53 protein-coding genes (1 of these 53 cut by a window edge) are annotated in these 55441 nt (G+C 63.1%); 31 read left to right on the top strand and 22 right to left on the bottom strand.

Translation table 11 applies throughout. From position 1 onward, the window contains the following. From ACIROW_RS23555 to ACIROW_RS23540, 4 genes are all read left to right on the top strand, one after another. Positions 1-811, top strand: partial view of a 3-keto-5-aminohexanoate cleavage protein gene (locus ACIROW_RS23555; protein ID WP_402279515.1) — the 3' portion only. 146 nt of this gene lie to the left of the window's left edge; the window shows 811 of its 957 coding nt (coding positions 147-957); its start codon lies off the left edge, out of view; it ends in the stop codon at positions 809-811. A 65-nt stretch (positions 812-876) separates the two neighbouring features. Continuing rightward, the gene (locus ACIROW_RS23550) at positions 877-2187 is read left to right on the top strand and encodes an MFS transporter (protein ID WP_402279512.1); all 1311 of its coding nucleotides are present in this window, start codon (positions 877-879) and stop codon (positions 2185-2187) included. A gap of 27 nt (positions 2188-2214) precedes the next feature. Next, the gene (fabG, locus tag ACIROW_RS23545; RefSeq protein ID WP_402279509.1) at positions 2215-2955 is read left to right on the top strand and encodes a 3-oxoacyl-ACP reductase FabG; all 741 of its coding nucleotides are present in this window, start codon (positions 2215-2217) and stop codon (positions 2953-2955) included. A 72-nt stretch (positions 2956-3027) separates the two neighbouring features. After that, positions 3028-3819, top strand: coding sequence for an SDR family oxidoreductase (locus tag ACIROW_RS23540; RefSeq protein ID WP_402279506.1), 792 nt, complete (start codon positions 3028-3030; stop codon positions 3817-3819). Positions 3820-3834: 15 nt separating this feature from the next. On the opposite strand, the gene ACIROW_RS23535 is transcribed toward ACIROW_RS23540, so the two are convergent. Together ACIROW_RS23535 and ACIROW_RS23530 are read right to left on the bottom strand one after the other, a co-directional pair. Further along, positions 3835-4206 (bottom strand): nuclear transport factor 2 family protein, encoded by a 372-nt coding sequence (locus ACIROW_RS23535; protein WP_402279503.1) that lies wholly within the window; start codon positions 4204-4206, stop codon positions 3835-3837. A 73-nt stretch (positions 4207-4279) separates the two neighbouring features. Next, positions 4280-5029, bottom strand: coding sequence for an SDR family oxidoreductase (locus tag ACIROW_RS23530; protein WP_402279501.1), 750 nt, complete (start codon positions 5027-5029; stop codon positions 4280-4282). A gap of 180 nt (positions 5030-5209) precedes the next feature. Between ACIROW_RS23530 and ACIROW_RS23525 the strand changes: the two genes are divergently transcribed. Then, the gene (locus ACIROW_RS23525; RefSeq protein WP_402279499.1) at positions 5210-6118 is read left to right on the top strand and encodes a LysR family transcriptional regulator; all 909 of its coding nucleotides are present in this window, start codon (positions 5210-5212) and stop codon (positions 6116-6118) included. A 65-nt stretch (positions 6119-6183) separates the two neighbouring features. Here ACIROW_RS23525 and ACIROW_RS23520 read toward each other — a convergent pair whose 3' ends face one another. The 3 genes from ACIROW_RS23520 to ACIROW_RS23510 form a co-directional block, all read right to left on the bottom strand. Continuing rightward, positions 6184-7413 carry an MFS transporter gene (locus ACIROW_RS23520; protein WP_402279497.1) on the bottom strand — a complete coding sequence of 410 codons (1230 nt, stop codon included), beginning with the start codon at positions 7411-7413 and terminating at the stop codon, positions 6184-6186. Positions 7414-7518: 105 nt separating this feature from the next. Next, a complete protein-coding gene (locus ACIROW_RS23515) occupies positions 7519-8097 on the bottom strand; it encodes a TetR/AcrR family transcriptional regulator (RefSeq protein ID WP_402279494.1) in 579 nt (192 codons plus the stop codon). Between the two features lie 120 nt (positions 8098-8217). Beyond that, positions 8218-9342: an NAD(P)/FAD-dependent oxidoreductase gene (locus tag ACIROW_RS23510; RefSeq protein WP_402279492.1), complete on the bottom strand. Its 1125-nt coding sequence runs from the start codon at positions 9340-9342 to the stop codon at positions 8218-8220. A 248-nt stretch (positions 9343-9590) separates the two neighbouring features. Here ACIROW_RS23510 and ACIROW_RS23505 point away from each other — a divergent pair, with 248 nt between their 5' ends. Then, the gene (locus tag ACIROW_RS23505; RefSeq protein ID WP_402279491.1) at positions 9591-11183 is read left to right on the top strand and encodes a methyl-accepting chemotaxis protein; all 1593 of its coding nucleotides are present in this window, start codon (positions 9591-9593) and stop codon (positions 11181-11183) included. Positions 11184-11204: 21 nt separating this feature from the next. Next, the gene (locus ACIROW_RS23500; protein WP_402279489.1) at positions 11205-12719 is read left to right on the top strand and encodes a diguanylate cyclase; all 1515 of its coding nucleotides are present in this window, start codon (positions 11205-11207) and stop codon (positions 12717-12719) included. 57 nt (positions 12720-12776) lie between these two features. On the opposite strand, the gene ACIROW_RS23495 is transcribed toward ACIROW_RS23500, so the two are convergent. The 4 genes from ACIROW_RS23495 to ACIROW_RS23480 all read right to left on the bottom strand — a co-directional run bounded on the left by ACIROW_RS23495 (position 12777) and on the right by ACIROW_RS23480 (position 16954). Beyond that, the gene (locus tag ACIROW_RS23495; RefSeq protein ID WP_402279486.1) at positions 12777-13094 is read right to left on the bottom strand and encodes a hypothetical protein; all 318 of its coding nucleotides are present in this window, start codon (positions 13092-13094) and stop codon (positions 12777-12779) included. A 141-nt stretch (positions 13095-13235) separates the two neighbouring features. Continuing rightward, positions 13236-14192: a chemotaxis protein gene (locus ACIROW_RS23490; RefSeq protein ID WP_402279484.1), complete on the bottom strand. Its 957-nt coding sequence runs from the start codon at positions 14190-14192 to the stop codon at positions 13236-13238. 49 nt (positions 14193-14241) lie between these two features. Further along, on the bottom strand, positions 14242-15978 hold the full coding sequence (locus ACIROW_RS23485) for a methyl-accepting chemotaxis protein (protein WP_402279482.1): 1737 nt from the start codon (positions 15976-15978) through the stop codon (positions 14242-14244). A gap of 304 nt (positions 15979-16282) precedes the next feature. Continuing rightward, on the bottom strand, positions 16283-16954 hold the full coding sequence (locus ACIROW_RS23480) for a DUF1120 domain-containing protein (protein WP_402279480.1): 672 nt from the start codon (positions 16952-16954) through the stop codon (positions 16283-16285). Between the two features lie 272 nt (positions 16955-17226). Between ACIROW_RS23480 and map the strand changes: the two genes are divergently transcribed. Further along, on the top strand, positions 17227-17994 hold the full coding sequence (gene map, locus ACIROW_RS23475) for a type I methionyl aminopeptidase (protein ID WP_402279478.1): 768 nt from the start codon (positions 17227-17229) through the stop codon (positions 17992-17994). 192 nt (positions 17995-18186) lie between these two features. Further along, the gene (locus ACIROW_RS23470; RefSeq protein ID WP_402279476.1) at positions 18187-19269 is read left to right on the top strand and encodes a calcium:proton antiporter; all 1083 of its coding nucleotides are present in this window, start codon (positions 18187-18189) and stop codon (positions 19267-19269) included. A gap of 26 nt (positions 19270-19295) precedes the next feature. Here ACIROW_RS23470 and ACIROW_RS23465 read toward each other — a convergent pair whose 3' ends face one another. Then, positions 19296-19526: a DUF3820 family protein gene (locus ACIROW_RS23465; protein WP_402279474.1), complete on the bottom strand. Its 231-nt coding sequence runs from the start codon at positions 19524-19526 to the stop codon at positions 19296-19298. Positions 19527-19539: 13 nt separating this feature from the next. Continuing rightward, positions 19540-21087, bottom strand: coding sequence for a diguanylate cyclase (locus ACIROW_RS23460; protein ID WP_402279471.1), 1548 nt, complete (start codon positions 21085-21087; stop codon positions 19540-19542). 233 nt (positions 21088-21320) lie between these two features. On the opposite strand from ACIROW_RS23460, the gene ACIROW_RS23455 reads away from it, so the two are divergent. Then, positions 21321-21518 (top strand): oxidoreductase-like domain-containing protein, encoded by a 198-nt coding sequence (locus ACIROW_RS23455; protein WP_402279470.1) that lies wholly within the window; start codon positions 21321-21323, stop codon positions 21516-21518. 122 nt (positions 21519-21640) lie between these two features. Next, a complete protein-coding gene (gene ppk2, locus ACIROW_RS23450) occupies positions 21641-22549 on the top strand; it encodes a polyphosphate kinase 2 (protein ID WP_402279468.1) in 909 nt (302 codons plus the stop codon). 104 nt (positions 22550-22653) lie between these two features. Here ppk2 and ACIROW_RS23445 read toward each other — a convergent pair whose 3' ends face one another. Continuing rightward, entirely contained in the window at positions 22654-23178 is a 525-nt protein-coding gene (locus ACIROW_RS23445; RefSeq protein WP_402279466.1) for a hypothetical protein, read from the bottom strand. Positions 23179-23491: 313 nt separating this feature from the next. On the opposite strand from ACIROW_RS23445, the gene ACIROW_RS23440 reads away from it, so the two are divergent. Genes ACIROW_RS23440 through ACIROW_RS23425 form a run of 4 tightly spaced genes read left to right on the top strand, consistent with a single transcriptional unit; the run spans position 23492 to position 26449 of the window. After that, complete coding sequence (locus ACIROW_RS23440; RefSeq protein ID WP_402279464.1) at positions 23492-23971, top strand: FecR domain-containing protein; 480 nt, start codon at positions 23492-23494, stop codon at positions 23969-23971. Then, the gene (locus ACIROW_RS23435; protein ID WP_402279463.1) at positions 23964-24590 is read left to right on the top strand and encodes an OmpA family protein; all 627 of its coding nucleotides are present in this window, start codon (positions 23964-23966) and stop codon (positions 24588-24590) included. The genes ACIROW_RS23440 and ACIROW_RS23435 overlap by 8 nt, the downstream gene beginning before the upstream one ends. Positions 24591-24607: 17 nt before the next feature. Then, positions 24608-25606 (top strand): NAD(P)-dependent oxidoreductase, encoded by a 999-nt coding sequence (locus ACIROW_RS23430; protein WP_402279461.1) that lies wholly within the window; start codon positions 24608-24610, stop codon positions 25604-25606. 18 nt (positions 25607-25624) lie between these two features. Continuing rightward, on the top strand, positions 25625-26449 hold the full coding sequence (locus ACIROW_RS23425; RefSeq protein ID WP_402279459.1) for an amidohydrolase family protein: 825 nt from the start codon (positions 25625-25627) through the stop codon (positions 26447-26449). On the opposite strand, the gene ACIROW_RS23420 is transcribed toward ACIROW_RS23425, so the two are convergent. Further along, positions 26437-27381: an SDR family oxidoreductase gene (locus ACIROW_RS23420; protein ID WP_402279457.1), complete on the bottom strand. Its 945-nt coding sequence runs from the start codon at positions 27379-27381 to the stop codon at positions 26437-26439. The two genes, ACIROW_RS23425 and ACIROW_RS23420, sit on opposite strands and share 13 nt — an antisense overlap. 248 nt (positions 27382-27629) lie before the next feature. Between ACIROW_RS23420 and ACIROW_RS23415 the strand changes: the two genes are divergently transcribed. After that, positions 27630-28763 (top strand): metallophosphoesterase, encoded by a 1134-nt coding sequence (locus ACIROW_RS23415; protein WP_402279455.1) that lies wholly within the window; start codon positions 27630-27632, stop codon positions 28761-28763. Positions 28764-28767: 4 nt separating this feature from the next. Here the strand turns inward: ACIROW_RS23415 and ACIROW_RS23410 are convergent, their stop codons facing one another. Next, positions 28768-28998 carry a hypothetical protein gene (locus ACIROW_RS23410; RefSeq protein ID WP_402279453.1) on the bottom strand — a complete coding sequence of 77 codons (231 nt, stop codon included), beginning with the start codon at positions 28996-28998 and terminating at the stop codon, positions 28768-28770. Between the two features lie 135 nt (positions 28999-29133). Beyond that, on the bottom strand, positions 29134-30105 hold the full coding sequence (locus ACIROW_RS23405; protein ID WP_402279450.1) for a GlxA family transcriptional regulator: 972 nt from the start codon (positions 30103-30105) through the stop codon (positions 29134-29136). 110 nt (positions 30106-30215) lie between these two features. On the opposite strand from ACIROW_RS23405, the gene ACIROW_RS23400 reads away from it, so the two are divergent. Continuing rightward, the gene (locus ACIROW_RS23400) at positions 30216-31481 is read left to right on the top strand and encodes an MFS transporter (RefSeq protein WP_402279447.1); all 1266 of its coding nucleotides are present in this window, start codon (positions 30216-30218) and stop codon (positions 31479-31481) included. A 57-nt stretch (positions 31482-31538) separates the two neighbouring features. Then, entirely contained in the window at positions 31539-32444 is a 906-nt protein-coding gene (locus ACIROW_RS23395) for a LysR substrate-binding domain-containing protein (protein WP_402279444.1), read from the top strand. On the opposite strand, the gene ACIROW_RS23390 is transcribed toward ACIROW_RS23395, so the two are convergent. Genes ACIROW_RS23390 through ACIROW_RS23380 form a run of 3 tightly spaced genes read right to left on the bottom strand, consistent with a single transcriptional unit; the run spans position 32441 to position 34833 of the window. Beyond that, positions 32441-33553 (bottom strand): alkene reductase, encoded by a 1113-nt coding sequence (locus tag ACIROW_RS23390; RefSeq protein WP_402279442.1) that lies wholly within the window; start codon positions 33551-33553, stop codon positions 32441-32443. The two genes, ACIROW_RS23395 and ACIROW_RS23390, sit on opposite strands and share 4 nt — an antisense overlap. Further along, positions 33550-34254 carry an SDR family oxidoreductase gene (locus tag ACIROW_RS23385; RefSeq protein WP_402279439.1) on the bottom strand — a complete coding sequence of 235 codons (705 nt, stop codon included), beginning with the start codon at positions 34252-34254 and terminating at the stop codon, positions 33550-33552. Before ACIROW_RS23385 ends, ACIROW_RS23390 begins: the two co-directional genes overlap by 4 nt. 27 nt (positions 34255-34281) lie before the next feature. After that, on the bottom strand, positions 34282-34833 hold the full coding sequence (locus ACIROW_RS23380) for an ester cyclase (RefSeq protein WP_402279437.1): 552 nt from the start codon (positions 34831-34833) through the stop codon (positions 34282-34284). A gap of 168 nt (positions 34834-35001) precedes the next feature. Here ACIROW_RS23380 and ACIROW_RS23375 point away from each other — a divergent pair, with 168 nt between their 5' ends. The 3 genes from ACIROW_RS23375 to ACIROW_RS23365 all read left to right on the top strand — a co-directional run bounded on the left by ACIROW_RS23375 (position 35002) and on the right by ACIROW_RS23365 (position 37787). Continuing rightward, positions 35002-35601, top strand: a complete 600-nt coding sequence (locus ACIROW_RS23375) for a TetR/AcrR family transcriptional regulator (RefSeq protein WP_402279434.1) — start codon at positions 35002-35004, stop codon at positions 35599-35601. Between the two features lie 85 nt (positions 35602-35686). After that, a complete protein-coding gene (locus ACIROW_RS23370) occupies positions 35687-36715 on the top strand; it encodes an NADP-dependent oxidoreductase (protein WP_402279432.1) in 1029 nt (342 codons plus the stop codon). A gap of 55 nt (positions 36716-36770) precedes the next feature. Continuing rightward, positions 36771-37787 carry an LLM class flavin-dependent oxidoreductase gene (locus ACIROW_RS23365; RefSeq protein WP_402279430.1) on the top strand — a complete coding sequence of 339 codons (1017 nt, stop codon included), beginning with the start codon at positions 36771-36773 and terminating at the stop codon, positions 37785-37787. Between the two features lie 83 nt (positions 37788-37870). Here the strand turns inward: ACIROW_RS23365 and ACIROW_RS23360 are convergent, their stop codons facing one another. The 3 genes from ACIROW_RS23360 to ACIROW_RS23350 are packed head-to-tail and all read right to left on the bottom strand — an operon-like array spanning position 37871 to position 40884. Next, positions 37871-38707: a GntR family transcriptional regulator gene (locus ACIROW_RS23360; RefSeq protein WP_402279427.1), complete on the bottom strand. Its 837-nt coding sequence runs from the start codon at positions 38705-38707 to the stop codon at positions 37871-37873. Then, a complete protein-coding gene (locus ACIROW_RS23355) occupies positions 38704-39921 on the bottom strand; it encodes an amidase (protein WP_402279425.1) in 1218 nt (405 codons plus the stop codon). The genes ACIROW_RS23360 and ACIROW_RS23355 overlap by 4 nt, the downstream gene beginning before the upstream one ends. A 15-nt stretch (positions 39922-39936) precedes the next feature. Further along, positions 39937-40884, bottom strand: coding sequence for a polysaccharide deacetylase family protein (locus ACIROW_RS23350; RefSeq protein WP_402279608.1), 948 nt, complete (start codon positions 40882-40884; stop codon positions 39937-39939). A gap of 255 nt (positions 40885-41139) precedes the next feature. Between ACIROW_RS23350 and ACIROW_RS23345 the strand changes: the two genes are divergently transcribed. From ACIROW_RS23345 to kdpC, 10 genes are all read left to right on the top strand, one after another. After that, positions 41140-42327 carry an ABC transporter substrate-binding protein gene (locus tag ACIROW_RS23345; protein ID WP_402279423.1) on the top strand — a complete coding sequence of 396 codons (1188 nt, stop codon included), beginning with the start codon at positions 41140-41142 and terminating at the stop codon, positions 42325-42327. Positions 42328-42414: 87 nt separating this feature from the next. Further along, a complete protein-coding gene (locus ACIROW_RS23340) occupies positions 42415-43293 on the top strand; it encodes a branched-chain amino acid ABC transporter permease (protein ID WP_402279421.1) in 879 nt (292 codons plus the stop codon). Next, positions 43290-45890, top strand: coding sequence for an ATP-binding cassette domain-containing protein (locus tag ACIROW_RS23335; RefSeq protein ID WP_402279418.1), 2601 nt, complete (start codon positions 43290-43292; stop codon positions 45888-45890). Before ACIROW_RS23340 ends, ACIROW_RS23335 begins: the two co-directional genes overlap by 4 nt. Before the next feature lie 10 nt (positions 45891-45900). Next, the gene (gene hpxZ, locus ACIROW_RS23330) at positions 45901-46284 is read left to right on the top strand and encodes an oxalurate catabolism protein HpxZ (protein ID WP_402279416.1); all 384 of its coding nucleotides are present in this window, start codon (positions 45901-45903) and stop codon (positions 46282-46284) included. 29 nt (positions 46285-46313) lie between these two features. Beyond that, on the top strand, positions 46314-47903 hold the full coding sequence (locus tag ACIROW_RS23325) for a gamma-glutamyltransferase family protein (RefSeq protein WP_402279414.1): 1590 nt from the start codon (positions 46314-46316) through the stop codon (positions 47901-47903). 282 nt (positions 47904-48185) lie between these two features. After that, positions 48186-50333, top strand: a complete 2148-nt coding sequence (locus ACIROW_RS23320) for a diguanylate cyclase domain-containing protein (RefSeq protein WP_402279412.1) — start codon at positions 48186-48188, stop codon at positions 50331-50333. Between the two features lie 283 nt (positions 50334-50616). Continuing rightward, on the top strand, positions 50617-50706 hold the full coding sequence (gene kdpF / locus ACIROW_RS23315; RefSeq protein ID WP_402279409.1) for a K(+)-transporting ATPase subunit F: 90 nt from the start codon (positions 50617-50619) through the stop codon (positions 50704-50706). Position 50707: 1 nt separating this feature from the next. Then, positions 50708-52492 carry a potassium-transporting ATPase subunit KdpA gene (gene kdpA / locus ACIROW_RS23310; protein ID WP_402279407.1) on the top strand — a complete coding sequence of 595 codons (1785 nt, stop codon included), beginning with the start codon at positions 50708-50710 and terminating at the stop codon, positions 52490-52492. A gap of 119 nt (positions 52493-52611) precedes the next feature. Beyond that, positions 52612-54675, top strand: coding sequence for a potassium-transporting ATPase subunit KdpB (gene kdpB / locus ACIROW_RS23305; protein ID WP_402279605.1), 2064 nt, complete (start codon positions 52612-52614; stop codon positions 54673-54675). Positions 54676-54694: 19 nt separating this feature from the next. Continuing rightward, a complete protein-coding gene (gene kdpC, locus ACIROW_RS23300; RefSeq protein ID WP_402279405.1) occupies positions 54695-55273 on the top strand; it encodes a potassium-transporting ATPase subunit KdpC in 579 nt (192 codons plus the stop codon). On the opposite strand, the gene ACIROW_RS23295 is transcribed toward kdpC, so the two are convergent. Further along, on the bottom strand, positions 55260-55441 hold a 182-nt coding region (locus ACIROW_RS23295), incomplete at its 5' end, for a hypothetical protein (protein WP_402279403.1). The genes kdpC and ACIROW_RS23295 overlap by 14 nt on opposite strands.

Genomic DNA, 55441 nt, shown 5'->3' with positions numbered 1-55441 from the left:
GGCCGGCGCGGCGATCATCCATCTGCACGCTCGCAATCCCGACGACGGTCGTCCGACGCCGGACCCGGAGGTGTTCGGGCAGTTCGTTCCCGCCATCGTCAAGGCCACCGACGCCGTGATCAACATCACCACCGGCGGCAGCACCCGCATGACGCTGGCCGAGCGCCTTGCCTATCCGCGCCTGCTGCAGCCGGAGATGTGCTCGCTCAACATGGGGTCGATGAATTTTTCCATCCATCCGGTTGCCGCGAAGATCACGGACTGGGCCCACGATTGGGAAAAGGACTATGTCGAGGGCATGGAGGACATGGTCTTCAAGAACACCTTCAGCGACATCAAGAAGATCATGCTTGAACTGGGTGCGCAGGGCACGCGCTTCGAGTTCGAGTGCTATGACGTCAGCCACTTATACAACCTGGCGCACTTTGTCGAGCAGGGCCTGGTGAAGGCGCCGTTCTTCATCCAGGCGGCGTTCGGCATCCTCGGCGGCATCGGCGCCGATCCGGAAAACATGACCGTCATGCGCGCCACCGCAGACCGCCTGTTCGGTCGCGAAAACTATCACTTCTCGGTGCTCGGCGCCGGACGGCATCAGCTGTCGCTGGTGACCATGGCCGCAATCATGGGCGGCAACGTACGCGTAGGCCTGGAAGACAGCGTCTACATCGCCAAGGGCGTGAAAGCGGAAAGCAATGCGCAGCAGGTGCGCAAGATTCGTCACATCCTCGAAGAGCTGTCGTTCGAGATCGCCACGCCGGCGGAAGCGCGCGAGATGCTGGGCCTCAAGGGCGGCGACAGGATTTCGGCCTGAGCTTGCGGGAACGCCGAAAGCTTGCTTCATCCACAACAAGAACTGAATATTTTTCAGGAGACATCATGACCAATAACGCCATACCAGGCGACGCCGGTTTGCACCGGCTTGCCACACACAAGGCTTTTCTGAAGCTGATTCCCTTGATGTGCGCGATCTACTTCATGTCCTTCCTTGACCGTACCAACGTGGCGCTGGCGAAGATCCATCTGGCCGCCGACGTCGGCATCAGCGCGGCGGCATACGGGCTCGGTTCAGGCATCTTCTTCATCGGCTATGCATTGCTGGAAGTGCCCAGCAACCTGGCCGCGCATCGCTTCGGCCCGCGCCGCTGGATCTCGCGCATCGCGGTGAGCTGGGGCATCCTGTCGACCGCGATGATGTTCGTCTCGGGCGAGTGGTCGTTCTATATCCTGCGCGTCTTGCTCGGCATTGCCGAGGCGGGCCTGTTCCCGGCATTGATGTACATGGTGACGCTGTGGTTCGCGGGCAAGGACAGGCCGGTCGCGATCGGCTGGATCTACACCGCCCCGGCGCTGGCGCTGATGCTGGGCAATCCCATCGGCGGCGCGTTGATGCAGCTCGACGGCTTCGGCGGACTGCATGGCTGGCAATGGATGTTCATGATCGAAGGACTGCCCAGCGTCTTGCTCGGCATCCTGTTGTACTTCAAGCTGCCCGACCGGCCCAGCGACGCCAAGTGGCTGACGCCGGCCGAAGCGGCATCGCTGGAAAAACATGCAGTCATCGATGCGCCCCAGCACGGGAATACTTCCTCCAAGGACTGGATGGCGGCGCTGAAACGTCCAACCACGATTCTCATCGGCCTGATCTATTTCCTCAACCAGGTCGCCTTTGTCGGGCTGTATTTCTTTACGCCGGCCATGGTCAGCCAGATGCACATCAGCTCACCGCTGATCGTCGGCCTGCTCTCGGCCAGCGTCGGCATGGGCTTCCTGATCGGCGTGCTGGTGTTGCCGCGCATCCACCGGCGCGTCAGCAGCGACTCGGTTTATCTGGGTGTGCTGACCGTCGGACTCGTGCTGTGCGCGATTGCCTTCATCGCCACCGCCAGCTTCGGCGGCAAGATCGCCCTGTTCGTCGTGACGGCGTTCTTTGCCGGCGGCGTGCTGCCGTCGTACTGGTCGATCGCCATGAAGCGCATGCAGGGCGTGCAGGCCGCAGCCGGACTGGCCTTCATCAACACCATTGGCCTGCTGGGCGGCTTCGTCGGCCCTTATCTGTTCGGCATGGCCGAGACGGCCACCGGGCGCAGCGACGCCGGCTTCAACGTCATCCTTGGCGCGGCGATCCTTGGCCTGCTGCTGGTGCCGCTGCTGGCGCGCTCGATCAGGAACGAATCCTTCAATAAATGAAATTGAAATCAAGTCAGAAAGAGTGCAATGAGATTACGTGGAAATGTGGCAATTGTGACCGGCGCCGCGCAAGGCATCGGCAAGGCGACGGCATTGAAGTTCGCACGTGAAGGCGCGACGGTCGTCGTCTGCGACCTCGACGCCGATGCGGTCGCCGCAGCGGTCGAGGAGTGCCGGGCGGCGGGAGGCGAGGCCGAAGGTTTTCAGTTGGACGTGACCTCGCGCGACAGCCTCGACGAGATGGTGGCAGCGGTAAAGCAGAAATACGGCCGCATCGACACCCTGGTCAACAACGCCGGCATCACGCGCGACGCGCGCTTGCAGAAGATGACCGCGCAGCAGTTCGAAGACGTCATCGACGTCAACCTGCGCGCCGTGTTCAACGCCTCGCAAGCGGTGGTCGACACCATGATCGAAGGCGGTGGCGGCGCCATCCTGAACGCCAGTTCGGTGGTCGGCATTTACGGCAACTACGGCCAGACCAACTACGCGGCGACCAAATTCGGCGTGATCGGTTTTACCAAGACCTGGAGCCGCGAGCTCGGGCCGAAGGGCATTCGCGTCAACGCGGTGGCGCCGGGGTTTGTCGAGACCGCGATCCTGTCCACGGTGCCTGACGAGGTCTTGCAGAAAATGCGTGACCAGGTGCCGTTGCGGCGTCTGGGCAAGCCGGAAGAAATCGCCGACATCTACGCTTTCCTGGCCAGCAATGAAGCAAGCTATATTAACGGGGCGGTGATTGAGGTGTCGGGCGGGTTGACGCTGTAACACTTTCACCAGACACTTTTTACATTCGCCGCGTCAGGCAATCGACGACGTGGCTCTCATGCGGGAATCTCCATGAAAACAGTTGATCTATTGAAGCCGGACGCAGGCCTGCGCGTCTTCATCTCCGGCGCCGCCACCGGCATCGGCGCCGCCATTGCGGAAGCCTTCCTCGATACCGGCGCGGCCGTCTACGTCTGCGACATCAATCCGGTCGCCGTCGAGGCAATCAGGAAGAAACACCCAGGCATCCATGCCGACGTCGCCGATGTCGGCAAGCGCGAAGACGTCGACGCCGTGATGGCGGACGCGGCCGAGAAGCTCGGCGGCCTTGATCTCCTGATCAACAACGCCGGCATCGCCGGACCGACCGGTGCAGTGGAAGATATCGATGCGGACGCCTGGGACCAGACCATCAACACCAATCTGAACAGTCAGTTCTATTTCCTCAAGCGCGCCGTTCCGCTGCTGAAGAACACCTCGGACAATCCGAGCATCATCACGCTGTCCTCGGTGGCCGGACGCCTCGGTTACCAGTTCCGTACGCCCTATGCCTCGACCAAATGGGCCATCGTCGGCCTGATGAAATCGCTGGCGGTCGAACTCGGACCCAGCAACATCCGCGTCAACGCGATTCTTCCCGGCGTGGTGGAGGGCGAGCGCATGGACGGCGTCATCGCCGCCCGTGCGAAGACGCTGGGTTTGAGCTTCGACGAGATGCGCGAAGATTACGTCAAGAAGATTTCACTGCGACGACTGGTGACTACTCAGGACGTCGCGGCGATGGCCTTGTTCCTGGCATCTCCCGCAGCGCGGAATATCTCGGGGCAGGCCATCAGCGTGGACGGCAATCTGGAATATCTGTAGTCCAACTGCGGCTGTTCACGGCTTGTTGATGAAGACGTGCATGCCCGCCAGCTTGCCGTCCCTGACGGTGAAGATGTCTTCGCCGCTGATCATGCGCGGGTTGTCCGGCGGGCCGTAGCTCCAGGTCACGCGGCCGATGCCGTGATTCCATTCGACCGGATTCGGCGCGAACGAAAAGCCGGCGTGCGCACCCTGCACACGTTGCAGCAATTGAGCGAGCTCGGTATAGCCGGTGGCGATGCCGGCATAGTCGGCGACGACGAAATCCTCGGTGTACGCCTGCGGGAAGAGCGCGGCCCAGTTATTGGGATCTTGCTCATTCCAGATTGCAAAGTGGCGATCGATCAATGCCTGTGCGGTGGTGATCTCTTGTGGGGAGGTGTCCATGATTGCTGCCCTTTCCATATGGATTTTTCTATTGGTCGTCTGCGGCCCGGATGTCCGCCGGGCCGCAGACACATCACACCTGCGCCATGCCGCCGTCAACAAACAGTTCAACGCCGTTGACGAAGCTGGCCGCATCCGACGCCAGGAAGGCCACGGCCTTGCCGACTTCCTGCGGTTCACCCAAACGTCCCAGCGGGATTTGCGACGACAGGTAGTCGAACAGGCCCTGGCGCGCTTCATCCGGCACCAGGCCGCCCAGGCCGGGAGTGCGGATCGGACCGGGGCTGACTACGTTGACGCGGATGGCGCGGTCCTTCAGGTCCAGCGCCCATGAGCGGGCGAAGTTGCGCACGGCTGCCTTGCTGGCGCTGTACACGCTGAAGTTGGCGGTGCCCTGGATCGACACGGTCGAGGCGGTCAGGATCACCGATGCGCCGTTGCTCAGCAAAGGCAGCGCCTTCTGCACGGTGAACAGCACGCCGCGCACGTTGGTGCCGAAGATGCGATCGAAATGTTCTTCGGTAATTGCGCCCAGCGGCATCATGTCGCCGCCGCCTGCGTTGGCGAACAGGATGTCGAGCTTGCCGGCGCTCTTGGCGATCTGGGCGTAGACCGCGTCCAGGTCGGCCAGCACTGACGCATCCGCGCGGATGCCGGTGGCAGCGGCGCCAATGGCTGTCACCGCGGCGTCGAGTTCGGCCTGACGGCGACCTGTGATGAAGACGCGGGCGCCCTGCGCGGCCAGCTCCTGCGCCGTTGCCAGGCCGATGCCTGTGGTGCCGCCGGTGACCAGGGCGATCTTGCCGTTGAGTTGCTTGTCCATGATTGTTTCCTTTTGATAAGTGAAATTAAGTTGATCGAACATTTTTCCGTGCGCTTCCGTTTGGTGTTTTGCGGAAGGCGTGGGTGTACTTTAGCCACAAGCCTTTATGAGAAAAAGTAGGTAAAATCGAAATGACTATCCATGTGTGTGGATAATGAAATCGACTTAAAGGAATGTGCGATGGATCAGTTGTCGGCGATGCGATGTTTTGCGCGCGTGGTGGAGACGGGGAATTTCACGCGCGCGGCGGATTCGCTGGAGATGCCCAATGCGACCCTGAGCAAGCAGGTGCAGGAACTTGAGGCGCATCTGGGCGTGCGCCTGTTGCAGCGGACCACCCGGCGGGTGACGGTGACGTCCGAAGGACGCGATTACTATGAAAAAGCCACCCGCATCCTGCACGATCTGGAGGACATCGACACCTCGTTCAGCGTCTCCCGCAGCAAGCCGCGCGGGAACCTGCGGATCGATATCGGCAGTTCGACCGCAAGCGACGTGCTGATTCCGGCGCTGCCTGATTTCATGGCACGCTATCCGGACATCCGCATCGACCTCGGCGTGTCGGACCGCTCGGTGGACCTGATCAGCGACAACGTCGATTGCGTCATCCGCGGCGGACCTTTGGACAGTTCCTCGCTGGTCGCGCGCCATATCGGCAGCGCCGGCTTTGTCACCTGCGCGACGCCGGCGTACCTGAAACAGTTCGGTGTCCCGGCTTATCCGGATGAGTTGAAAAACGGCCATCGCCTGGTCAGCTACGTATCTTCGCAGAACGGCCGCGCCGTGCCGTTCCGCTTCGAGTACAAAGGCGAAAAGACCGAGATCAAGGTCGAACACCGGGTTGGCGTCAACGAGAGCAATGCGCATCTGGCGGCGGGACTGGCGGGGTTGGGGATTATCCAGACCTTCAGCTATGCCGCCGGCGCGGCGCTCAAGGACGGTTCATTGGTGGAGATACTGAAGAAATGGCGTCCGGCGCCTTATCCATTCCACGTCGTGTACCCGCAGAACCGGCATGTGACGCACCGCCTGCGGGTGTTCATCGATTGGCTGGTGGAATGCTTTCCGGAGAAAGTCGGCGTCAGCTAACGCGGACATAAAAAAGCCCGCGCCGGCAAATACGGCGCGGGCTTTCAGTCAACGCGATCGCAGGTTCAGGCCACCGATGCCGCCGTCCGGCGCGTCGCGCTGCGCTTGAGCAGCCATGCAGCGAACACGAAGGCGGCCGCGACCAGGCCCAGGTTCTGCGCCGAACCGTCGGCCACCGTCAGCGCACCGGCGCTGGCGCCGATCGAGAAGCCCAGGTACATGAACGAGGCATTGAGCGACATCGCGATCGGCGCCAGCTTGATGCCGGCGATGCTGATCAGATTGGTCTGCTGCGCCGGATAGAACGCCCAGCCGGAAATGCCCCACACGATCACGCTGAGGAACACCGGCAGCACCGCCAGGTTGGCCGGCAGCAGGTAGGCGATCGCGGTCAGCGTCAGGAAAGCCGCGATCAGGAACATCAGCGCCGGACCGGTCACGCGGCGGAAGCCCACGCGGTCGGCGATCTTGCCGCCGGCCATGACGCCGATCGCAGCCGAGATGCCCCAGGCGAACAAGACGTAGCCGACGTGGGTGCCGTGGATGCCGGTGACCTGGTTCAGATACAGCGCGAAATAGGTGTACATGGTGTACGCACCGGTGGCCCACAACAGCGTGGTCAGCAGGGCGCGCAGCACGGCCGGGTCACGCGCGGCCAGCACGCGTTCACGCAGGCTGGCGACCGGAAGATTGTTGCCGATGCCGCGCGGCAGTCCCAGCATCAGGCCCAGCGTCGCGATCGCCGCCAGCAGCGCCACGCCGGCGAAGGTCATGCGCCAGCTCAGGCTGTCCGCGATCACGGTCCCCAGCGGCGCGGCCAACGCCACGGCCACGGTAATTCCTCCGCTCACCAGCGCCAGCGCACCGCCGCGTTTTTCCGGCGCGACCAGCGCACCGGCCAGGGCCAGGGCATTGGGCACGTACAAGCCGGCGGCGAAGGCCAGCAGGATGCGCGCGGTCATCAGCGACCAGTAGCCGGTGGCCTGCCAGGCCAGCAGGTTGGCCAAGGTGAAGGCTGTCATCGCACCGATCAGCAGGCCGCGGCGGCTCAGGGCGCCGGTCAATGCGGTCAGGATCGGCGAGCTGATGGCGTAAGCAGCGGTGAACGCCACCACCAGTTGGCCGGCGACCGCAACACTGACGCCGAGGTCCTTGGCGACCGTCGGCAAGATGCCGGCGATCATGAAGCCTTCGGCGCCGACGGCGAAGGTGCCCAGCGCCATCCAGTACAAGGGCGCATTGCCGGACCCGGAGGCGGGGACCGGAGCCGGAGCAGGAAGAGAAGATGTGTTCATGAAATTCTCGCTATAAGAAATGAATTGAAATGACCGGTCGTCTTAAACTTGGTGAAAAAAATGCCGCTTGCTATGAAGCGGCTTGCTGCAAATATTCGGTATTGCTCAGATCAGGACTTTATTGAAAATCACATCCATGAACTGATTGAAGGCATCCGGGCTGCGCTCCACCCGCACCCGCAAGGTTGCGCCTTCCCACGCATTGAGCACGAAGCCGGCCAGCGTCTTGGGGCTTAGCTGGCTGGCAATGCTGCCATCCTGCTGGCCGGCGGCAATCGCGTATTCGAGCGCCGCGCTCCAGTTGCCGTAAATTTTCAGCAACTGTTCGCGGATCACCGGGCTTTGCTCCGACAATTCCGCAGTCATGTTGCCGATCATGCAGCCATGCTGGAAACCACGGTCGACCAGGCGCTGGTTGAGCGCCGTGAAATAACCGCGCAGACGCTCCAGCGCAGGCAGGCTGTCATCGGACAGGATCTCGCGCAGGGTGCTGCGACGGGAGGCGTAGTCGCTGACGATTTCCGCCGCCAGGGCTTCCTTGCTGGCGAAATGGTTGTAAAACGATCCCTTCGGCACGCCGGCCTCGACCGTGATGTCTTGCACGCTCGAGGCGTTGAAGCCACGTTCCAACAGGAGTTTGAGCGCGGCGTCGAAAATCTGGTCACGGGTATTTGGCTTGGACATGTAGCGATAATATGACCGGTCGTCTTAAAAGTCAACGAGAGCTGCCTGACTGTGGCGAAAACGCCATGCCAGGCCGGTTTGCTGCGTACGGGAGACGCCTTTTTATTGTGTCAGGGGAAACTATTTCACTGCGGCTGCGGCAACTTCCCGCGCAATTGCCAGCGACGAAGTCAGCCCCGGCGACTCGATGCCGAACAGGTTGATCAGTCCCGGGAAACCGTGCTGCACCGGCGTGCTGATAATGAAATCCTGCTCCGGACCGCCGCGCGCCAGCTTCGGTCGCACGCCGGCATAGCTCGGCTGCAGTGCGGCGTCGGCCAAGCCGGGCCAGTAGCGCCGTATCGCGGCGTAGAAACCGTCCGCGCGGCGCGCGTCAACCGCGTAGTCGATGGCGCGCTCGTCTTCAATGTCCAGCCATTCGACGTCGGGACCGAAACGCGCCTGGCCGGCCAGGTCCAGCGTCAGGTGCACGCCCAGGCCGCCTTCTTCCGGCAGTGGATAGATCAGCCGTGAAAACGGCGTCTTGCCGCTCAGCGAAAAATAATTTCCCTTGGCGAAGTACGGCGTTGGCACGTGTGCCGACGGCAAGCCTTCGAAGCGACGCGCCAGCCGCGGCGCCGACAGCCCTGCGGCATTGATGACCAGGGTCGCGGACAACTGTATTTCTTCGCCGTCGGCGGTTACCGCGTCGAGCGCGATGCCGTCGGGGGTTCTGCGCGCGACGACGACTTCCGTCTGCAGCGCCAGCACTGCGCCGGCGGCTTCGGCGTCGGCCAGCAGCTGCTGCATCAGCGCATGACTGTCGACGATGCCGGTGGAGGGCGATAGCAGCGCCGCCGTGCAGTGCAGGGCCGGCTCCAGTTCGCGCGCATGCGCCGCATCGATGGGCCGCAGATCATGTACGCCGTTCTGCGCGGCATGGGCGGCGACGCCCTGCAAGCGCGCGGCCTGATCGGCGCCGGTTGCCACCAGCAGCTTGCCGCAGCGCCTGTGGGCCACCTGGCGTTCTTCGCAATAGCGGTACAGCAGGGCGCGTCCTTCCACGCACAGCTTCGCTTTGAGAGAGCCGGGCCGGTAGTAGATGCCGGCGTGGATCACCTCGCTGTTGCGCGAGCTGGTGCCGCTGCCGATGGCGTTGCCGGCTTCGACGATGATCACGTCGCGCCCGGCCAGCGCCAACTCGCGCGCAATCGCCAGGCCGACCACGCCGGCGCCGATGACGATGCAATCGATATGGTCGCTCATGTGCGGAAACGCAGAAAATGGATGTTCACGGTGATGTTGCAGGTAAATTGCTTTTTGTCGAAAGACGCTATCGTACTATCGTATTGCGGCGCCGTTCCATCCGCGCCATGACATTCCTGCAAACGGGATTTCCTCCGGTGCGGGGCTGGTCTACAATCGGCCATCGACAAAAAATCAGAATAAACGTCGACGCGAGACCACAACAAGAGACCACAACAACAAGTCGCACTCAGGAAGGGTCGTCAGTCATGTACAGCTTTCTGCCGCTTGCTTATCAAATCGACAAACTCGCCCGCAGATTGGCGGGCAGTTTTCCCGGTGTTTTCTCCGTCGACGAGCGCGAGTTGCTGGTCGTCGGGACGGAGTCCACGCCGGTCCTGCGCAACGGCGCCGATGTGCTCAACCTCAACTTCGGCGCGATCGACAGTTTCTCGGCCGCGACGGGGGGCAGCGCGACGATCTTCGTCCAGCGCGGCAAAGACTTCGTGCGCGTCTCGACGTCGGTTAAAAAGGAAAACGGCGAACGCGCCATCGGCACCTTGCTCGATCATGCCCACGCCGGCTATCGCGACTTGCTGGCCGGGCGCAGCTATACCGGCTTCGCTCAGCTGTTCGGCCGCCAGTACATGACGCGCTACGATCCGGTGCGTGATGCACGGGGACGCGTAGTGGCGGTGCTGTACGTCGGCATCGATGTCAGCAGGCGCTTCCAGGTAGGCATTGGTGCGCGCCTGGGCATGCTGGCCTTCGGCATCGCCGGCGTGGTGCTGGGTGCGTATGTCTGGGCGAGCGTTGCCGCCGTGTCGGCGCTGCCGCCTGCAACCGCGCCTGCGGTGATGGCGGCGCTGCTGCTGCGCCATGGCGCGATCGCGCTGGGCTTGCTGGCGCTGGGCATGGGCGGCTTCTACTGGCTGGCGCAACGCATGGTGACACGGCCGCTGGTCGACGCCACGGCCGCCGCACAGCAACTGGCCAAGGGCGATCTCACCACCATGATCCACGTAGGCCGGCGCGATGAAATCGGCCAGCTGACGCAAGCCATCAACGGCGTCGCGCAAGGGCTGGCAACCATCGTCGGCGCCGTGCGCGCGAGCGCCGAACGCATCAACGTCGCCGCGCACGAAATCGCCGCCGGCAACAACGACCTGTCGGCGCGCGCGGAAGCGCAGGCCGGCGCGCTCGAACAGGTGCGCGCCACCATGGAAAATTTCAGCGCCGGCATCCGCAACAACGCGGGTCACACACAGCAGGCGGGCAATCTGGTCGACAACGCTTCCACGCATGCAGGCGAAGGCGGTAAGGTGGTCGGCTCGGTGGTGGCGACGATGGGCGCGATACGCGCCAGTTCGCACAAGGTCGCCGACATCATCGGCGTGATCGACGGCATCGCCTTCCAGACCAATATCCTCGCGCTCAACGCCGCGGTGGAAGCGGCGCGCGCAGGCGAGCAAGGCCGCGGCTTTGCGGTGGTCGCGACCGAAGTCCGCCAGCTCGCGCAACGCTCGGCCGCCGCCGCCCGCGAGATCAAGGACCTGATCGCCGAATCGGTAACCAACGTCGACCACGGCGACCGGCTCGCGGGGCAGGCCGGCGGCGCCATGTCCGGCATTGAGACGTCCATCGGCAGCGTGGCGGAGATCATGCGTGACATTGCAACCGCCGGCGCCGGCCAGACCGAAGACATCGGCGAAGTCACGCGCGCGGTCGGCGACATCGATCAGATGACACAGCAAAATGCCGCGCTCATCGAACAAGCCGCGACCGCCACCGAGAGCCTGCGCCACGAAGCGGAGAAGCTGGTCGGACAGGTCGGCGCTTTCAAACTGGCGCAGCGCGGCTGATGCCCATTGACCCGGAGACCCATGGCTCATTACAAACGATCATCCACGGCGCTGCTGGCAGCGGCCTTCGTGCTGCTGGCCTGCGCGGCAATCATCGGTCTCGACATCTGGCGCACCTGGCAGGCGCGCGTGATCGAAGAGCGAGAAGCAGGCGTCTCCGTCTCCAACATGGCGCGGGCGCTGGCGCAGCATGCCGACGACACGATCAAGGAAGCCGACACCGTGCTGGTGAGTTTGCTGGAACGCCTCAGTGTCGACGGCACCGGACCGGCGGCGCTGGAACGCTTGCATCGCCTGCTGGCGGTACAGGTCAAAGAGCTGCCGCAACTCAACGGCATCTTCGTCTACGACAGCCAGGGGCGCTGGGTGGTCAATTCGCAGCCGCGGCTGGACAACACGCAAAATAATGGCGACCGCGAGTACTTCATCTATCACCGCGATCATCCCGACGACGGCCCCTACATCGGTCCGCCGGTGCGCAGCCGTTCCACCGGGAAGTGGATCGCCACCGTAACCCGCCGCGTCAACAATGCCGACGGCAGCTTTGGCGGCGTGGTGCTGGCGACGGTGGACATGGCCTACTTCCAGCGGTTCTACGACAGTTTCAACATCGGCAAGTCGGGCGCCATCCTGCTGGCGCTCAACCGCGGCACCATCGTGTTCCGCCGTCCGCTGCGCGAAGACTCGATAGGCAAGAGCATGGCCGACGCCGCCATCTTCCGCGACCATGCGGCGAAGAACGCCAGCGGCCTGGCTGTCATCCGGTCGTCGCAGGACGGCGTGGAACGCATCAACGGCTACCGCCATCTGCAGACTTATCCGCTGTTCGTGTCGGTGGCGCTGTCGCGCGACGAGGTCTTTGCCGAATGGCGCGCCGACGCCTACATGCACATGATCGGCGTGCTGATCCTGGTGACGGGTTTTGCAATCATGGGGCGGCGCATGGTGGCGCAGATCGACCAGCGCTCGATCGCCGAGAATGAATCCAACGAAGCGCGTGCGCAGGTGGAAAAACTGAATCTGACCCTGGAGCGGCTGGCGCTGCAGGATGGACTTACCGGCCTGGCCAACCGGCGCCAGTTCGACGTCGCGCTGGCGCGCGAAATGAGCCGCGCGGTGCGCAGCGGCAAGAGCCTGGCCTTGATCATGATCGACGTCGACCGCTTCAAGCTGTACAACGATTTGTATGGGCACTTGTCGGGCGATGAATGCCTGCGCAAGGTCGGAAAGGCTATCCTTTCCGGCGAACGCCGGCCCGACGACCTGGCGGCGCGCTACGGTGGCGAAGAGTTCGCCATCATCCTGCCCGATTGCGACGCCGCCGGCGCGGCGGCGATCGCCGAACAGATCCGGCAGTCCGTGCGTGCGCAGCAGATCGAGCATGCAGCGAACCCGGACGGCATCGTGACCGTCAGTCTCGGCGTCGGTTGCTTGCCTGAAGTAAAACGGGAAATGTCGGTGCGCGATCTGATCGGTGCAGCGGATCAGTCGCTGTATCGCGCGAAAGGCGAGGGCAGGGATCGCGTCGTGGTGTAGGAAGTTGATGCAGTGGAGCAGTCTGCGGCGAATCCAGGGATCCGCCGCGGCAGGCAATCAGCGGGCGACGCTGGATTTTTCCGGCTTGACGGATTCCTGCTCCATCACTTCACCGGCAACCACCTGCATTTCGTCATCAAGCTCGGCGGCGTCGACCGGCGTCTTGACGGCGTTGCGATTGAGCACATAGATCTCTGCATTGCGCACTTTCGGCGCTTGATCCGGGACGACATTCTGGACCTGGTACATCGCGAGATCATTTTCCCATTTCTTTTCACGGTAAAAAAAGTACAGCAGGAAAACCAGGCCGACGCTCAGGTAGGAGACGACGGCGAGGAACATGTCTTGCTGGAACAGGTTGGTGATGAAATCCATGGCTATCTGTGCTCTCTGAGGATGGGATTGGGGTTGGGCGATAGAGCAATGATAATGAACGACTCCTGTGACCGGTATCGGGGAATTCCCTATTCCTTGCCGGCAGCGTTTTTCGGCGACGCGGCAAGGGCTGGTTGACGACTAATGCATCAGCGTTTTCCTGAGCGTAGCGGCAAGCTCTTCAATGGCGAACTTGGCGACGTAACCGTTGGCGCCGACGCTGCGTACGTGGTCCTCGTTGGCCGAGCCCGACAGCGATGAATGGATCACCACCGGGATGCCCTTGTAGCGCTGGTCCGCCTTGATGTTGCGGGTCAGCGTGAAACCGTCCATCTCCGGCATTTCCAGATCGGTCAGCATCAGCGCCACCTTGTCGGCGATCTGCTTGCCTTCGCGCTGCGCTTCGGCGCCCAGCACCTGCAATTTCTCCCAGGCTTCCTTGCCGCTCTTGGTCATGATGTACGGTACGCCTAGCGTGGTCAGGCCGTCTTCGATCAGCGCGCGCGCCACCTTGGAATCGTCCGCCGCCAGCACGATGGCGCCGGGCTTGACCAGGCTCTTCAGTTCGCCGTCGTGGCCGTTGTCCAACGCCTGTTTGACCGGAGAGGTCAGGTTCAGGATCTGTTCTACGTCCAGCACCTGCACCAGGCGGCTGCCGTCGACGTCGGAATCGAGGCGTGCGATGCTGGTGACGAGGTCGCCGCCGGCGCTGGCCTCGGCCGACAGCACTTGGCTCCAGTCGAGGCGCACGATCTCTTCCACCGATTCCACCGCGAAGGCCTGGGTGTGGCGCGCGTATTCGGTGATCAGCAGGATGTTCAGACCGGTCTTGGGTTTGCAACCCGTCACGGCAGGCAAGTCGATGACCGAAATCACCTGGCCGCGGATGTTGACCATGCCCAGCATCGGCGACCTGGTGCCGGCGGCCGTGGTGATCGGCACCATCGGCACGATCTCGCGGATCTTGAAGACATTGATGCCGAACAGCTCGCCCGGACCATCGCCGCCGGCATTGCCGAGGCGGAACAGCAGCAATTCGAATTTGTTGCTGGCCGTCAGGTTCGTGCGCTCGTCGATCTCTTTTTGGAATGCATCCATGGATACCTCAGGTGTCAGTTGGGTTGCGGGTTCTACGTGGCGTTTCAGATCAGAATTGTTCCCAGGAGCCGGTCTCATCGTTGGCTGCGACGGGAGGTTTCAGCGCCGGCCGGTTTTCCTTGCGGATCACGGCGGCGGCAACGGGTTTGACCGGTTTGACCGATTTCAGTCCCGGCGCGCGGGCCGGCGTGATGTCGATGGTGCGCGTCGGCGCCGCCGGCTTGCTCAGCGCGGCGCGCTCGTCGAGCTTGAATACGCTGACGACTTCCGACAGGCGGCCGGCCTGCTCCTGCATCGACTGCGCGGCGGCGGCGGCTTGCTCGACCAGCGCGGCGTTCTGTTGCGTGACTTCGTCCATCTGCGTGATGGCGAGGTTGATCTGCTCGATGCCCTGGCTTTGCTCGTGGCTGGCGGCGGTGATTTCGCTGACGATGTCGGTCACGCGGCGCACGCTGTTGACGACTTCTTCCATGGTGGTGCCGGCCTGTTCAACCAGTTTGCTGCCGACGTCGACCTTGGAGACCGAGTCGTCGATGAGAATCTTGATTTCCTTGGCGGCAGCGGCCGAGCGCTGCGCCAGGCTGCGCACTTCCGAAGCCACCACGGCGAAGCCGCGGCCCTGTTCGCCGGCGCGTGCAGCTTCGACCGCGGCGTTCAAGGCCAGGATGTTGGTCTGGAAGGCAATGCCGTCGATCACGCCGATGATATCGACGATCTTCTTCGACGAATCGTTGATCGACCCCATGGTGTCGACCACCTGGCCGACTACGTTGCCGCCGGCGACCGCGACTTCCGAGGCCGTCACGGCGAGTTGATTGGCCTGACGGGCGTTATCGGCGTTCTGCTTGACGGTCGAGGTCAGTTCTTCCATGGCCGAGGCGGTTTCTTCCAAGGAACCGGCCTGTTGTTCGGTACGCGAGGACAAGTCCATGTTGCCGCTGGCGATTTCGTTGGACGCAGTGGCGATGGTGTCGGTGCCGGTGCGCACTTCGCCCACGATCTTGAGGAGATTGTCGTTCATGCCGCGCAGCGCATCGAGCAGCTGTCCGGTTTCGTCCTTGCTCTCGGCGCGGATCGTGGCGGTCAGATCGCCGCCGGCGACGCGCTGGGCCACATTCACGGCGTCGGTCAACGGGCGCGAGATCACGCGGGAAATCCACACCGCCAGTGTCATCGCCGCCGCCATGCAGATCAGCAGCATGGCGATGATCCACGTACGCGCGCTGGCATAGGTGACGTCGGCATCGGCGCTGGACTTCTCTGCGCCTTTCTCGTTGACTTCGACCAGTTTTTCAACCTGGTCGAGCAGGCTGCGATAGACCTTGGTCGATTCTCCCTTGAGCAAGGTGCGGGCGTCTTCATTCTTGTTGGCGCGCGAGATGTTGAGGATTTTCTTGTGTTCACCCAGGAAGATGGCGATGGATTTTTCCACGTCGGGGAAAAGTGCCTTTTCTTCCGGTTCGCTGATCTGCCCGAGATAATCCTTTTGCTGTTTCGCCAGCACGGCAATCTGCTTGTTGGCGTTGTTTTCGATTTCTTCGAATTCTTGCGGCGTCGACGCCAGGATATGTTGCAACTCGAAGCTGCGGATGCGCGACAAGGTCAGCTTCAGCTGCGACAGCGTGCGGATGCTCGGCAGCCAGTTGGTGGCGATTTCGGTCGAGGCCTGGTTGACGCGGCCCAGTTCGCGGATCGCGAATGCACCGAGGGCAGCTTCGAGGGCAACCACAATGAAAAAGACTGAAATCAGTTTTCTTGAGATTTTCAGATCGTAGAACCACTGCATATTTTTCTCCTGCGTAGGGGACGGGGATATTGCATATAGGCATGCCGCCTACGGCGACACGTCTGAATCTGGCCATCAGGCAGGGAACCGGCGCAGTGTCGACGTTCGTGTCTGTCGACGCCGGACCGGTGGAAATTCCGCTATGCCCGATGTATGACCAGACTATCGAATCGACATACTCTCCGGTATCAGTGTTTTCCTGATAGCTGAGAGGCAACAAAAGGGAGGACGGCGGAAAAGGCGGGACGTGAATGAAAAAAGCCCGCTTGCGGGAGCAAGCGGGCCGGATGATGACTGGAAGAAATTACAGGTACTGCACTTCGATCGTGGCCGAGCCGTCGAGGTCGATGTTCTGCGTCAGCGGCAGGTTGGCGCCCTTGTCCAGCACGGCGGTCACGCCGAGGTTGCCGGACATGGTCTTGTACGAACCCGGTGTGGTCGAACCGCTGGTGGCGAACGCCTGGCGGCCGGTGCCGTCGGCGTTGAAGCGGCCGTAGGTCGACTTGGCCCAGGTGCCGTTGTTGGCGGCGTCGGCGACGATGTCCGGTGTGGCGCCGTCGGCGGTGAACGAACCGACGATGGTGCGCACGCTGTAAGCGCCGATGTTCTTGCCACCCGCTGCACCCAGACCGTAGGCATGCTTGTCGCCCAGGTTGGAGTTGATGGCAGTCATCAGGCCGGCGACAACGGTGGACGCCTTGTTGTCGATGGCGCGCACAGCAACTTTGGTTGCCGCGTCGCAAGTGACGGTGAAGGCGATGGTTTTTTCAGCCAGCACGTTCGGCGCGGTGGCGCTCAGGCCCTTGGCGGCGATGGTGCCGTAGTCGACCACGTTGGTGCCGGTGAAGGCCGGAGTACAGGCCGATGGGCGAATCACGCCTTTGACCTTCAGTTCAGCGGTGTCGGCGGCTTGCGCAGCGAAGGACACCAGCAGGGAAGCAGCCAGGGCGGAGAAGAGAGTGATTTGCTTGTTCATGATCGTTTCCTTAAGTAGTCAGAATGAGTTGAAGTTCGTGTGAATTCGTTTTGCCTGAGCCCCTTGTATTTGCTTAAGCAGTGAAGCCATTCTGACGATTTAAGGATCGGATTTATATGAGAAAACTCTCAAAAAACAGCGTGGTGAAAAAACGAGACAACAGGCGTGAGGATCGTGCCGGCACCTGTCTTGCACAGCGGAAACGCTGCGGTTGCCGGCCTGATCGGGGATAATAGAGGCCTTTATTCTCTTTACTCTCAACAAGGAACGTCGTGGCAGTCTCCATCAAAACCGAAAAACAGATCGCCATGATGCGCGTGGCAGGCGGCCTTGCGGCGGACGTACTGGAGATGATCGGCGAATATGTCGTACCCGGCGTGTCGACCGAAGAACTCGACCGCCGCTGCCACGATTACATCCGCAAGGTGCAGAAGGCCACGCCGGCCAACGTCGGCTATCACGGTTTCCCGAAGACCCTGTGCACCTCGATCAACAGCGTGGTCTGCCATGGCATTCCCAGTACCAAGGATGTGCTCAAGGACGGCGACATCGTCAATATCGACGTCACGGTGATCAAGGACGGTTGGCACGGCGACACCAGCCGCATGTATTTTGTCGGAACGCCCAGGCCGGAAGCAGCGCGGCTGGTGCAGACCACGCTCGATGCCATGCTGGCCGGCATTGCCGTGGTGCGGCCGGGCGCTCGCTTGGGCGATGTCGGCCACGCCATTCAGACGCTGGCCGAGGGTGCCGGCTATTCGGTGGTGCGCGAATACTGCGGTCACGGCATCGGCAAGGTGTATCACGAAGAACCGCAGGTGCTGCATTACGGCACACGCAATTCCGGCCTGCTGCTGCGCGAGGGCATGACCTTCACGATCGAGCCGATGATCAATCTCGGCGCGCGCGCCGTGCAGCAACTGGCCGACGGCTGGACCGTGGTCACGCGCGACGGCTCGCTCTCGGCGCAGTGGGAACACATGATCGCGGTGACCGCCGACGGCGCCGACATCCTGACGCGCTGGCCTTCCGCCAGGTAATTTCCCGTCCGATCGTCGTTCCATCCGAAGCTGCGCTGACAGTTACGGAAGAAGCTGACGCGCGCATCGGTTATCATTTCTTGCCGCGCGGCATTCGCGCCTTGTGCTTCGTGTATTTTTCTGCGCGCCGTCGCTCCGGCCCGCTTGCCCGCAACTTCCATCCACCGTCCTGACAACGATACTTAACCGCCCATGAAAATTTCCCCGTCGCTGCCGCTGTGGTCCATCGCTTCGCCCATCCTTGGCTGGCTGGTGTATGCCGTCAACGGTCTGCAACCCGGCAGCTGGTTCGTCGCCTTGCTGGTGATCGGCCTGATGGCCAGCGTGCTGGCGGCGGTGTATCACGCCGAAGTGGTGGCGCACAAGGTCGGCGAGCCGTTCGGCACGCTGGTGCTGGCGCTGGCGGTGACGCTGATCGAGGTGGCGTTGATCGTGTCGCTGATGCTGGCGGGAGGCGAGGCGACTACGGGACTGGCGCGCGATACGGTGTTTGCGGCGATCATGATCATTCTCAATGGCATCGTCGGCATCTGCCTGCTGGTGGGCGCGAGCCAGCATCGCGAGCAGTCGTTCGGCCAGCACGGTGTCAGCGCTTCGCTGGCGACACTGGCGGCGATTGCCGTATTGACGCTGGTCTTGCCGAACTACACCCTGACCAAGGTCGGACCGTATTACAGCGCCAGCCAGCTGGCGTTCATCGCGGTGATCTCATTGGTGCTGTACGGTACCTTCGTGCTGGTGCAGACGGTGCGCCACCGTGACTATTTCCTGCCTCCGAACGCCGCCGGCGATGCGGAAGCGCATGCCGAGCCGCCATCCAACAAGGTCGCCATTACCGCTGCCGTGCTGCTGCTGGCGTGCCTGGGCGCGGTGGTGCTGCTGGCCAAGGCGCTGGCGCCGACGCTGGAAGCCGGCCTCGACAACCTGGGCGCGCCGAAATCGGTAGTCGGCATCATCATTGCCGCCATCGTGTTGCTGCCGGAAGGACTGGCGGCAGTGCGCGCGGCGCGCGCCAATCGCTTGCAGACCAGCCTCAACCTGGCGATCGGCTCGGCGCTGGCCAGCATCGGGCTAACCATTCCTGCGGTGGCGGTGGTGTCGCTGGCGACCGGCTGGACCTTGTCGCTCGGACTGGACATCAAGTCGACGGTACTGCTGATGCTGTCGTTCATCGTAGCCGCCTTCTCGTTGAGCACAGGTCGCACGACGGTCATGCAGGGCATGGTGCACCTGGTGATTTTTGCGGTGTATCTGTTTACGACGATCGTGCCGTAACTCGTGCTGTAACGCACTCGATCCGATCAGCGTCGCAGATTGGCGGCATCCTTGCGCAGCGGATCGAGCAGCTGGCGCAATGCGTTGTGGTCCAGCTCATACATCAGGGCCAGCAAACTGCCCAGTTCGCCGCGCGGAAACCCTTCGCGCGCGAACCAGCCCAGGTAATGGCCGGGCAGGTCGGCCAGCAGCCGGCCCTGGTATTTTCCATACGGCATTTCCATGCTGACCAGCTTGAGCAGAGATTCCTGATCCATCGCAGCGGTCTCGTTATGGAAACGCGCTGTCGATCTTGACGTCGTCACGCCGTTCGACGCAATTGCGTCCCTTGGCCTTGGCGACATACAGCGCGCGGTCGGCTTCTTCCACCAACTCTTCCGGTTCGCCCGATTCCTGCGACGGCTCGATCATGGCCACGCCGGCGCTGACTGTCACGACGGTCAGCGGGCTGGCAGCATGCAGGATGTCCAGCGCGACGATGTCGGCGCGGATGCGTTCGGCAATCAGCGCCGCCGACTCCAAGGTGGTTTGCGGCAGCAGCACCACCAGTTCTTCGCCGCCGTAGCGCGCCACCAGGTCGCCGGTGCGTTGCGGCACCTGCTTGAGCAGCGTGGCGATACGGCGCAGGCAATCGTCGCCGGCGCGGTGACCGTAGATGTCGTTGTACTGTTTGAACCAGTCGACGTCGAGCATGATCAGCGCCACGCAGTCCTTGTTGCGCAGCGCGCGCGCAAACTCCTGACTGAGTGCGATATCGAAATGGCGCCGGTTAGCGAGGCCGGTCAGGCCGTCCTCCAGCGCCAGGTTCTGCAAATGGCGGTTGAGCTGGTCGAGGTTGTCGCGCGCGACGCGCAGCTCGGCTTCGGTTTCCAGACGCAGCTTGATCTGGCGCAGCAGCCAGTTGCCCAGCAGCGCCAGGATCACGATCAGCAGCAGGATGGCGGCGGTGTGGTGCAGCGTGTCGTCGACCCAGCTGTCGAGCACTTCTTCCTTGGACAGCGCAATCGCCACGAACAGCGGGAACTGGCTGAAGTGCCGGTAGGCGTTGATCCTGTCCTTGCCGTCGACGGTGGACGGCGCGGTGTGCGTACCGTGATGGAACTTGGTGACGTAATCGCGGAAGATCGGTACCTTGTTCAGGTTGTAGCCGACGTACTTGTCGAAGAACGGCCGGCGCGCCAGCAGCGTGCCGTCGTTGAGTCCCAGGATGATGAGGCCGTTGTCTCCGATGTTGAAGGTGTTGTAGAAGTTGCGGAAATAGTCGATGTCGATCGCCGCCAGCACTACGCCACGGAAACGGCCGTCGGGGTAATCGAAGCGGCGCGACACGGTCAGGCGCCAGGCGCCGGCCGGGTTCTTGATCAGCGGTCCGATGTAGGGACCGCGTTCGGGATGGTCTCGATGATATTGGAAATACTTGCGGTCGCTGATATTGCCGCTGAATGGCGTGACGTTGGAGTCGACTACCGGATTGCCGTGAGCGTCGAGGATGAATACGCCGGCCAGCTGGCTGACTTCCGCCACGCGCTTTTGCAGCAGGCTGTGCAGGCGCGGTTTCTGGGCGTCGTCGACGCCGTCGGCTTCCAGCCGTTCCACCACGCCGGAGAGGATGATGTCGGCGGCCTTAAGCGTATCGTCGCCATGCTGCGCCAGCGCTCGCGCCATGTTGACGATGTTGGCTTCGGTATCGTTGAGATGTTCCGCGCGCGCCTTCCACGCCTGCCAGCCGTTGACGGACAACAGCGACACGCAGACGATGACGAAAAATACCTTTGCCCGGAATACCAACGGCGCGGTTTCGCCTGGTTCCCGGGACATGATTTTCTTCAATCGCTGCAAGACGGTCATAACGGATGTTGTGTTTATTATCGATGCGAAGGCGTGGGGCGCCGGCACCTTTATGCTACTAGAAATACGCTCGAAATTCGCGGTAGTTTGTTCTTGTCCGGCAAATATTCGGGCCCGGCGCGACATTGTGCAATCGCGCATTGTCGCAGGGAAAGAATACCTCGCGGTTCTATAATCGGACAGTCCTCATTTTCATACCCGCCATGCCGACTTCCCGCGCCGACGATCCGCAACCCACCCCGCCCATCGAACCGGCGCTGGAAGATTGCTGCCAGAGCGGCTGCGATCCCTGCATCTTCGACATTTACCAAGATGCGCTGGAGCGCTACCGCCTTGCGTTGCAGGAGTGGCAGGCGCGCCATCCGCCGCCAAAGCCTGTTCGGAAACGTTCTCCGCGGTAATGGATTTTTCGTTGTCACCCGAGGGTCATAATCCTCAGGTATGTTCCAACGGTGCCGACCGCAGCCGGTCGCCGCCTATTCAGGCCATTCAGGCTATTCAGGCATCCTCTGATGGAGAAAAAATGAACGACGAAGAACTGGTGCGCCGCATTCATCGCGAGCTTGCCGACAGCTACGATGAAGAGCTGGAACTGGAAATCGAAGACCGCACGATCGAGCAACTGGCCGGCGGCGTCGACGCCGTCAGCGAACAGGACAAGGCCGACCGCCGCCTGTATTTCCGCGAGCTGTTCCGCCTGCAGGCCGAACTGGTCAAGTTGCAGGACTGGGTGGTCGCCACCGGGCACAAGGTGGTGATCCTGTTTGAAGGCCGCGATGCGGCAGGCAAAGGCGGCGTCATCAAGCGCATCACCCAGCGCCTCAACCCGCGCGTATGCCGCGTCGCCGCGCTGCCGGCGCCGAACGACCGCGAGCGCACGCAATGGTATTTCCAGCGCTATGTATCGCACCTGCCGGCCGCCGGGGAAATCGTGCTGTTCGACCGCAGCTGGTACAACCGCGCCGGCGTCGAGCGCGTGATGGGCTTTTGCAGCGACGATCAGTACGAAGAATTCTTCCGTTCCGCGCCGGAATTCGAACGCATGCTGGTGCGTTCCGGCATCCAGCTGATCAAGTACTGGTTCTCGATTACGGACGAAGAGCAGCACATGCGCTTCCTCAGTCGCATCCACGATCCACTCAAGCAGTGGAAACTGAGCCCGATGGATCTGGAGTCGCGCCGCCGCTGGGAGGACTACACCCGCGCCAAGGAAGTCATGCTCGAGCGCACCCACATCGCCGAAGCGCCATGGTGGGTGGTGCAGGCCGTCGACAAGAAGAAAGCGCGTCTGAACTGCATCCATCATCTGTTGAACCAGATGCCGTACGGCGAAGTTGAGCACGCGCCGATTTCGTTGCCGGAGCGCGAGCGCCACGACGATTACTTCCGCCGTGAAGTGTCGAGCGAGATCCTGGTGCCGGAAATTTACTGACCGTCATCGCAATCAGTCGCGCATGAAAAACGGGAGCCCAAGGGCTCCCGTTTTTCATTGATGCCGACCAAGCCGACCATGCCGGTCAGCTCAGAAGTACCGGTTCAGAAATACTTTTTGACGATTTCGCCGAAAGCCTGTTCGGCCGGCATGCCGCCGCGCATCAGCGTGGTGATTTCTTCCGAGTGCTCGCCGATGGTGTCCGGCAGGGTCGCGCGGTTGGCCTTGAAGTATTCGTACTTGTCGCTGTCGACCTGGTCCTTGGCGCGTGTCGCGGCGCTCGGCGCACGCGTGGTGCTGGCGCGCTTGACGCCGCCGGTGCTCAGCGTGCGGGTGGTCTTGCTGCCGCCGACCTTGGCCAGCCTGACCTGATCCAGGGTGAACACGCCGGTGGCGTTGCCCGGCGCGAATTCGCCTTCTTCCGGATGATGCAGGTGATGGTTGCCGTCGAAGGCCATTTTCTTGCCGGCAGTGTTGGTCAATTGATAACGCGGACCGTTGCCGGACGTGACCAGCGCGAACTGGACGCGCTCGCCGTAAATGCCCATCTGGGTGAGGACGCCTGTCAGGTAGGGCGCTTTCAGGGTGTCGATGTTGCCATTCCAGCGTTTGCTTCTTGTCGTAGTCAAAATATGTACTTCCGTAATGATGGCGGCCGCGCGCAAAAGAGATCGTGGGGGAAACGGCAATCCCGGGCGGCCGGCCTTGAAAAAACAGCGTGACCTGCCATTATCCTCTTCTCGCGCCGAGATTGACAGCGCGATGCAGCAATTTTTGCCGCAGGGGATCGCGGCAAAAACGCGAAATCCCCGCCCAGAGCGCCTTTCAGCCTCGCGATTGGTGTACGGCAATGCTTCCATGGGGCAATAACGGCGCTATAATGCGCCAACTCTGCGCTCGCAGAGGCGCCCACAAAGAAACACACCAAAAAAACGGGGAATCATGGGATCGGGAAATCACACATATCGCGTCTTCATGTCGGCCGCCTTGTTCATCTGTTTAGGCTGCGCCGGCAACGTCGCGCACGCGCAAGTGCAGGACTATGTCCAGGCCGGCATCGTCAAAGTCGTCAGCGGCAACGTCCAACTGCTGCGCCGTGACCAGCCTTCGGCCGCCCGTGTCGGCGACCGCGTCTTTTCCGGCGACCGCGTGGTCACCGCCGAGGGCGGCGCCATCGGCATCACGCTGCGCGACGACACCTTGCTGTCGCTTGGCCCCAAGAGCAACTTCCTGCTGGAACAATACAATTTCGACACCAGCTCGGGCGAAGGCAATGTTGCCGTGCGCGTGGTCAAGGGCACGCTGCGCTACGTCACCGGCCTGATCGGCAAGCATGCGCCGGAACGCCAGCAAGTCCTGACGCCGACGGCCACCATCGGCATTCGCGGCACCGACTTTATCGTGGAGGTGGCCGATGAATAAGTTGACAGAAAATAAGCTGATCGAAAAACTCACCCGCTTGCTGGCGCCGGGTGCGCTGATGCTGCTGCTGGCCGCCTGCGCCGGACCGAAGGAACGCTTCGTGCTGTTGCCGCAAGCGGACGGCTCGTCCAGCAGCATCGTAGTCAAGTCCGGCGGCGGGGAGACCGCATTGGCCACGCCGTACGCCTCGGTCGAGACGCAGGCAGGCAAGGCCGGCAAGACGGTCACGCTGAGCGAAGCCGACATCAACAAGCGCTACGCACCGGTGATGGAAAACCTGCCAATGCGTCCGCGCACCTATGTGCTGCAGTTCGAACTCGGGCGTGATCGCCTGACGCCGGCCTCGCGCAAATTCCTCGACCAGGCAATTGATGAGTTCAAGCAGTTCCCGGCTGGTGAATTCCTCGTGATCGGTCACGCCGACAACATCGGCAGCGACGCCTTCAACGACACGCTGTCGGTGCGTCGCGCCAAGCTGGTCGAGAGCGAACTGATACGTGCTAAAGTCAATCTGATCAGCATCGAAGTGATTGGCAAGGGCTCGCGCGAACCGCGCTTCCCGGCCAAGAAAGGCGTGCCGGAGCCGCGCAACCGCTACGTCGAGATCAAGCTGCGCTGAAAAACAAATTCAGAGACATGGCCGACATCTACCTCGCGTACTCCCCCGAGACGCGTGCGAACTACTATGGCGACAAACCGCTGGCGCTGTTGCAGGCGCTCGGAACGGTACGCCTGAATGACAGCGAAACGCCGCTGACGCCAACCGACCTGGTGCGCGCCGCCGCCGGCTGCGACATCATCGTCGCGCCGCGCATCCCGGCGGCCACCGCCGAGGTCTTCGATCAACTGCCGCAACTGGCCACCTATTGCCGTGGTGCGGTCGATATCCGCACCATCGACGTCGCCGCCGCCAGTCGTAACGGCGTGCTGGTCACACGCGCCACACCGGGTTTCGCCGCCTCGGTGGCGGAATGGGTGCTGGCCGCCATGTTCGATCTCAGCCGCGGCATCAGCGACGCTGCGCTGGCTTATCGCAACGGTATCGTGCCCGCCGTGAGGATGGGCCGCGAATTGCGCGGCGCCACGCTGGGCGTGGCCGGCTACGGCACCATCGGCCAATACCTGTGCCGCGTCGCGCAGGCGCTGGGCATGAAGATCGCCGTTGCCGATCCGTATGCAAACATCACCGAGCCGGCGCATGTGGCGACCAGCTTCGACGCCATGCTGGCGCAATCCGATTATGTAGTTTGCCTGGCCCCGGCCACGGCCGAAACGGCGCAGCTGTTCAACGCCGCAGCATTTGCAAAGATGCAGGCATCGGCCTTCTTCATCAACGCGTCGCGCGGCGAGCTGGTCGATGAAGCGGCGCTGCTGCAGGCGCTTAATCATGGCGTCATCGCCGCCGCCGCAATCGACGTCGGCATGGCGCCGGACCAGATGCCATCGCCGCTGCTGGCGCGCCATCCGCGTGTGATCGCCACGCCGCACATCGGCGGCCTGACGCCGCAGGCAGCCGAACACCAGGCCATGGACACGGTCAACCAGGTGGCGGCAATTCTTGCCGGTCGTTTGCCCGAGGGCGCGGTCAATGCCGATCAGGCGCACCGGCTGACGCGGTTCAGCGCAGCACAATAAGATCAGCGGAGACAGTTCATGACTTCCAACGTGATATCGGACGGCGCCTGCGACTGCCACATCCACATTTACGATTACACGCGTTTTGAACTGATGCCGACGGCGCCTTCCAGGCCGCCGCAATCGCTGTGGTCCGACTACCAACGCGAACAACGGGCGCTCGGCCTGACGCGCGCGGTGATCGTGCAGCCGACCGGCTACGGCTTCGACAACCGCTGCACGCTCGATGCGCTGGGACAGGCGCAGGGCAGTGCGCGCGCCATCGTTACGGTGCCTGCGGAGATTGCCGAAAGCGAACTTGCCGCGCTGGACCGGGCCGGTGTGCGCGGCGTGCGTTTCATGATGGTGGCCAATGGCGGCGGCGTGATGCGCTGGGACATGCTGGAACCGATTGCCGCCAAAATTGCGCCGTTCGGCTGGAACATCAACCTGCAGATCGACGGCCGCGATTTTGAACACTACGAAGACGTGCTGAAGTCCTTGCCGTGCCGCATCGTGATCGACCACAACGGCAAATTCCTCAAGCCGGTGGCGCCCGATCATCCCGCCATGCAAAGCCTGTTGCGCCTGTTGGATACGGGACGTTGCTGGATCAAGTTGTCGGCGCCGTACGAGACCTCGCAAACCGGCGCACCGGATTATGCAGACGTCAGCGCGCTGGCCCAAACCTTTGCGCGCGAGTTTCCCGAGCGCTGCCTGTGGGCCAGCAACTGGCCACATCCCGGCCGCAATCCGCAGCCATCCAATCGTGCCTTGCTCGACCTGTTGCCGGCATGGGCGCCGTCGGCCGAAGTGCGCACGCGCATCCTGGTCGACAACCCAGCGGCGCTTTACGGATTCTGAGCGAAGCTGAAAATGGCGGCCGGCGCAATCGCCGTATCTTCGTCGAAACTGTCGGGATCATCCAGCGGCCATGCCAGCGACAAGGGCGTCAACTGCACGCCGAAACGTGCGGCGGTGTTTTCCGTCGCATGCGGCGCACAGTTGCGCGTCATCAGGCCGACCATGGTGGCCGACACGCCGCGCTGCGCTGAAAACTGTTCCACGCTCACACAGCGCAGCGGCACCTGGCGACCATTGACCAGTTGCGCCAGCTCAGCCAGGCTGTAGTCTTCCGGACCGCCCAATTCGTAGACTCCGGCATCGCCTTCGCCCAGCGCGGCGGCTTCGGCGATGGTAGCGACGTCGCCGAGGTTGATGGGGCGGCAACGTTGCTCGCCGTCGCCGGCCAGCAATACCGTTTCGCCCGGCACGCGTTGCTGCAGCGACAACTCGAACGGCAAGGGATGCGGACTGCCGCGCACCACCGGACCGATGCGAAAGATCACGCTGTTGTGCAGCCGCGTCAGCATGCGTTCTGCCAGACCTTTGGCCTTGAGATGCCAGTTGTCCGCTTCGGCGTCGGCGTCGACGTGCGAAAAATACACCACGCGCGTGTGGCGCGTACCGACCGCCGCAGCGATGCGCTCGGCTGTATCCACCATGCCTTGCTGATACGCTTTCCAGTCCTCTGAACAGGAGCCTGAGGTGCCGGTCAGCAACACCACCGCATCGGCTTCGGCGATGACCTCAAAGCTGCGTTCGCTGTGAGTCCAGTGGGCCACGGTTTCATCGGCCGTCAGCCGCACCGGTTCGCGCACCAAGGCGGTGACGTGGACGTCGGCATCGCGCAGCAGCAACAGCAACAAGCGGCCGGTGGGACTGTTGGCGCCGGCCACGACGACACGGCGTACCGGTGCAATGGATGTAGCTGATGGAATCTTTGACTTGTTCATGACTTCCCCTGTTCGCAACAATGCAGACATGCAGGTGAAGACGTACGGGCGAGCGGAATATTGTGCACTGGTGAAAATATTTTTTACTGCTTTGCATTGCGCGGTAAAACGATGACAATCCGGTCAGCATTCATGCCGACAACTGAGTTGCAGTCATTCAGCCTGCCGTCAGCTACGTAAAAACCGCCATTGAAAACACCGCATGCATACCAACATGCACGCCAACACATCTCCCTTTGCGAGGCCCCATGCCGTCACGTTTCACCATCGTATTCGTCCTCTCCGTCATGGGCGCGCTGCATGCTCTGATAGGTTGGCGCCTGTTGCCGGCGCTCGGCATTGATGCGGCCTGGCAGGGCGTCGGCGCGCTGTTGCTGGTGCTGTCGTTTGTGCTGATCCCGGCCGGCCTGCTGGCGCGGGGGATCAAGCAGCAACCGCTGTCGGACCGGCTGGCCTGGGTCGGCATGCTGGTCATGGGCCTGTTCTCTTCCCTGTTGCTGCTGACCATCGTGCGCGAGCTGGCCTTGCTGGTGTTGTCCCTGCTGCATGTTGTCACGCCCGAGATTATCGAAAGCTCGGCGCGCGCCGTGATCGGTTGCGCCTTGCTGCTGACCGTGGTGGGTTACATGAACGCACGGCGGCTGGCCGAAGTGGTCAACATCGATGTGCCGATCGCCGACCTGCCGCACGCGTTGCAGGGTTTCACCATCGTGCAGATCAGCGACATCCACGTCGGTCCCACGATCAAGAAGCGCTACCTGCGCGCCATCGTCGACAAGGTCAATGAACTCAAGGCGGACCTGGTGGCGATCACCGGCGACCTGGTCGACGGCAGTGTGCAGCAACTCTCAGAACACACTGCGCCGCTGGCGCAATTGCGTGCACGTCACGGCGCTTATTTCGTCACCGGCAATCATGAGTATTATTCCAACGCGCCGGCCTGGATTGCGGAAGTGCGCCGACTCGGTTTGACCGTGCTGTTGAACGAACACGTGGTGCTCGATCATGGCGGTTCACCGCTGGTGCTGGCGGGGGTCACCGATTTCACCGCGCATCATTTCGATGAGAGCCAGCGTAGTGATCCGCACGCAGCAATTCGCAATGCGCCGGTGAGTGCTGCCAAGGTGTTGTTGGCGCATCAGCCGCGGTCGGCTGCTGCGGCGGCGGATGCGGGGTTTGATTTGCAGTTGTCGGGGCATACGCACGGGGGGCAGTTCTTTCCGTGGAATTTCTTTGTGCCGTTGCAGCAGCCTTATGTTGCGGGGTTGAACCGGTTGCGGAATTTGTGGGTTTATACCAGTCGCGGGACTGGATATTGGGGGCCGCCCAAGCGCTTGTTGGCGCCTTCGGAGATTACTCGGTTGAGGTTGGTTCGGGCGTGAACGGTTAGTCCGTTTCTTCGTAGCGGATCTTCGTAGCTGATCTTCGTAACTGATACTGCTCTTTCTTCGGACGACCGGGGTTGCCGGGGGCGGCCCGGCAGCCGCTCACTTTTCTTGTCTCGCCAAGAAAAGTAAGCAAAAGAAGGCGACCGCGATTCGCCGCCCCGCTTTGCGGGGTGCCCGTTGGCGCCGCGCTCAAATCGGGAAGGGAAACAAACTCGCTGCGCTCAGACAAGTTTCCCTTCTTTTTCCGATTTGAGCACGTCGCCAACGGCGACTCATAAGCGGAATTCTTTTTTCGGCTCGCTTCGCATTGCCTTGCTGGCTCGCCTTCGGCATCGCTTCTTTCTTTTTTCGTCTTTCTTCCACTTCAAAGATACAGCGCTTCCTGCCTTCTCTGCGCACGCCTGATCGCCTGCGGCGGATAACCAAACACGCGCAGGAACGCGCGGCGCATGCGTTCCGGGTCGTCGAAGCCTACTGCTCTCGCGATGCTTTCCAGTGATTCTTCTCCTGCTTCCACCCTTGGCCGCGCGGCTTCGGCGCGCAGTTTTTCGATTGCTTTGGCGGGGGTCTGGCCGGTCTCGGCGCTGAAGGCGCGGTCGAACTGGCGGCGGCTCAGGCAGGCTATTTCGGCCAGGCGTTCCGCCGTCAGCGACTCGTGCAGATGGTTACGCGCATAGCTCAAGGTCTCGCGGATTCTTCCCGAGGGCGGGTCCATTTCCAGCAGATTGGAAAACTGCGACTGGCCGCCCGGACGGCGGTGATACACCACCAGCTCCCTTGCCACCGCGCGCGCCAATTCCACACCGAGGTCTTCTTCAATCAGCGCCAATGCCAGGTCGATGCCGGCCGAGATGCCGGCGGAGGTCCAGACGTCGCCATCCTTGATGAAGATCTTGTCGCTGTCGACCTGCACCGACGGATGCATGCGCTGCAAACGCGCCGCCATGCGCCAGTGCGTGGTGGCGCGCTTTCCCTCTAGTAGCCCGGCCGCCGCCAGCACGAAGGCGCCGGTGCAGACGCTGGCGACGCGGCGCGCCTTGCTTGCTGCATGGCGCGTGTATTCCAGCAGAGTCTCCGACAGCACGCCTTCGCGCGGTCCGGCGCCGCCGGCCACGATCAGCGTGTCGAACGCGCTGCGGTCCAGCGGATGCGTGACGACTGCCGTGCCGGACGCGCTTTCCAGCATGCCGCCTTGCTCCGACATCACGCGCAATTGGTACGGTCTGCTTTTGCCGTCACCTTCATGGAGACGGTTGGCGACGTCGAAGGCGGTCAGCGGACCGGTGAAGTCGAGCAGGCTGCAATCGAGGAACAGCAGGAATCCGATTTTGCGCATGAGAGAGGTGCGTCCAACAAGCAGGTTGTCCAAAAAGGAGGTTTTTATGTCATTTTGGACGCATGTTGGCACGGCACACTGAGGCTGTCAAATTACCTTGGAGTCGCTTCATGAACCCTGCAACACAACCGGACGCGGGCGCGCCCGTCCTGCGCAAGGACAGCCATCGCTGGAAAATCCTCGGTATCGGCGTGCTCGCCAACGCCAGCTTTTCGGCGGCCTTTGCCGGCATTCCGGTGACGGCGATTTTCATGCGCGCCGATTACCGGCTCGACAATACCCAACTCGGCTTGGCGCTGGGCTCGCTCGGATTGGGCGTGGCCGTGAGCGAATTGCCGTGGGGCGTGTTGACCGATCGCTGGGGCGACCGGCGCGTGCTGTTGTGCGGATTGATTTCGACCGCGCTGGCGCTGGCGGTGATGGCCGCCTGCGTCGCGCCCGGCGGCGCCGGCATTCCACCGCTGTGGCTGCTGGCGCTGGGCTTGCTGACGGTTGGCCTGCTCGGCGGCAGCGTCAATGGTTCCAGCGGCCGCGCGGTGATGGGCTGGTTCCGTGAAGGCGAACGCGGCCTGGCGATGAGCATCCGTCAGACCGCGGTGCCGGTCGGCGGCGGCGTCGGCGCGCTGGTACTGCCGTCGCTCGCTGCGGCGTATGGTTTCGCCGCCGTGTATGGCTTGCTGGCATTGTTCTGCCTGCTCAGCGCAGGAATGGCGTGGCTGTGGCTGCATGAGCCACCGGCGGCGCCGTCATCCGTGACCGCTGCACCGCCGGATCGCAGCGCCCTGCGCAACATCGAAGTCTGGCGCGTGGCGATGGCGATCGGCATCCTGTGTTTTCCGCAAGTGTCGGTGCTGACCTTCGCCACCATCTTCCTGCACGACATCGGTCACGCGGGATTGGGACTGATCAGTGCGACCATGGCGGCGATCCAGATCGGCGCGGCGGTGATGCGCGTGTGGAGCGGTCGCTGGACTGACCGCCATGGCAATCGCCGTCGCTATCTGCGTGCCTGCAGCGCGCTCAGCGTGGCGTTGTACATCGCGCTCGGTACGGCGGCCGCACTGGCTCCTGCCGTGTGGCCGCAGTGGGTGCTGGCGGCGATCGCGCTGCTGTTGGTGGCGGGCGGTGTGTGCGCGTCGGCCTGGCATGGCGTGGCCTACACCGAGCTGGCGACGCTGGCCGGGCCACGCCAGGTCGGCACGGCGCTGGGACTGGGCAATACCTGCGTGTTCCTGGTGTTCTTCCTGGCGGCGCAGGCGGTGCCGGCCTTGCTGGCGTGGCAATCGTGGCCGGCCGTGTGGCTGGCGGGCGCCGCCGGCGCTTTGATCGCCTGGCCGATTTTCCTGAAGCCGTTGCATCGGAATCGTGCCGGTTGATGTAATAATCGGCGGTTTCAGCCACTACTTTCTTGCGCCATGGATCGTCTGAGCGACATGCGTCTGTTCTTGAGCGCCGCTTCCGCCGGCAGCTTTTCCGCCGCCGGGCGCAAGGCGGGACTGTCGCCGGCGGCTTCCAGCGCGGCCATGCAAAGGCTGGAGCAGTCGCTCGGCGTCAAGCTGTTCGAGCGCACCACGCGCCAGTTGCGGCTCACGGAAGAAGGGCGGCTGTACCAGTATTACTGCCAGCAAGCCATCGACGCCATCACCGAAGCCGAGCATCAGCTGCAGGCCGGCAAGAAACTGGTGCAAGGCACGGTGCGCATCTCGGCCCCATCCGATCTGGGCCGCAATCTGCTGCAGGATTACCTGCTGGAATTTTCACAACAGTATCCCGACGTGCGTTTCGTGCTGGCGCTGACCGATTCGCACGCCAACCTGGTGCTCGACGATGTCGACGTCGCCATCCGCTACGGCAAGCTGGTCGACAGCAGCATGGTGGCGCGCACGCTGGTGCCGAATCGCCGCGTGATCTGCGTGGCGCCGGGCTGCGACGACCATTTCGGTCCGTTGCAGGAATTGTCGCAACTTGCACAGCGACCTGCGCTGGTGCTGACGACCTCGGCCGGGCCGATGAACGTCTGGCAGTTCCAGAGCGGCAAGCGCGTCGAGACCATCCAGCTCGAGCACTATCATGAAACCAACGACGGCGAGATCCTGCGCAAGTGGGCGGTGCAGGGACGCGGCTACGCGTACAAGTCGGCGCTCGACATCGTCGCCGACGTGCGGGCGGAACGCCTGCGCATCGTCTTGCGCGACAAGCTGTCGGCGCCGGCGCCGCTGCATGCCCTGTATCACCGCAACCAGCACCAGCCGCCGCGCGTCAAGCTGCTGCTGGATTTCCTGCAGGAGCGCTTCGCCACGGCGGCGACAGAACTCGACGAGCTGGGTCTCGGACTCTAAGCCGGCGAATAATCGGTATACCCGCGCCGGTCGCCGCCGAACAGCGAGGCGCCGTCGAGATCAGCCAGCGCCAGATTCTCTTGCAAGCGCTTCGGCAAGTCCGGATTGGCGACAAACGGTCGGCCGAAGGCCACCAGGTCGGCCAGTCCATCGGACAGAATTTTCCCCGCACGTTCCTTGTCGTAGCGTCCGGCCACGATGATGCGGCCCGAGTAGGCGGCGCGCAGCCGATGGCGGAAGTCTTCCGGAATCGTCGGCGCATCGTCCCAGTCGGCTTCCGACAAGTGGATGTAGGCGACGTTCTGCTTTTCCAGTTCGGCGGCGGCATGCAAAATCGTATCGACGATTGCCGGATCGGCCATGTCCTTGAATGTGATGTGCGGAGCGAGACGCACGCCGACGCGGTGCGCGCCGATTTCCTCCGACACCGCCGCCACCACTTCGCGCAGGAAGCGCACGCGGTTGTCAACGCTGCCGCCGTACTGATCAGTGCGATGATTGGACACGGTGCGCAGGAACTGATCGATCAGGTAGCCGTTGCCGCCGTGCAGTTCGATGCCGTCGAAACCGGCCGCCATCGCATTGGCTGCAGCCTGGCGGAAGTCGCCGACGATGCCGCCGATTTCGTCCACCGTCAGTGCGCGCGGCATGGGCGTATCGACCATGCGGCCGACGCCGTCATCGCCCACGATCCACACTTGCGTGCCGCGCGGCTGGATCGCCGACGGCGCCACCGGCGCGGCGCCGTCATGGAATACCGGATGCGATACCCGGCCGACATGCCACAGCTGTACGAAGATGCGTCCGCCGGCCTTGTGCACGGCGTCAGTCACCAGCTTCCAGCCATCGATCTGTTCCTGAGTATGGATACCCGGGGTGAATGAATAGCCCTGGCTCTGTTTCGATATCTGTGTCGCCTCGGTCACGATCAGGCCGGCTGCGGCGCGCTGTGCGTAATACTCGGCCATCATCCGATTCGGGATATTGCCCGGCTGCGAGGAGCGGGCGCGCGTCATCGGCGCCATCACGATGCGGTTCGACAGTGCCACCGGACCCAGCTGCAAGGGCGAGAACAGGGCAGCGTCTTTCAAGGGGGCGTTATTGCTCATGATACTAATCCTCCGCCTTCGACATCAATCACGGCGCCGCTGACGAAGCCGTTTTCCATTGCAAACATATATGCCTGCGCCAGATCCTGCACTGTGCCCACGCGGCCGACCGGCAAGCCCTTGCCGATACGCGCCATGGCGGCCACGCGCGATTCGGCGCCGGCTGCGCCCCACAATTCGGTATCGACCACGCCCGGGCTGACCACGTTGACGCGGCGCGGCGCCAATTCCCTGGCGAGACTTTTTGCGGTCGCATCGACAGCCGCGTTGAGGCCGCTCTTGAGCAGGCTGCCGGGGCCGAACTTGCGCGACAGCAGGCCCGAGGTCAGCGTGACGGAGGCGTTCGGCGACAGATACGGCAGCGCCGCCTGGATCGCAAACAGCGAGCCGAACAGCTTGACGTTGAAGGCCAGTTCCAGTTCGTCGCGGGTGAGCTCGGTCAGCTTGGGCGAGCCCACGCGCGCACCGGCGGTTAATACCAGATGGTCGATCTTGCCGATGGCGGCGAAGGCTTGCGCCAGTGCGGCGCTGTCGGTGACGTCGGCCACGGCGGCACGAATGTTGTCGCCGGCCTTGGCCGAACGGCCGATCACGGTGACGACGGCGCCGCGCGCTGCCGCTTCTTGCGCGACGGCGCGGCCGATGCCGGAGGTGCCGCCGATGACGACGACTTGCTGTTGTTGCAGTGTGGTGTCGGACATGATGTTCTTTCGGATGGTGGAATGAAATTACTGCGGGATGGCGCCGAGTTGCTGCATCAGCGTCAGGTTGTCTTCCAGATGCCAGTTCTCGGCGATGCGGCCGTCCTGGATCCGGTACAAGTCATGCGCCTGGAAATCGATGGCCTGGCCCTTGCCTTGCAGTTGGCCGAACACACCGGTGAAGTGGCCGCGAAAACGCAAATGCACCGCGACGCGATCGCCGGCCACCGTCATGTCCTGCACTTCCGCGCTGAGGTCGGGTACGGCTTTGCGGAAACCTTCCGACGCCTGCAAAGGACCGTTGACGCCTTGCGGACGTCCGGCAGGCAGGGTGCGGTCGACGAAGGCCGGGCTCAGCGCCTGGCGTGCAAATTGCGCGTCGCCGGTATTCCAGAACGCCGCGTAGCGACGCGCCGCCAGCACCCGCGCGTCGGTGTCGGTACTGGCCGGCGACGTATCGATGGCGACGTGTTGCGGTGCAGGCAGTGATGCTTCGGCCGTTGCGTCGCTACTGATGCCGCCGAAGCCGCCGGCGGCCAGCGCCAGCGTCAGCGCAGATTGCCATTTCCTATTGTGCATGAGGGTTCTCCCGGTGTTGATAAAGTGATTGCATTGTCGGCCGGGGAGCTTGTTCTGGGAATGCGTCCCGCGCTTGAATCATCTTCTTGATATTTTTGAAAATGGGCAGAAATCCCGGTTTTGGCAGGCTTTAGACGACTGGTCTAATTTTTCGGTAAAATAGCCTGCATGAGAGATACCTACGCCGACACCAAACTCAGCATCCTGCAGGCAGGCCGCCGCCTGATCGCCCACAAGGGCTTCACCGGCGTGGGCCTCAATGAGTTGCTCACCGCCGCCGATATTCCCAAGGGCTCGTTCTATCACTACTTCGGTTCGAAGGAGCGTTACGGCCGCGAGCTGATCGAGCAATACGTCGATGAGTACCTGCTGACGCTGGACAAGACATTCGACGCGGACGGCAACGCGAACTCGACCGCACGCGAGCGTCTTTTGACCTACTGGGGCTACTGGCTGGAGACGCAATGCTGCGAAATCGCCGAGCACAAATGCCTGGTGGTCAAGCTCAGCGCTGAAGTGGCCGACCTGTCCGACGACATGCGCGTGGCATTGCACAGCGGCACCGAAGCCTTCATCGCGCGCATTGCCGACGTCATCCGCACGGGCGTGGCCGAAGGTTCGCTGCACACCGTGCTGGAGCCTTACCGCACCGCGCAGATGCTGTACCAGATGTGGCTGGGCGCCAGCCTGCTCAGCAAACTCAGCCGCGACCGCGAGGCGCTGGAGAGCGCCATGGATGTCACCCGGCGCGTGCTGGTGGCGCCCTGATTGCGCACTGATTTCACTGCGCTGAAAAATTCAATTCTTTCGCCGCATGCCACCCGGCAGGCGGCCTCTCCTTCAAAGGAAAACCATGTCCCAATCCGCTACCGTCAATCGCCGCATCGTGCTGGCGTCGCGCCCGACCGGCTCGCCCGCGCCGGAACATTTCCGCCTGGAAGAAACCGCCGTGCCGACGCCGGGGCCGGGCCAGTTCCTGCTGCGCGCCGATTATCTTTCGCTGGATCCCTACATGCGCGGCCGCATGAGCGACGCGCCGTCCTATGCGCCGCACGTTGAAATCGACGCCGTCATGACCGGCGGCACCGTCTCGCGCGTGGTGGCGTCGCAGCATCCCGACTACCAGGAAGGCGATCTCGTCATGGCCTACACCGGCTGGCAGGACTATGCCCTCTCGGACGGCACAGGCGCCACCAAGCTGGACAAGAACATGCCGCGTCCGTCATATGCGCTCGGCCTGTTCGGCATGCCGGGCTTCACCGCCTATGCCGGCCTGCTCGACATCGGCCAGCCGAAGGAGGGCGAGACCGTGGTGGTCGCCGCCGCCACCGGCGCGGTCGGCTCGGTGGTCGGCCAGATCGCCAAACTGAAAGGTTGTCGCGTGGTCGGCATCGCCGGCGGCGCCGAGAAGTGCCGCTACGCCGTGGAAGAACTGGGCTTCGACGCCTGCATCGATCATCGCGGCGACGACCTGCCGCAACAATTGAAAGACGCCTGTCCCAAGGGCATCGACGTGTACTTTGAAAACGTCGGCGGCAAGGTCTTCGAAGCCGTTCTGCCGCTGCTCAACGTGCATGCGCGCGTGCCGCTGTGCGGCCTGATCGCGCAATACAGCGGCGTTGCCCCGAACGCGGCCCTGTTGGGCACGCTGCCGCGCAACCTGCTGACCAAACGCATCCGCATGCAGGGCTTCATCATTTTCGATTACTACCAGCGCGCCGGCTATTTCGCCGAGTTCTTCAAGGACATGAGCGCCTGGGTTGCCGCCGGCAAGATCAAGTACCGCGAAGACGTGGTGCAGGGATTGGAGAACGCGCCGCAAGCCTTCATGGGCCTGCTCGAAGGCAAGAACTTCGGCAAGCTGGTTGTTCAGATCGCCTAGTGCAAATCGCGTAACTATTTTCAGACGCCCATTACGGGAGTCAGCAAGGACCACCATGATTCCGTTTTCCGTACTCGACCTGTCGCCGATCAACCAGGGCAGCACCGCCGCCCAGGCCTTCCACAACAGCAAGGAGCTGGCGCAGAAGGCTGAAGCGCTCGGCTACAACCGCTACTGGCTGGCCGAACATCACAACATGACCGGCATCGCCAGCGCCGCCACGTCGGTGGTGATTTCACACATCGCCGCCAATACCAAGACCATCCGCGTCGGCGCGGGCGGCATCATGCTGCCGAACCATTCGCCGCTGGTGATCGCCGAGCAGTTCGGCACGCTGGAGTCGCTCTATCCCGGCCGCATCGACCTCGGCCTTGGCCGTGCGCCCGGTTCCGACCAGCGCACCGCACGCGCCTTGCGCCGCCACCTCGGCGACAGCGCCGATACCTTCCCGCAGGACGTGGTCGAGCTGCAGGAATATTTCAAGGAAGCCTCGCCGTACCAGTCGGTGCGCGCCGTGCCGGGCTACGGCCTGAACGTACCGCTGTGGCTGCTCGGCTCCAGCATGTTCAGCGCACAGCTGGCGGCGGAAATGGGTTTGCCGTTTGCGTTCGCCTCGCACTTCGCGCCGGGTTTCATGAAGTCGGCCGTCGAAATTTATCGTTCCCGCTTCAAGCCGTCAGACGCCTTGAAGCGTCCGCACGTGATGCTCGGCCTGAACGTGTTCGCCGCCGAGACCGACCGTGAAGGCGAGCGGCTGTTCACGTCCCTGCAGCAGCAATTTGTCAACCTGGTGCGCGGCGTGCCGGGCCAGCTAAATCCACCGCGCGAGAGCATGGAAGACTACTGGCGTCCGGAAGAGAAGTCCCACGTCGAGCGTTCGTTGTCCTGCGCCATCGTCGGTTCGCCCGAGACCGTGCGCGCCGGCTTGCAGAACTTCATCGACGACACCGGCGCCGATGAATTGATGATCACCGCGCAGATCTACGACCATGCAGCGCGTTTGCGGTCGTTCGAGATCGTGGCTGAGGCGCGCGAGGCGTTGACGCCGAAGGTGCCGACGCTGGAGTTTTGACGTAGCAGGGAAGTTGAAGGCAGGAGACACGAAGGCCGGGACCATGAAAATGGCCCGGCCTTTTTTCATTCAATGATGGATCTTCATTCCATCCCGAGCATGCGCGCTAAACTATTGGCCGACTTTTCGCTGACCAGCTGGATGCGTTGCTCCAGCACCAGCAAGTGTTCTTCCATGGCCGCGATGGCGCCGGCGGCGTCGCCTTTTTCGATGAAGTCGACGATGCTGGTGTGTTCGTCGTGTTCGCAGGCGGCGTAGCCGGACGGTTCGTGCAGGGCGACGATCAGGGAGCAGCGCGACACCAGTTCGCTCAGGTAGCGTTGCAGGATGGGATTGCGGCACAGCTCCGCCACGCGCAGGTGGAACGCCGAGGCCAGCCGCGCCCAGTCGGTCTGGGCGTAATTGTGCATGGCTGCATGTTCTTCCTTGAGCTGGCGGCGCAGTTTGGCGAGGTCGGCCTTGGTGGCGTTCTTCACGGCCAGCGCCAGCACAGCGGACTCCAGTGAACGGCGCGCTTCGAAAATCTCGCGGGTTTCTTCCGGCGTCGGCATGGCGACGATGGCGCCGCGGTTCGGGCGCAGTTCGACGATATGCTCATGCGCCAGCTTTTGCAGCGCCTTCTGCACCACCGTACGACCGACGCCGAACAGTTCGCACAAGGCGGCTTCGGGCAGCTTGGTGCCGGGCGTCAGGCGCTGGCTCATGACGCTGGTGAAGACGCTTTGGTAAATGCGCTGGATGATGTCGTCGCCATCGTCCGCATGTGCGGCATCGACGGAGGCGTCGGCCAGCGCGTCGTGACGGACCTTGGGACGGCCGGTGCGTGCTGCTGCGGTCGGTGCGGCCGCTGCGGCCTTAAGGGACTTGAGCGCCGGCTTGCCGGCTTTCTTTGCGGTGCTGCGGAGAGGCATATCGTTCATCGTGTTCTGCGAATTTCCTGCAATTGATTCCACAAGGCCGTCGCCAGCCGTATCAGCGCCAGGTCGCTGCCGGCCGGGCCCAGCAATGATACGCCGATCGGCAGGCCCGCGTCTGTAGAAAACGGCAGGCTGACCTGCGGCAAACCGGCCAGTCCGGCGATGCACGTGATGCGGAAGCTGCGCGTGCGCACCTCGTCGACCTCGGCGCCACTCGCGCTGAGCAGCGGCGCCACGCTTGCCGCCGACGGAATGATCGCCACGCCGTCTTCACCCAGCAAGTCGGATACCTGCTTGCGGATGGTGTCCTGGCGTTGCACCGCCATGGCGGCGTCATGCGTATTGACGTCGGCGGCGAACTGCCAGCGCGCCGCCACCGCAGGGCTGAAGTCGGGCCGATTGGCTGCGATCCACGCGCCGTGGACTTGCCAGCCGTCGTAAGCGGACGCGGTGACATAGGTGCGCCGCCATTCTTCCAGCATGCCGGGAGCCGCCAGCGTATGGCGCGTGCGCGCGCCGTCGAACGCCATGAAGACCTGCTCGACCCGCTCATGGAATACGGTATCGGCCTGCGCCAGCACGTCGGTGAGCAGCAGCGCGCGCCTGAAACTGTGTTTTGCCTGTCGAGGCAATAGAACGCGGCCGACGCGCTCGAACACCTCTGCATCTTGCGCGAACCAGGTCGCGGTATCGAACGCCGGCTGCAGCGGCACCATCGCCTCGCGCGGCAGCAGGCCGTGCGTAGTGCGCAAGCCCCACACGCCGCAATAGCTGGCCGGCACGCGGGTCGAGCCGCCGGTGTCGGTGCCCAGCGCGAAGTCGCACAGGCCGGCCGCGACCGCCGCCACCGAACCGCTGGAAGAACCGCCCGGCACCCGGTCCGGCGCGCGCGTATTGAGCGGGGTGCCGTAGTGGATGTTGTCGCCGTGGATGCTGTAGGCCAGTTCATCAGTGACGGTCTTGCCGACCAGCGTGGCGCCGGCGGCCAGCAGCGTCGTGATGAGCGGGCTGGTTTTCTGCGGCAGCGCATGCGTGGCCAGCCAGACCGGATTGCCCGCGCCGGTGGGATGGCCGGCGACGTCGAACACGTCCTTGGCCGCGAAGCGCAGGCCGCGCAGTTCGCCCTCGGCGGCGCCGGAGACCACGAAGCGGCCGTGCGGCACCCAGGCGCCTGCATAGTTGTCGTGCGATGCATCGTTCCTGGTCTGAGCGTTCATGTGGACGTTCATGCGTCACCCCTGCGCCAGCGCAACCGCCGGTTGCGACTTCAGCACTTCCAGTCCGTCGACGTGGTCGCAGATCGCGCCCGGCGTGGTGAACCAGACCTCGCTGCGGTCGCGCGCGGCGGCGATGTGTTCCAGTGCGCGGCGCAGGTGGCGCAGACGGTAGGGCTGGCCGACCAGGTAAGGATGCAGCGCGATGCCCATCACCAGCGGCTGGCGGCGCGACTGCTCGAGCATTTCGTCGAAGTTGTCGACGATGAGCTGGGCGAAATCCTTGCCGTCCATCTGGCGCGCCACGATCATCGGGATGTCGTTGACCTCCTGCGGATAGGGGATCGACCACAGCGTCTTGCCGCTGCGCGTCTGCATGTGCGTGGGCTGGTCGTCGTGGCACCAGTTGAGGTTGTAGCGGTAGCCGCTTTCCAGCAACAGGTCGGGCGTAGCCAGGCTTTCCGAAATCCAGGGCGACAACCAGCCGGTCGGCGTCCGCCCGCTGTGCTGCTGCATGCGCTCGCGGCAGAATTGCAGCAGCGCCAGTTCGGCGGCTTCGTCGAGCGTGCCCTGTTGATGGGCGTTGGTGTGGCCGTGGCCGATCAGCTCGTCGCCGCGCGCGACGAAGGCTGCGATCAGCTCCGGGCAATGGTCGTAGAGCGCCGTGTTGGCAAGCACCCCGGCCGGCAGGCCGAGGCTGTCGAACAGTTCCAGGCAGCGCCAGGCGCCGACGCGGTTGCCGTATTCGCGCCAGGCGTAATTGAGCACGTCGGGTTCGGCGGCGGCCGGGCCCAGACGCGCGCCCAGGCCTTCACCGAAGGCGAAGTGCTCGATGTTGAAGCCGAGGTACACCGCCAGGCCGGCGCCGTTGGGCCAGCGGTAATGCGGACGCTGCGTGATGGCCGAATAGCCGAAGCGACCGTGCACCGGCAATACGCCGAGGCGGTCAGGTTGATCCGGCTGCATGGCGCTGATCGATGATGGTGCGGCGTGCATCATTTTATTCATCTCTTTCCACTTTCTGCACTTTGTCCGTGCATTATTGATTGCAATATTGAATTTATATTTGCGTCAATAAAAGTGATTTATTGCTTCTAATACGAGATACATATTGTCGGCAAAAACTATTTTTTATTGTGGCAGTTGGCATAGCCCTTGCATAAGTCATGCCGGGAACAAAGCAAAACCAACCACTCATCAATTCAGATCCGGGAGAGCCACATGATCCACTTCACTCGTCGCACCGCAATCGCCGCCGCCCTGGCGACCTTGGCCGCAGCCAGCCTGTCGCCGCTGGCGCTGGCCGCCGACCCCATCAAGATCGGCCTGGTCACGGCCCTGTCCGGCCAGTCGGCGCAATCGGGCGAAGCCATCACGCGCGGCCTGACGGTCGCCATCGACGAGATCAATGCCAAGGGCGGCCTGCTCGGCGGCCGCAAGCTGGAGCTGGTCCGCCGCGACGACGAAGGAAATCCGGCCAAGGGCGTGGTCGCAGCGCGCGAACTGATCTTCAAGGAAAAAGTGGCGATGATCTTCGGGGGCCTTGATACGCCGGTATCCATGGCCATCGTGCCCATCATCAACGCCGAGAAGGTGCCGTTCATGGGCCCCTGGGCCGCCGGCACCGGCGTCACCAAGAACGGCGCCAACCCCAACTACGCTTTCCGCGTCTCGGCAGTGGACGAACTGGTCGACAAGGCCATGCTGACCTACGCGCAGAAGACCTTCAAGGCCAGCAAGGCCGGCCTGATCCTGGTCAACAACCCATGGGGCGAATCGAACGAGAAGGGCATCGTCGCCGCGCTGGCCGAGAAATCCATGAAGCCGGCCGGCATCGAGAAGTTCGAGGCCAGCGACGTCGACATCGTGCCGCAGCTGACGCGTCTGAAAGTAGCCGGCGCCGATACCCTGTTTTTGGTCGGCAACGTCGGCCCGTCGGCGCAGGTGGTGAAGTCGCTCGACCGCATGGGCTGGAAGGTGCCGGTGGTTTCGCACTGGGGCCCGGCCGGCGGACGCTTCACTGAACTGGCCGGACCGAATGCAAAGAACGTCCACTTCGTCCAGACCTTCAGCTTCTTCGGCAAGCTGACGCCGGTCGGCGACAAGGTGGTCAGGGACCTCAAGGCCAAGTATCCGAACATCAAGGGACCGGACGACATCACCCCGGCGGTCGGCGTCGCCAATGCCTACGACGGCATGCAGCTGGCTGCGCTGGCGATCGCCAAGGCGGGCTCCACCAACGGCGACGCGATCCGCGAAGGTTTCTACAAGATCGATCGCTATGAAGGCCTGATCAAGACCTATGTCAAACCGTTCTCGCCGGCCGTGCACGACGCGCTGCAATCCGACGACTATGTGTGGGCGCAGTTCATCGACAACCGCATCCTGCCGGTAGGATTGACGCAGTAAGCCGTCCTCGGTTTCGGGGATGACGAACCTGCCCGGGCGACGCAAGCTGCAGCGCCCGGGCGACAAGATTCAATCAGGGAGAACAAGATGTTGCTGTTGTCGGCGCTGATCAGCGGGTTGGGACTGGGAAGCATGTATGGCCTGATGGCGCTGGGTTTTTACATCACCTATGCGGTATCGGGTACGGTCAATTTTGCGCAGGGCAGTTCCATGATGCTGGGTGCGGTCCTGTGCTTCACGTTTTCGCAGACGCTGGGCTGGCCGATGTGGTCGGCCGTGATGCTGGCGCTGGCTGTATGTGCGCTGTACGGTCTGGTGGTGGAAGTGCTGGCGGTACGGCCGTTCGCCAACCGCGGTTCCAACGCCTGGCTGATGTCGACCGTGGCCTTGGGCATCGTGCTCGACAACGTCGTCATGCATACCTTCGGCAAGGAGCCGCGCAGCCTGCCGTCGCCGTTGGCCTTGTCGTCGATTGAAATCGGCGGCGTCGGCCTGGGCGTGTATCCGCTGCAGCTTCTTATTCCGGTAGTCGGTCTGGTGCTGGCGGCGGTGCTGCATCGCATCTCGCGCCGCACGCGCTGGGGCATCGCCATGCTCGCGGTGGTGCAAAACCGCGACGCTGCAAGGCTGATGGGCATTCCCATCGTACGCGCCGTCGCAGTCTCCTTCGCCTTGTCGACGCTGCTGGCGGGCATCGCCGGCGTGCTGATCGCGCCGCTGTTCAACGTCAACGCCGACATGGGTACGCTGTTCGGCCTCAAGGCGTTTGCCGTCGCCATCCTCGGCGGCATCACCAGTGCCTGGGGCGTGATGATCGCCGGCCTGCTGTTCGGCGTGGCGGAAGCGATGATCACCTCCACACTCGGTTCCGGCTACACGCAGATCATCACCTTCGCACTGGTGATCGTGGTGCTGGCCATTCGTCCCAACGGCCTGTTCGGTCGCGCACAGGTGAAAAAAGTATGACGACCATTCCTCCTTCTTCCGTGGTGGCTGCAGCAAAAACGGCAGCAAAAACAGCGGCATCTGCATCGCCGCCGCCGCGCCGCCTGCTCGGGCTGGCCGGACCGTTGCCGCTGGCGGCGGGTCTTGCCGCGCTGGTGGCGGTGTGCTGCCTGGCGCTCACCGTCAACAGTTATTACGTGTTCGTGCTGACCGGCATCGCCTTGATGGCGATCGTCGGCATCGGCCTGAACGTGCTGCTCGGCCTGACCGGACAGGTCTCGTTCGGGCACATCGGCTTCTACGCCATCGGCGCCTATACGGTGGCGATACTGACCACCAAATTCGGCGTCAGCTTCTGGCTGGTGTGGCCGCTGGCGGCGCTGATCGCCGCTGCGCTGGGCGCTTTGCTGGCGCTGCCGGCCCTGCGCGTGAAAGGGCCGTACCTGGCGATGATCACGATTGCCTTCAGCTTCATCGTGCAGCACGCCATCATTGAAATGCGCGGACTCACCGGCGGCCAGAACGGCATCATGGGCATCGCCGCGCCGGGCTTCGGCGGTCTGGTGCAAGGCGAACGCGGCATCGCGCTGCTGGCGATCTGCAGCGCCGCCATTCTGCTTGCAGCGTTCTGCTGGCTGGCGCGCGGCACCTGGGGCGCCGCCATGCGCGCGGTGAAGGACAGCGAGACCGCCTCCGAATCGATCGGCCTCAATCCGCTCGTGATCAAGACCGTGGCCTTCGCCGTGTCGGCCATGCTGGCCGGTCTGGCGGGCGGTTTGTTTGCGCCGTTGTCGACCTTCGTCACGCCGGACACCTTCGGCTTCATGCAATCGATCCTGTTCGTGCTGGTGGTAGTGGTCGGCGGCGCGGGCGCGACGATGGGACCGCTGATCGGCGCCGTCATCGTCGGCGTGCTGCCGGAGTTGTTGTCCAGTCTGGAAGATTACCGGCTGCTGTTTTTCGGCGGCCTGCTGTTGCTGGTGCTGTGGATTGCGCCGGATGGCGTGACCGGCATGCTGCGTCAGCTGGCGGCAAAAATGGGGAGCAAGAAAATCCCCGGTGCAGCGACCGCTACTCCCTCCTATGACGACCTGCCGCAGCGATTGCAGGAGGCGGTGTTGCCGCAGCGTGATCGCCGCACTCTGCGGGCAGAAGGATTGACGATGATCTTCGGCGGCGTGCGCGCGGTCGGCGATCTCAGCTTCGACGTGCCGGCCGCCGCCATCACGAGCCTGATCGGCCCCAACGGCGCAGGAAAAACCACCGCGCTGAACATGCTAAGCGGGTTCTACAAGCCCTCTATCGGCGGCTTCTCGTTGCAAGGTGCCGCGCTTGCAGGCTTGCCGGCCTTCCGCATCGCCCGCCATGGCGTCGCACGCACGTATCAGACCTCGCAACTGTTCGGCTCGCTGACGGTGGAAGACAACGTCGCACTGGCCATGGGCAAGGGCAAGCTCGGCGGCCTGCTCAACGCCGGCAGTTTCGGCGCGGCGGAGATTCGTGCGCGCAGCAGGCAACTGCTGGCGTATTGCGGCTACGAAGGGGCGGTCGATATTGCATCGGCCGATCTGGCCCACGTCGATCGCCGGCTGGTGGAAATCGCCCGCGCGCTGGCAACCGATCCCGAGGTGCTGCTGCTGGATGAGCCGGCCGCCGGCCTGTCGCGCGAAGACAAGGAAAAGCTCGCGCGCCTGCTGCAACGCATCGCCGCAGCCGGCATCAGCGTGGTGCTGGTGGAGCACGACATGTCGCTGGTCATGGACATCTCGCACCGCATCGTGGTGCTGGATGCCGGCCAGCGCCTGGCGCTGGGCACACCGCAGGAGATCCAGGACAATCCGGCGGTGCGCCAGGCTTATCTCGGCGAAGCGATGCAGGCCGAAGCGCGTATTCGCGGCAGCCGTTCCGGCCAGGAGTTGCTCGGCGTCGGCGAACTGATCGCCGGCTATGGCGCCGAACCGGTCCTGCACGGCATCAACCTTCAAGTAAAGCAGGGTGAAATGGTGGCGCTGCTGGGCGCCAACGGCGCCGGCAAATCGACGCTGATGCGTGCGCTGGCGGGACTGCATCGTCCGGTGCGCGGCGGCATTCACGTCGGCGGCGTCAATCTGATGCACCTGCGCGCGGAAGAGATCGTCAAGCACGGCGTGGTGCTGGTGCCGGAAGGTCGCCAGGTGTTCGCCGAGCTGAGCGTGCTCGACAACATCCGCCTCGGCGCCTTCCTGTATCCGCAGGACATGGACCGCCGCGTCGAGGAAATGCTGACACGCTTCCCGCGCCTGCGTGAGCGCTTGCATCATCGCGCCGGCCTGTTGTCGGGCGGCGAGCAGCAGATGCTGGCGGTCGCGCGCGGCCTGATGTCGCGTCCGCGCATCCTGTTGCTGGACGAGCCGTCGCTGGGCCTGGCCCCCAAGGTCATCGCAGAACTGTTCGCCGCGCTCGACGGCCTGCGCGATGAAGACATGACCATCCTGCTGGTCGATCAGATGGCGGCACTGGCGCTGGCCTTGGCCGATCGCGCCTACGTCATCGAAGGCGGACGCGTGGTGGCCGAAGGCACCGCCGCCGAGATCGCCGCCAACGATGCGCTGGCCAAGGCTTATCTGGGCGGGCACTAAGAAAGTATCTATGGAATACGAGATCAACCTGCCCGACGTCGTCGCCGAAGTGACCGCCGCCTTTGAGCGCTATGAGGTGGCGCTGGTCAACAACGACGTCGCCGTCCTCGACGAACTGTTCTGGAACAGTCCGCACACCTTGCGCTACGGTGCGTCCGAAAACCTGATCGGTTACGATACCATCCAGGCGTTCCGCAACAGCCGCTCGCCGAAGAACCTGGCGCGCGACTTGCATGCGACCGTGATCACTACGTACGGCCCCGACTACGCCACCGCCAACACCGAGTTCAGCAAGAGCGGTGAAGCGCGCACCGGGCGCCAGAGCCACACCTGGCTGCGCTTGCCGCAAGGATGGCGCATCGTGGCGGCGCACGTGTCGTGGATGGACAATTAATCGAAGACAGACAGTTTCAGGAGCCCTCTATGTTGTACAGCAAGACCTGTATCGGCGGCATGGTGACCGCACCGCATCACCTGGCGGCGCAAGCCGGTGCCGCCGTGCTGCGCGAAGGCGGCAACGCGGTGGAGGCGATGGTCGCCGCCGCTGCCGCCATCGCCGTGGTGTATCCGCACATGAACGGCATCGGCGGCGACGGCTTCTGGGTCATCAGCGAACCGGGCCGCGAACCGGTGGCGATCCAGGCCTGCGGCCAGTCGGCCGCGCTGGCGACCAAGGATTTTTATGCGCAGCACGGCGACGCGGCGATTCCGACGCGCGGTCCGCGCGCGGCGCTGACCGTGGCAGGCGCAGTCGGCGGCTGGGCAGCAGCGCTGGAGGCCGTCAAGGATTGGGACGGCGGCAAGCGCCTGCCATTGTCGCGCTTGCTGGCCGATGCGATTCATCACGCCAGGGCCGGCGTGCCGGTCACACGCTCGCAGGTTGAACTCACGCAGGACAAATGGGAAGAGCTGAAGGACCAGCCCGGTTTCGCCGCCACCTATGCAGCACAAGGCGCACCGTCGCTGGGCGACATCCTGAAACAACCGGCGCTGGCGGCGACCCTGTCGCGCCTGACCGAAGCCGGCCTCGACGATTTCTATCGCGGTGAACTGGCGCAGCAATTCGCCGCCGGTCTCGAACAGGCCGGCAGCCCGTTGCGCGCCGCCGACCTCGCCGCTTATCGCGCGCAGGTCGTCAAGCCGCTGATGGTGCAGATGCAATCCGGCCGTATCTATAATCTGCCGCCGCCGACGCAGGGCGTGTCGGCGCTGATGATCCTGGGCCTGTTCGATCGCCTCGGCGTCAAGCAGGCGGACGGCTTCGAACACATCCACGGCCTGGTGGAAGCCACCAAGCGCGCCTTCATCCTGCGCAACAAGCACGTCACCGATCGCGCCCACATGTCGGTCGATGCCGCCGACTGGCTGTCGCCTGAGGCGCTCGACCGCGAGGCCGCGCAGATCGACATGCAGCGCGCGGCGCCGTGGCCGCATGTGCCCAAGCCGGGCGACACCATCTGGATGGGCGCGGCCGATGCGCAGGGACGCGTGGTCAGTTATATCCAGAGCATTTTCTGGGAGTTCGGCAGCGGCGTGATCGCCGGCGACACCGGTGTGGTGTGGCAAAACCGCGGCGCGAGTTTTACGCTCGACGACGGCGCCAACCAGTTGCAGCCGGGCAAGCTGCCGTTCCATACGCTCAATCCTTCGCTGGCGCGTCTCAACGACGGCCGCACGCTGGCCTACGGCACCATGGGCGGCGAAGGCCAGCCGCAGACGCAGGCCGCAGTGTTCAGCCGCCACATTCTGTTCGGTCAGAACATGCAGGCTGCAGTCAGTGCGCCGCGCTGGTTGCTGGGCCGCACCTGGGGCACGGTGTCGACCAACCTCAAGCTTGAGGGACGCATCCCGGCCGACGTGATCGAGGCGCTCCGGCGCGCCGGCCATGATGTCGAAGTGACGGCCGATTACACCGACATGATGGGTCACGCGGGCGCCGTTTGCGTGCATCCGAACGGCCTGATCGAAGGCGCCACCGATCCGCGCGCCGATGGTATTTGCGCCGGCGTTTGATTCTCTTCCGACGCGCTTCCGACTCCCTCCGACGGACTGCCGGGACGGCCCTTGCGCCCGACCCGGCAGTTTTTGCAACAGATTGCCTGTTTATATGGATAAAAGCTTGTCTGACAGACAAGCTTTCAGTCTTATTCCCGCGTCAAGTATTGCTCCCGATGCAATTGACCAGCTAATATTTCGGTATTCCCAATAAAAGAATCAGAGGGAGCGCCCGGGAGGAAGGCAAGCAAGGCCATTTCCGTTCTTTCGGTGTCACGTCGAACAGCAGCCGGAGCCATCTTGAGCATTAAAAAACTCTCATCGACATTGAGTCTGTCCTCATGGGTCACGATAGGAGTGGTGCTGTCGGTGCTGATCACGACGGCGTCGGTGCTGGCGTTGGTGGATCAATTCACGCGCAGCTATGCGCGTCACGAAGCCGAGGCGCGGCTCAATCAACTGGCCTGGCAAATGCAGGACGCGCTCGACCGCAGCATGGCGGAGCGCTACATCGACGTGAAGCTGCTGTCGCAACGTCCGTCGATCCGCGAGGCCAAGGATCCGGCGCGCATGCGCGCCGTCTTCAACGAATTGCAAAGAAACGTTCCCAATTACGCCTGGATCGGCTTCGCCACGCCGGACGGCAACGTGCTGGCCGCCGCCAACGGTTTGCTGGAAGGCCAGAGCGTCGAGCAGCGGCCGTGGTACCAGAAGGCGCAAAAGGATTTCTTCGTCGGCGACTATCATCCCGCCGTGCTGCTGGAAAAGAAGCTGCCGGTCATGAGCGATCCATGGCGCTTCGTCGACATCGCCACGCCGATCATGGGACCGGACGGCCAGTTCCAGGGCGTACTGGGCGTACACCTGAGCTGGACCTGGGCGCGCGACCTGGCCAAGAAGCTGCTCAACCCGGCCAATGACCGCTACGACGTCGAGATCATGATCGTGCGCGAAGACGGCACCGTGCTGCTCGGTCCGCGCGAACTCGAAGAAAAGAAAATCGCCTCCGACAGCTTCAAGGCCTCGCTGCGCCTGCCGTCGGGATCGATGCGCGAACTCGGCGAAGACGGCCAGCATTACCTGACCGGTTTTGCGCGCACCGGCCTCAACAGCGAATACACCGAAATGAAATGGAGCGTGCTGGTGCGTCAGCCCGAACAGGTCGCCATGTCCGGCTTCAAGGACCTGGAGCGCCAGGTGCTGTTCGTCGGCTGCATCGTAGGCTTGCTGCTGATGACGCTGGCGTTCTTCATGACGCGCCGGCTGGTGGCGCCGATGAATGCGCTGAGCGCCGCATTGGAACGACGCGCCACCGGCGACCACAGCGCCGAGATTCCCATCGTCGGTACCTATTACGAAATCCAGCTGCTCTCGACCACGCTGTCGACCATGGTCCAGCGCGAAGAAAACTACCTGCGCGAAGTGCGCTCGCTCAACGAAGGCCTGGAGCAACGCGTCGAAGACCGCACCCGGCGCCTGCACGAAACCGCCATCGCCCTGCAGCAGTCCCTCGACAACCAGCGCGAAAACCAGATCCGCCTGGAAGAAAGCGAAACCGAACTGCGTGCGATCCTGCAAAACGCCCACGACGCCTTCATCGCCATCGACGAAGACGGCATGGTGCTGGAATGGAATCGCCAGGCCGAGCAACTGCTGGGCTGGGCCCACAAGGAAGCCGTCGGAAAGGAACTGGCCGAACTGATCATTCCGTTTGAGCAGCGCGAGCTGCACCGGCGCGGCATGACCCATTTCCTCAACACCGGCGAAGGCGTGGTGATCAACAACCGCATCGAGATCAACGCGTTGCGCCGCGACGGCAACGAACTGCCGGTCGAAATGACAGTCGGCTACGTGCGCCGCCGCGCCGGCCACCTGTTCATCGCCTTCCTGCACGACATCACCGAGCGTCAGGCCTTCCGCAACTCGCTGCAGGAAATGGCGCTGACCGACATCCTGACCGGCCTGCCGAATCGCCGCGCCTTTACCGAAAAGCTGCCCGAGGCGATGGCGCGCGCCATCCGCGAACCGCAGCAGATGGGTCTGCTGTTCATGGATGTCGACGGTTTCAAGAGCATCAACGACAAGTACGGTCATGAAGCCGGCGACGAACTGCTGGTCAAGTTTGCCGAACGCCTGATCGATGCGGTGCGCGACGTCGACACCGTGGCGCGCCTGGCCGGCGACGAATTCACCGTCATCCTCGAGCGCCTGCACGGCCCGGCCGACGCCATGGGCGTAGCGGAAAAAATCCTGGTGTCGATGCGCCGGCCGTTCATCCTCACGGCCGCGACCGTCAATGTCTCCACCAGTATCGGCATCGCGATCTACGAACCGGGCCAGCACATCGACCAGGACGCGCTGGTGGCGCAGGCCGACAAGGCCATGTACGCCGCCAAACGCGCCGGCAAGAACCGGGTCGAATGGAATACCGAGGAAAGCTCGGTCTGATCTGAACCTTGTTCCCTGCAGTAATATCTTCCTGCATCACCATTCACTTAATTCCTGTCCCGATCAGCACGCGCCGCCCCGAGCGGCGCGTTCTTGTTTACACAAAATTTATACCGTCCTCCGATAGTTTTATCCGGATTTAACGTCCTTCCCCCTATCGTTTGCTCCGTAAGCATTCATCAAGGGAGTAGGACATGGATTTTCTATATATCGGCGGCTTGCTGGCTTGCAGCATCGTCATGTGGGCATTTGTCGTCGCCTGCAAGAAGCTGGAGGACATGCAATGACCGTCATGCAAATACTGGGGCTGGCCGTATCGGTCGGCCTGTTGGCGTATCTCGTTTACGCCCTGATCAAGCCGGAGGCCTTCTGACATGACTGCCTCGATTACCCAACTGGCGATCTATCTGGTCGTCCTGCTCGTGCTGTCGGTGCCGGTGGGCTGGTACATCGCCCGCGTGATGGAAGGCAAGTCCGCCGTCAACCGCGTGTTCGGCGGCATTGAGCATTTCTTCTATCGTCTGTGCGGCATCCGTTCCGACGCCGACATGGGCTGGAAGCAATACGCGCTGTCGTTGCTACTGTTTAATATCGTCGGCATGTTCGTCGTCTACGCGCTGCAACGCCTGCAATTCTGGCTGCCGCTGAATCCGGCCGGCATGGTCAATGTCAGCGCCGACTCCTCGTTCAACACCGCAGTGAGCTTCGTCACCAACACCAACTGGCAGGGCTACGTCGGCGAAAGCACGATGAGCTATCTGACCCAGATGCTGGCGCTGTCGGTGCAGAACTTTGTCTCGGCCGCCACAGGCATCGCCGTCGCCTTTGCGCTGATCCGCGGCTTCGCGCGTCACAGCAGCAAGAGCATCGGCAACTTCTGGATCGACATGACACGCTCCAGCCTGTACGTGCTGCTACCGTTGTCGGTACTGGTCGCCGTCGTGCTGATGAGCCAGGGCGTGATCCAGAACTTCAAGTCCTATGTCGAAGTGTCGACGCTGGAAACCACTTCCTACACCGTGCCGCGCCTGGATCCGCAAGGCCAGCCGCTCAAGGACGAGAAGGGGGCACCGCTGGTCGATGAGATGAAGACCAGCAAGCAAACCTTGCCGATGGGCCCGGTTGCCTCGCAGGAAGCGATCAAGATGGTTGGCACCAACGGCGGCGGTTTCTTCAACGCCAACTCGGCGCACCCATACGAGAACCCGACGCCGCTGTCCAACTTCGTGCAGATGCTGGCGATCCTGATCATTCCCGCCGCACTGTGCACCAGCTTCGGCATGCTGGTCGGCGACCGCCGCCAGGGCTGGGCGATCCTGGCTGCGATGACGCTGTTGTTCATCGTCATGACGCTGACCGTGATGTACTTCGAGCAGCAGCCCAATCCCGCGCTGGCCGTCGCGCATGCAACGCAGAGCAGCGGCATGATGGAAGGCAAGGAAACTCGTTTCGGCATCATCGCATCGAGCCTGTTTGCGGCGATCACCACGGCGGCATCCTGCGGCGCCGTCAACGCCATGCACGACTCGCTGTCGCCGTTGGGCGGACTGGTGCCGATGCTGCAGATGCAGCTCGGTGAAGTGGTCTACGGCGGCGTCGGCGCAGGTCTGTACGGCATGCTGATCTTTGCGGTGCTGGCGGTGTTCATCGCCGGCCTGATGATCGGCCGCACGCCGGAATACCTGGGCAAGAAGATCGGCGTGTTCGACATGAAGATGATGTCCATCGCCATCCTGATGACGCCGGCGCTGGTGCTGGTGCTGACGGCGATTTCGGTGATGGTGGAAAGCGGCCTGGCCGGCATCGCCAACCCCGGCGCCCATGGCTTCTCGGAAATCCTCTACGCCTTCAGCTCGGCCGCCAACAACAACGGCAGCGCCTTTGCCGGCTTGTCGGCCAACACGCCTTATTACAACGTCATGACCGGTATCGCCATGTGGCTGGGCCGCTTCGGCATCATCGTGCCAGTGCTCGCCATGGCCGGTTCGCTGGCAGGCAAGAAGCGCCTGGCGGCCACATCCGGCACCTTGCCCACGCATGGTCCGCTGTTCGTCGCGCTGCTGATCGGCGCGGTGATCCTGGTCGGCGCACTGACGTATGTCCCGGCGCTGGCGCTGGGTCCGGTGATCGAGCATCTGCAGATGATGGCGATTCACTAATGTCTGAATTGGAGAAAAACATGGCAAATAGTCCTGCCAAAAAAGTTGTTGTCCCTGCCGGTAGCGTACCTGCTGCCGCGACGCCTGCCTCATCGGGTGCGCAATCCGCAACCAAATGGATGTTCGATCCGGCCATCGTCAAACCGGCCGTGATCGACTCGTTCCGCAAACTGTCGCCGCGCGCCCAATGGCGCAATCCGGTGATGTTCGTGGTGTACCTGGGCAGCATCCTGACCACGCTGCTCTATCTGCAGGCGCTCAACGGTAAAGGTGAGGCGCCGTCCGGCTTCATCCTCGCCGTGACGGTGTGGTTATGGTTCACGGTGCTGTTCGCCAACTTCGCCGAAGCATTGGCGGAGGGCCGCAGCAAGGCGCAGGCGGCATCGCTGCGCAGCGCCAAGAAAAGTGTGGTGGCCAAGAAGCTGCAACGCGCCAATCGCAATGATCGCTGTGAACTGGTCGAAGGCAGCTCGCTGCGCAAGGGCGACCTGGTCCTGATCGAAGCGGGTGACTACGTCCCGGCCGACGGCGAAGTGGTCGAAGGCGTCGCCACCGTTGACGAGAGCGCCATCACCGGTGAGTCTGCGCCGGTGATCCGCGAGTCGGGCGGCGACTTCACCGCCGTCACCGGCGGCACCCGCGTGCTGTCGGACTGGATCATCGTGCGCGTCACGGTGAACCCCGGCGAAGCCTTCCTCGACCGCATGATCGCCATGGTGGAAAGCGCCAAGCGCCAGAAGACGCCGAATGAAATCGCGCTGACCCTGCTGCTGGTTGCGCTGACCATCGTGTTCCTGCTGGTGACGGTGACCCTGCTGCCGTTCTCGGTGTTCAGCGTCAACGTCGCACAGAGCGGTGCGCCGGTTACCGTGACCGCGCTGATCGCCTTGCTGGTGTGTCTGATCCCGACCACCATCGGCGGCCTGCTGTCGGCCATCGGCGTGGCCGGCATGAGCCGCATGATGCAGGCCAACGTGATCGCAACCTCGGGCCGTGCGGTGGAAGCCGCCGGCGATGTCGACGTACTGCTGCTGGACAAGACCGGCACCATCACACTCGGCAATCGCCAGGCCTCGGCCTTCCTGCCAGCCAACGGCGTGAGCGAACAAGAGTTGGCCGACATCGCCCAGCTCGCCTCGCTGGCTGATGAAACACCGGAAGGCCGCAGCATCGTGGTGCTGGCCAAGAAGCGCTTCAATCTGCGTGAACGCGAAATGGCCAGCCTCGGCGCGGTCTTCATCCCGTTCACTGCGCAGACGCGTCTGTCCGGTGTCGACATCGGCCATCGCCAGATTCGCAAAGGAGCCGCCGACGCCATCCGCAAGCTGGCCGAGCAAGCCGGTCAACAAGTACCGGGTGAAGTCGCCGCCGCCGTCGACATCGTCGCCCGTCGCGGCAGCACGCCTCTGGTGGTGGCTGAGACCGACGCCTCCAGCGGTTCGATCCGTGTACTCGGCGTGATCGAGTTGAAGGACATCGTCAAGGGCGGCATCAAGGAGCGCTTCTCCGAGCTGCGCCGCATGGGCATCAAGACCATCATGATCACCGGCGACAACCGTCTCACTGCAGCGGCGATCGCAGCGGAGGCGGGCGTCGACGACTTCCTCGCCGAAGCCACGCCGGAAAACAAGCTCTCGCTGATTCGCCAGCACCAGGCCGAGGGCAAGCTGGTGGCGATGACCGGCGACGGCACCAACGATGCGCCGGCACTGGCGCAGGCCGACGTCGCGGTGGCCATGAACACCGGCACGCAGGCGGCGAAAGAGGCCGGCAACATGGTCGACCTGGATTCCAATCCGACCAAGCTGATCGAGATCGTCGAGATCGGCAAGCAGATGCTGATGACGCGCGGCAGCCTGACCACCTTCAGTATCGCCAACGACGTCGCCAAGTATTTCGCGATCATCCCGGCGATGTTCGCGACCACCTATCCGCAACTGGCGGCGCTGGACGTGATGCATCTGAATAATCCGTCGTCGGCGATTTTGTCGGCGGTGATTTTCAATGCGCTGGTGATCGTCGTGTTGATCCCGCTGGCCTTGCGTGGCGTGCGTTATCGGGCGCTGGGCGCGGCTGTACTGTTGCGTCGCAATCTGTTGATTTACGGTCTGGGCGGTCTGGTCGTGCCGTTTGTCGGCATCAAGCTGATTGACGTGTTGCTTGGCGTCTTTGGCCTGGCTTAATTTTGTTGAAGGAATTGTCATGAAAACTTATCTGCGTCCCGCGGTCTCGCTGTTCATCCTGATGTCGCTCATCCTGGGCGGCTTGTACCCGGCGGTCATCACGCTGGTCGGGCAGGCCTTCTTCCCGAGCCAGGCCAACGGCAGCGTCATCGTGCGCGGCGGCGTGCCGGTCGGCTCCGAGCTGATCGGCCAGAACTTCACCGAGCCCAAATACTTCTGGGGCCGTCTGTCCAGTTCGGGGACTTTCCCGTACAACGGCGGCGCTTCGGGCGGCAGCAACTTCGGTCCTCTGAATCCTGCCCTGGTCGATGCGGCCAAGGCGCGTGAGGAGGCGTTGCGCGCAGCTGATCCTGGCGCAGGCCGGGAGATTCCTCTGGACTTGCTGACTTCATCCGGCAGTGGGCTGGATCCGCATATCAGTCCGGCTGCTGCGGAGTATCAGGCGGCACGGGTGGCGAAGGTGCGGGGCTTGTCTTTGGAGCAGGTTCGCGCGCTGGTCAAGGTGCAGACTGAGGCGCCGCAGTGGGGCTTGTTCGGCGAACCGAGGGTCAACGTGTTGAAGCTGAATCTGGCGTTGGATGCGGTCAGCAAAACCTGACATGTTCTGTTTTGTTGTTCTTTGCTTGCTTGCGGTTGTTTTTTGGTAGCTTCGGGTGTTTGTTCTCCGGACTACCAAGCCGGGGGCGGCCCGGCAGCCGCTCACTTTTCTTGCTTCGCCAAGAAAAGTAAGCAAAAGAAGGCGACCGCAAGTTCGCAGCCCCTTCGG

Origin of the sequence: Herbaspirillum sp. NPDC101397, from assembly GCF_044767325.1 — a bacterium.
Lineage (GTDB): Bacteria > Pseudomonadota > Gammaproteobacteria > Burkholderiales > Burkholderiaceae_D > Herbaspirillum.
This window is presented reverse-complemented; position numbering and strand designations above follow the sequence as displayed.

What these genes read in the sequence shown, in the direction of transcription:
- ACIROW_RS23550 (WP_402279512.1), top strand. Translation starts at nt 877, where the DNA reads ATGACCAATAACGCCATACCAGGCGACGCCGGTTTGCACCGGCTTGCC.
- fabG (WP_402279509.1), top strand. Translation starts at nt 2,215, where the DNA reads ATGAGATTACGTGGAAATGTGGCAATTGTGACCGGCGCCGCGCAAGGC.
- ACIROW_RS23540 (WP_402279506.1), top strand. Translation starts at nt 3,028, where the DNA reads ATGAAAACAGTTGATCTATTGAAGCCGGACGCAGGCCTGCGCGTCTTC.
- ACIROW_RS23535 (WP_402279503.1), bottom strand. Translation starts at nt 4,206, where the DNA reads ATGGACACCTCCCCACAAGAGATCACCACCGCACAGGCATTGATCGAT.
- ACIROW_RS23530 (WP_402279501.1), bottom strand. Translation starts at nt 5,029, where the DNA reads ATGGACAAGCAACTCAACGGCAAGATCGCCCTGGTCACCGGCGGCACC.
- ACIROW_RS23525 (WP_402279499.1), top strand. Translation starts at nt 5,210, where the DNA reads ATGGATCAGTTGTCGGCGATGCGATGTTTTGCGCGCGTGGTGGAGACG.
- ACIROW_RS23520 (WP_402279497.1), bottom strand. Translation starts at nt 7,413, where the DNA reads ATGAACACATCTTCTCTTCCTGCTCCGGCTCCGGTCCCCGCCTCCGGG.
- ACIROW_RS23515 (WP_402279494.1), bottom strand. Translation starts at nt 8,097, where the DNA reads ATGTCCAAGCCAAATACCCGTGACCAGATTTTCGACGCCGCGCTCAAA.
- ACIROW_RS23510 (WP_402279492.1), bottom strand. Translation starts at nt 9,342, where the DNA reads ATGAGCGACCATATCGATTGCATCGTCATCGGCGCCGGCGTGGTCGGC.
- ACIROW_RS23505 (WP_402279491.1), top strand. Translation starts at nt 9,591, where the DNA reads ATGTACAGCTTTCTGCCGCTTGCTTATCAAATCGACAAACTCGCCCGC.
- ACIROW_RS23500 (WP_402279489.1), top strand. Translation starts at nt 11,205, where the DNA reads ATGGCTCATTACAAACGATCATCCACGGCGCTGCTGGCAGCGGCCTTC.
- ACIROW_RS23495 (WP_402279486.1), bottom strand. Translation starts at nt 13,094, where the DNA reads ATGGATTTCATCACCAACCTGTTCCAGCAAGACATGTTCCTCGCCGTC.
- ACIROW_RS23490 (WP_402279484.1), bottom strand. Translation starts at nt 14,192, where the DNA reads ATGGATGCATTCCAAAAAGAGATCGACGAGCGCACGAACCTGACGGCC.
- ACIROW_RS23485 (WP_402279482.1), bottom strand. Translation starts at nt 15,978, where the DNA reads ATGCAGTGGTTCTACGATCTGAAAATCTCAAGAAAACTGATTTCAGTC.
- ACIROW_RS23480 (WP_402279480.1), bottom strand. Translation starts at nt 16,954, where the DNA reads ATGAACAAGCAAATCACTCTCTTCTCCGCCCTGGCTGCTTCCCTGCTG.
- ACIROW_RS23470 (WP_402279476.1), top strand. Translation starts at nt 18,187, where the DNA reads ATGAAAATTTCCCCGTCGCTGCCGCTGTGGTCCATCGCTTCGCCCATC.
- ACIROW_RS23465 (WP_402279474.1), bottom strand. Translation starts at nt 19,526, where the DNA reads ATGGATCAGGAATCTCTGCTCAAGCTGGTCAGCATGGAAATGCCGTAT.
- ACIROW_RS23460 (WP_402279471.1), bottom strand. Translation starts at nt 21,087, where the DNA reads ATGTCCCGGGAACCAGGCGAAACCGCGCCGTTGGTATTCCGGGCAAAG.
- ACIROW_RS23455 (WP_402279470.1), top strand. Translation starts at nt 21,321, where the DNA reads ATGCCGACTTCCCGCGCCGACGATCCGCAACCCACCCCGCCCATCGAA.
- ppk2 (WP_402279468.1), top strand. Translation starts at nt 21,641, where the DNA reads ATGAACGACGAAGAACTGGTGCGCCGCATTCATCGCGAGCTTGCCGAC.
- ACIROW_RS23440 (WP_402279464.1), top strand. Translation starts at nt 23,492, where the DNA reads ATGGGATCGGGAAATCACACATATCGCGTCTTCATGTCGGCCGCCTTG.
- ACIROW_RS23435 (WP_402279463.1), top strand. Translation starts at nt 23,964, where the DNA reads ATGAATAAGTTGACAGAAAATAAGCTGATCGAAAAACTCACCCGCTTG.
- ACIROW_RS23430 (WP_402279461.1), top strand. Translation starts at nt 24,608, where the DNA reads ATGGCCGACATCTACCTCGCGTACTCCCCCGAGACGCGTGCGAACTAC.
- ACIROW_RS23425 (WP_402279459.1), top strand. Translation starts at nt 25,625, where the DNA reads ATGACTTCCAACGTGATATCGGACGGCGCCTGCGACTGCCACATCCAC.
- ACIROW_RS23420 (WP_402279457.1), bottom strand. Translation starts at nt 27,381, where the DNA reads ATGAACAAGTCAAAGATTCCATCAGCTACATCCATTGCACCGGTACGC.
- ACIROW_RS23415 (WP_402279455.1), top strand. Translation starts at nt 27,630, where the DNA reads ATGCCGTCACGTTTCACCATCGTATTCGTCCTCTCCGTCATGGGCGCG.
- ACIROW_RS23405 (WP_402279450.1), bottom strand. Translation starts at nt 30,105, where the DNA reads ATGCGCAAAATCGGATTCCTGCTGTTCCTCGATTGCAGCCTGCTCGAC.
- ACIROW_RS23400 (WP_402279447.1), top strand. Translation starts at nt 30,216, where the DNA reads ATGAACCCTGCAACACAACCGGACGCGGGCGCGCCCGTCCTGCGCAAG.
- ACIROW_RS23395 (WP_402279444.1), top strand. Translation starts at nt 31,539, where the DNA reads ATGCGTCTGTTCTTGAGCGCCGCTTCCGCCGGCAGCTTTTCCGCCGCC.
- ACIROW_RS23390 (WP_402279442.1), bottom strand. Translation starts at nt 33,553, where the DNA reads ATGAGCAATAACGCCCCCTTGAAAGACGCTGCCCTGTTCTCGCCCTTG.
- ACIROW_RS23385 (WP_402279439.1), bottom strand. Translation starts at nt 34,254, where the DNA reads ATGTCCGACACCACACTGCAACAACAGCAAGTCGTCGTCATCGGCGGC.
- ACIROW_RS23380 (WP_402279437.1), bottom strand. Translation starts at nt 34,833, where the DNA reads ATGCACAATAGGAAATGGCAATCTGCGCTGACGCTGGCGCTGGCCGCC.
- ACIROW_RS23375 (WP_402279434.1), top strand. Translation starts at nt 35,002, where the DNA reads ATGAGAGATACCTACGCCGACACCAAACTCAGCATCCTGCAGGCAGGC.
- ACIROW_RS23370 (WP_402279432.1), top strand. Translation starts at nt 35,687, where the DNA reads ATGTCCCAATCCGCTACCGTCAATCGCCGCATCGTGCTGGCGTCGCGC.
- ACIROW_RS23365 (WP_402279430.1), top strand. Translation starts at nt 36,771, where the DNA reads ATGATTCCGTTTTCCGTACTCGACCTGTCGCCGATCAACCAGGGCAGC.
- ACIROW_RS23360 (WP_402279427.1), bottom strand. Translation starts at nt 38,707, where the DNA reads ATGAACGATATGCCTCTCCGCAGCACCGCAAAGAAAGCCGGCAAGCCG.
- ACIROW_RS23355 (WP_402279425.1), bottom strand. Translation starts at nt 39,921, where the DNA reads ATGAACGCTCAGACCAGGAACGATGCATCGCACGACAACTATGCAGGC.
- ACIROW_RS23350 (WP_402279608.1), bottom strand. Translation starts at nt 40,884, where the DNA reads ATGCAGCCGGATCAACCTGACCGCCTCGGCGTATTGCCGGTGCACGGT.
- ACIROW_RS23345 (WP_402279423.1), top strand. Translation starts at nt 41,140, where the DNA reads ATGATCCACTTCACTCGTCGCACCGCAATCGCCGCCGCCCTGGCGACC.
- ACIROW_RS23340 (WP_402279421.1), top strand. Translation starts at nt 42,415, where the DNA reads ATGTTGCTGTTGTCGGCGCTGATCAGCGGGTTGGGACTGGGAAGCATG.
- ACIROW_RS23335 (WP_402279418.1), top strand. Translation starts at nt 43,290, where the DNA reads ATGACGACCATTCCTCCTTCTTCCGTGGTGGCTGCAGCAAAAACGGCA.
- hpxZ (WP_402279416.1), top strand. Translation starts at nt 45,901, where the DNA reads ATGGAATACGAGATCAACCTGCCCGACGTCGTCGCCGAAGTGACCGCC.
- ACIROW_RS23325 (WP_402279414.1), top strand. Translation starts at nt 46,314, where the DNA reads ATGTTGTACAGCAAGACCTGTATCGGCGGCATGGTGACCGCACCGCAT.
- kdpF (WP_402279409.1), top strand. Translation starts at nt 50,617, where the DNA reads ATGACCGTCATGCAAATACTGGGGCTGGCCGTATCGGTCGGCCTGTTG.
- kdpA (WP_402279407.1), top strand. Translation starts at nt 50,708, where the DNA reads ATGACTGCCTCGATTACCCAACTGGCGATCTATCTGGTCGTCCTGCTC.
- kdpB (WP_402279605.1), top strand. Translation starts at nt 52,612, where the DNA reads ATGTTCGATCCGGCCATCGTCAAACCGGCCGTGATCGACTCGTTCCGC.
- kdpC (WP_402279405.1), top strand. Translation starts at nt 54,695, where the DNA reads ATGAAAACTTATCTGCGTCCCGCGGTCTCGCTGTTCATCCTGATGTCG.